General features: G+C 63.4%; 51 protein-coding genes and 1 pseudogene (1 of these 52 only partly in view). 25 read left to right on the forward strand and 27 right to left on the reverse strand.

Annotated features, from left to right (window positions below; genetic code table 11):
* Positions 1-197, reverse strand: the 5' portion of a protein-coding gene (locus NKI32_RS10565; RefSeq protein ID WP_353002579.1) for a flavin monoamine oxidase family protein. Its footprint begins 1,285 nt before the window's first position; 197 of the gene's 1,482 nt are visible here — the first part of the coding sequence; its start codon is at positions 195-197; the stop codon falls past the left edge of the window.
* Between the two features lie 331 nt (positions 198-528).
* The gene (locus tag NKI32_RS10570; protein ID WP_023806313.1) at positions 529-2,334 is read right to left on the reverse strand and encodes an IlvD/Edd family dehydratase; all 1,806 of its coding nucleotides are present in this window, start codon (positions 2,332-2,334) and stop codon (positions 529-531) included.
* A gap of 143 nt (positions 2,335-2,477) precedes the next feature.
* Here NKI32_RS10570 and NKI32_RS10575 point away from each other — a divergent pair, with 143 nt between their 5' ends.
* The gene (locus NKI32_RS10575) at positions 2,478-2,954 is read left to right on the forward strand and encodes an SRPBCC family protein (RefSeq protein ID WP_023682064.1); all 477 of its coding nucleotides are present in this window, start codon (positions 2,478-2,480) and stop codon (positions 2,952-2,954) included.
* Positions 2,955-3,096: 142 nt separating this feature from the next.
* Here the strand turns inward: NKI32_RS10575 and NKI32_RS10580 are convergent, their stop codons facing one another.
* The 3 genes from NKI32_RS10580 to NKI32_RS10590 all read right to left on the reverse strand — a co-directional run bounded on the left by NKI32_RS10580 (position 3,097) and on the right by NKI32_RS10590 (position 6,011).
* Entirely contained in the window at positions 3,097-4,284 is a 1,188-nt protein-coding gene (locus tag NKI32_RS10580) for an Mrp/NBP35 family ATP-binding protein (protein WP_352630353.1), read from the reverse strand.
* Between the two features lie 77 nt (positions 4,285-4,361).
* Positions 4,362-5,366 (reverse strand): inorganic phosphate transporter, encoded by a 1,005-nt coding sequence (locus NKI32_RS10585; RefSeq protein WP_023688789.1) that lies wholly within the window; start codon positions 5,364-5,366, stop codon positions 4,362-4,364.
* Between the two features lie 3 nt (positions 5,367-5,369).
* Entirely contained in the window at positions 5,370-6,011 is a 642-nt protein-coding gene (locus NKI32_RS10590; RefSeq protein WP_023673429.1) for a DUF47 domain-containing protein, read from the reverse strand.
* Between the two features lie 158 nt (positions 6,012-6,169).
* Between NKI32_RS10590 and NKI32_RS10595 the strand changes: the two genes are divergently transcribed.
* The 10 genes from NKI32_RS10595 (at position 6,170) to NKI32_RS10640 (ending at position 16,789) form a co-directional block, all read left to right on the forward strand.
* Positions 6,170-7,069, forward strand: a complete 900-nt coding sequence (locus NKI32_RS10595) for a LysR family transcriptional regulator (RefSeq protein ID WP_023688790.1) — start codon at positions 6,170-6,172, stop codon at positions 7,067-7,069.
* Positions 7,070-7,263: 194 nt separating this feature from the next.
* Positions 7,264-7,743, forward strand: coding sequence for a formate dehydrogenase subunit gamma (locus NKI32_RS10600; RefSeq protein ID WP_023738147.1), 480 nt, complete (start codon positions 7,264-7,266; stop codon positions 7,741-7,743).
* Positions 7,740-9,296: a formate dehydrogenase beta subunit gene (locus NKI32_RS10605; RefSeq protein ID WP_353002580.1), complete on the forward strand. Its 1,557-nt coding sequence runs from the start codon at positions 7,740-7,742 to the stop codon at positions 9,294-9,296. The genes NKI32_RS10600 and NKI32_RS10605 overlap by 4 nt, the downstream gene beginning before the upstream one ends.
* 10 nt (positions 9,297-9,306) lie before the next feature.
* Positions 9,307-12,219, forward strand: a complete 2,913-nt coding sequence (gene fdhF / locus NKI32_RS10610; RefSeq protein ID WP_023673425.1) for a formate dehydrogenase subunit alpha — start codon at positions 9,307-9,309, stop codon at positions 12,217-12,219.
* 349 nt (positions 12,220-12,568) lie between these two features.
* Positions 12,569-13,399: a formate dehydrogenase accessory sulfurtransferase FdhD gene (gene fdhD, locus NKI32_RS10615; RefSeq protein ID WP_353002581.1), complete on the forward strand. Its 831-nt coding sequence runs from the start codon at positions 12,569-12,571 to the stop codon at positions 13,397-13,399.
* Positions 13,389-13,703 carry a formate dehydrogenase subunit delta gene (locus NKI32_RS10620; protein ID WP_353002582.1) on the forward strand — a complete coding sequence of 105 codons (315 nt, stop codon included), beginning with the start codon at positions 13,389-13,391 and terminating at the stop codon, positions 13,701-13,703. The genes fdhD and NKI32_RS10620 overlap by 11 nt, the downstream gene beginning before the upstream one ends.
* A 134-nt stretch (positions 13,704-13,837) precedes the next feature.
* Complete coding sequence (locus tag NKI32_RS10625; protein ID WP_353002583.1) at positions 13,838-15,391, forward strand: alpha/beta fold hydrolase; 1,554 nt, start codon at positions 13,838-13,840, stop codon at positions 15,389-15,391.
* Between the two features lie 110 nt (positions 15,392-15,501).
* The gene (locus NKI32_RS10630; protein WP_353002584.1) at positions 15,502-15,981 is read left to right on the forward strand and encodes a carboxymuconolactone decarboxylase family protein; all 480 of its coding nucleotides are present in this window, start codon (positions 15,502-15,504) and stop codon (positions 15,979-15,981) included.
* 6 nt (positions 15,982-15,987) lie between these two features.
* The gene (locus NKI32_RS10635; RefSeq protein ID WP_353002585.1) at positions 15,988-16,419 is read left to right on the forward strand and encodes a nuclear transport factor 2 family protein; all 432 of its coding nucleotides are present in this window, start codon (positions 15,988-15,990) and stop codon (positions 16,417-16,419) included.
* Between the two features lie 55 nt (positions 16,420-16,474).
* Positions 16,475-16,789: a hypothetical protein gene (locus NKI32_RS10640; protein ID WP_286489065.1), complete on the forward strand. Its 315-nt coding sequence runs from the start codon at positions 16,475-16,477 to the stop codon at positions 16,787-16,789.
* A gap of 28 nt (positions 16,790-16,817) precedes the next feature.
* On the opposite strand, the gene NKI32_RS10645 is transcribed toward NKI32_RS10640, so the two are convergent.
* The 9 genes from NKI32_RS10645 to NKI32_RS10685 form a co-directional block, all read right to left on the reverse strand.
* Entirely contained in the window at positions 16,818-17,516 is a 699-nt protein-coding gene (locus tag NKI32_RS10645; protein ID WP_353002586.1) for a hypothetical protein, read from the reverse strand.
* A gap of 153 nt (positions 17,517-17,669) precedes the next feature.
* The gene (locus NKI32_RS10650) at positions 17,670-19,097 is read right to left on the reverse strand and encodes a gamma-aminobutyraldehyde dehydrogenase (protein WP_353002587.1); all 1,428 of its coding nucleotides are present in this window, start codon (positions 19,095-19,097) and stop codon (positions 17,670-17,672) included.
* Positions 19,098-19,202: 105 nt separating this feature from the next.
* Entirely contained in the window at positions 19,203-20,018 is an 816-nt protein-coding gene (locus NKI32_RS10655; protein ID WP_023819541.1) for an ABC transporter permease, read from the reverse strand.
* Positions 20,008-20,973: an ABC transporter permease gene (locus NKI32_RS10660; protein ID WP_353002588.1), complete on the reverse strand. Its 966-nt coding sequence runs from the start codon at positions 20,971-20,973 to the stop codon at positions 20,008-20,010. Before NKI32_RS10660 ends, NKI32_RS10655 begins: the two co-directional genes overlap by 11 nt.
* Before the next feature lie 223 nt (positions 20,974-21,196).
* Complete coding sequence (locus NKI32_RS10665; protein ID WP_353002589.1) at positions 21,197-22,195, reverse strand: ABC transporter ATP-binding protein; 999 nt, start codon at positions 22,193-22,195, stop codon at positions 21,197-21,199.
* A gap of 209 nt (positions 22,196-22,404) precedes the next feature.
* Entirely contained in the window at positions 22,405-23,559 is a 1,155-nt protein-coding gene (locus tag NKI32_RS10670) for an ABC transporter substrate-binding protein (RefSeq protein ID WP_023692632.1), read from the reverse strand.
* Between the two features lie 211 nt (positions 23,560-23,770).
* Positions 23,771-24,682, reverse strand: a complete 912-nt coding sequence (locus NKI32_RS10675; RefSeq protein WP_023673412.1) for a LysR family transcriptional regulator — start codon at positions 24,680-24,682, stop codon at positions 23,771-23,773.
* A gap of 79 nt (positions 24,683-24,761) precedes the next feature.
* Positions 24,762-25,373 (reverse strand): DedA family protein, encoded by a 612-nt coding sequence (locus NKI32_RS10680; protein WP_023685101.1) that lies wholly within the window; start codon positions 25,371-25,373, stop codon positions 24,762-24,764.
* Between the two features lie 404 nt (positions 25,374-25,777).
* Positions 25,778-26,542: a DeoR/GlpR family DNA-binding transcription regulator gene (locus tag NKI32_RS10685; protein WP_353002590.1), complete on the reverse strand. Its 765-nt coding sequence runs from the start codon at positions 26,540-26,542 to the stop codon at positions 25,778-25,780.
* A 420-nt stretch (positions 26,543-26,962) separates the two neighbouring features.
* Between NKI32_RS10685 and NKI32_RS10690 the strand changes: the two genes are divergently transcribed.
* On the forward strand, positions 26,963-27,847 hold the full coding sequence (locus NKI32_RS10690; RefSeq protein WP_353002591.1) for a phosphotransferase: 885 nt from the start codon (positions 26,963-26,965) through the stop codon (positions 27,845-27,847).
* A complete protein-coding gene (locus NKI32_RS10695) occupies positions 27,844-30,297 on the forward strand; it encodes a GcvT family protein (protein ID WP_353002592.1) in 2,454 nt (817 codons plus the stop codon). Before NKI32_RS10690 ends, NKI32_RS10695 begins: the two co-directional genes overlap by 4 nt.
* Before the next feature lie 12 nt (positions 30,298-30,309).
* On the opposite strand, the gene NKI32_RS10700 is transcribed toward NKI32_RS10695, so the two are convergent.
* Positions 30,310-30,942 carry a class I SAM-dependent DNA methyltransferase gene (locus tag NKI32_RS10700; protein ID WP_023703533.1) on the reverse strand — a complete coding sequence of 211 codons (633 nt, stop codon included), beginning with the start codon at positions 30,940-30,942 and terminating at the stop codon, positions 30,310-30,312.
* Positions 30,943-31,048: 106 nt separating this feature from the next.
* Between NKI32_RS10700 and NKI32_RS10705 the strand changes: the two genes are divergently transcribed.
* Positions 31,049-31,951, forward strand: a complete 903-nt coding sequence (locus tag NKI32_RS10705; RefSeq protein WP_352651215.1) for a phosphotransferase — start codon at positions 31,049-31,051, stop codon at positions 31,949-31,951.
* A gap of 1 nt (position 31,952) precedes the next feature.
* Here the strand turns inward: NKI32_RS10705 and NKI32_RS10710 are convergent, their stop codons facing one another.
* Entirely contained in the window at positions 31,953-32,876 is a 924-nt protein-coding gene (locus NKI32_RS10710; protein ID WP_023692641.1) for a DMT family transporter, read from the reverse strand.
* Between the two features lie 72 nt (positions 32,877-32,948).
* Positions 32,949-34,229 carry an amidohydrolase family protein gene (locus tag NKI32_RS10715; protein WP_352758386.1) on the reverse strand — a complete coding sequence of 427 codons (1,281 nt, stop codon included), beginning with the start codon at positions 34,227-34,229 and terminating at the stop codon, positions 32,949-32,951.
* Between the two features lie 175 nt (positions 34,230-34,404).
* On the opposite strand from NKI32_RS10715, the gene NKI32_RS10720 reads away from it, so the two are divergent.
* Entirely contained in the window at positions 34,405-36,162 is a 1,758-nt protein-coding gene (locus NKI32_RS10720) for an ABC transporter ATP-binding protein (RefSeq protein ID WP_353002593.1), read from the forward strand.
* Positions 36,163-36,216: 54 nt separating this feature from the next.
* Entirely contained in the window at positions 36,217-36,687 is a 471-nt protein-coding gene (locus tag NKI32_RS10725; protein ID WP_156033682.1) for a hypothetical protein, read from the forward strand.
* Between the two features lie 10 nt (positions 36,688-36,697).
* On the opposite strand, the gene ilvD is transcribed toward NKI32_RS10725, so the two are convergent.
* Complete coding sequence (gene ilvD, locus NKI32_RS10730) at positions 36,698-38,542, reverse strand: dihydroxy-acid dehydratase (protein WP_023702645.1); 1,845 nt, start codon at positions 38,540-38,542, stop codon at positions 36,698-36,700.
* Between the two features lie 270 nt (positions 38,543-38,812).
* Between ilvD and NKI32_RS10735 the strand changes: the two genes are divergently transcribed.
* Positions 38,813-39,283 carry a VOC family protein gene (locus NKI32_RS10735; protein ID WP_023685112.1) on the forward strand — a complete coding sequence of 157 codons (471 nt, stop codon included), beginning with the start codon at positions 38,813-38,815 and terminating at the stop codon, positions 39,281-39,283.
* Positions 39,284-39,460: 177 nt separating this feature from the next.
* Here the strand turns inward: NKI32_RS10735 and NKI32_RS10740 are convergent, their stop codons facing one another.
* The gene (locus tag NKI32_RS10740) at positions 39,461-41,053 is read right to left on the reverse strand and encodes a peptide chain release factor 3 (protein ID WP_023685113.1); all 1,593 of its coding nucleotides are present in this window, start codon (positions 41,051-41,053) and stop codon (positions 39,461-39,463) included.
* 138 nt (positions 41,054-41,191) lie between these two features.
* Between NKI32_RS10740 and NKI32_RS10745 the strand changes: the two genes are divergently transcribed.
* Positions 41,192-42,265 (forward strand): NAD(P)/FAD-dependent oxidoreductase, encoded by a 1,074-nt coding sequence (locus NKI32_RS10745; protein ID WP_023746652.1) that lies wholly within the window; start codon positions 41,192-41,194, stop codon positions 42,263-42,265.
* On the opposite strand, the gene NKI32_RS10750 is transcribed toward NKI32_RS10745, so the two are convergent.
* The 3 genes and pseudogenes from NKI32_RS10750 to NKI32_RS10760 all read right to left on the reverse strand — a co-directional run bounded on the left by NKI32_RS10750 (position 42,259) and on the right by NKI32_RS10760 (position 45,004).
* Positions 42,259-43,632, reverse strand: a complete 1,374-nt coding sequence (locus tag NKI32_RS10750) for an amidase (RefSeq protein WP_023746651.1) — start codon at positions 43,630-43,632, stop codon at positions 42,259-42,261. The two genes, NKI32_RS10745 and NKI32_RS10750, sit on opposite strands and share 7 nt — an antisense overlap.
* A 315-nt stretch (positions 43,633-43,947) precedes the next feature.
* Positions 43,948-44,734, reverse strand: a pseudogene (locus NKI32_RS10755) (class II glutamine amidotransferase).
* A gap of 15 nt (positions 44,735-44,749) precedes the next feature.
* Complete coding sequence (locus NKI32_RS10760; protein ID WP_023685117.1) at positions 44,750-45,004, reverse strand: DUF6356 family protein; 255 nt, start codon at positions 45,002-45,004, stop codon at positions 44,750-44,752.
* A 114-nt stretch (positions 45,005-45,118) separates the two neighbouring features.
* Here NKI32_RS10760 and NKI32_RS10765 point away from each other — a divergent pair, with 114 nt between their 5' ends.
* From NKI32_RS10765 to NKI32_RS10790, 6 genes are all read left to right on the forward strand, one after another.
* Entirely contained in the window at positions 45,119-45,589 is a 471-nt protein-coding gene (locus NKI32_RS10765) for an Lrp/AsnC family transcriptional regulator (protein ID WP_023746649.1), read from the forward strand.
* A gap of 85 nt (positions 45,590-45,674) precedes the next feature.
* On the forward strand, positions 45,675-46,160 hold the full coding sequence (dut, locus tag NKI32_RS10770) for a dUTP diphosphatase (RefSeq protein WP_023698959.1): 486 nt from the start codon (positions 45,675-45,677) through the stop codon (positions 46,158-46,160).
* Entirely contained in the window at positions 46,161-46,820 is a 660-nt protein-coding gene (locus tag NKI32_RS10775) for an HAD family hydrolase (protein ID WP_023831176.1), read from the forward strand.
* Positions 46,821-46,996: 176 nt separating this feature from the next.
* Positions 46,997-47,815, forward strand: coding sequence for a hypothetical protein (locus tag NKI32_RS10780; protein ID WP_353002594.1), 819 nt, complete (start codon positions 46,997-46,999; stop codon positions 47,813-47,815).
* Between the two features lie 76 nt (positions 47,816-47,891).
* On the forward strand, positions 47,892-48,695 hold the full coding sequence (locus NKI32_RS10785) for an isocitrate lyase/PEP mutase family protein (protein ID WP_353002595.1): 804 nt from the start codon (positions 47,892-47,894) through the stop codon (positions 48,693-48,695).
* 12 nt (positions 48,696-48,707) lie between these two features.
* Positions 48,708-49,706 carry a proline racemase family protein gene (locus NKI32_RS10790; protein ID WP_353002596.1) on the forward strand — a complete coding sequence of 333 codons (999 nt, stop codon included), beginning with the start codon at positions 48,708-48,710 and terminating at the stop codon, positions 49,704-49,706.
* 5 nt (positions 49,707-49,711) lie between these two features.
* On the opposite strand, the gene NKI32_RS10795 is transcribed toward NKI32_RS10790, so the two are convergent.
* Both NKI32_RS10795 and NKI32_RS10800 read right to left on the reverse strand, forming a co-directional pair.
* Entirely contained in the window at positions 49,712-50,413 is a 702-nt protein-coding gene (locus tag NKI32_RS10795) for a sulfate transporter family protein (protein WP_352913259.1), read from the reverse strand.
* Between the two features lie 198 nt (positions 50,414-50,611).
* Positions 50,612-51,514, reverse strand: a complete 903-nt coding sequence (locus NKI32_RS10800; protein WP_353002597.1) for a DMT family transporter — start codon at positions 51,512-51,514, stop codon at positions 50,612-50,614.
* A gap of 216 nt (positions 51,515-51,730) precedes the next feature.
* Here NKI32_RS10800 and NKI32_RS10805 point away from each other — a divergent pair, with 216 nt between their 5' ends.
* Positions 51,731-52,723, forward strand: a complete 993-nt coding sequence (locus NKI32_RS10805) for an adenosine kinase (protein WP_023738127.1) — start codon at positions 51,731-51,733, stop codon at positions 52,721-52,723.
* Positions 52,724-52,794: 71 nt separating this feature from the next.
* Here the strand turns inward: NKI32_RS10805 and NKI32_RS10810 are convergent, their stop codons facing one another.
* The 3 genes from NKI32_RS10810 to NKI32_RS10820 form a co-directional block, all read right to left on the reverse strand.
* Positions 52,795-53,874: a GGDEF domain-containing protein gene (locus NKI32_RS10810; protein ID WP_023685126.1), complete on the reverse strand. Its 1,080-nt coding sequence runs from the start codon at positions 53,872-53,874 to the stop codon at positions 52,795-52,797.
* Positions 53,875-53,998: 124 nt separating this feature from the next.
* Positions 53,999-56,278 carry an NADP-dependent malic enzyme gene (locus NKI32_RS10815; protein WP_023685127.1) on the reverse strand — a complete coding sequence of 760 codons (2,280 nt, stop codon included), beginning with the start codon at positions 56,276-56,278 and terminating at the stop codon, positions 53,999-54,001.
* A 143-nt stretch (positions 56,279-56,421) separates the two neighbouring features.
* Complete coding sequence (locus NKI32_RS10820; protein WP_032891613.1) at positions 56,422-57,603, reverse strand: glycosyltransferase family protein; 1,182 nt, start codon at positions 57,601-57,603, stop codon at positions 56,422-56,424.
* Between the last annotated feature and the right edge of the window lie 68 nt (positions 57,604-57,671).

Raw genomic sequence — 57,671 nt, forward strand, 5'->3', positions numbered from 1 at the left:
AGATCGATGCCGAAGTTCGGCTCTCCGGGAAATGAGACCGTGGAGGCCCGACCGCCGACGCGACCGGCGGATTCGAAAACAGCGATCCTTGCGGGCTTTTCACTTTGGGACAAGCGCCACGCCAGGAAGAGACCGGCCATGCCCGCGCCGACAATAGCAATGTCGACCGGGGCAATGTCGATCGGGCTAGGCGGCAAGGATACGCCCGTGGCGGAAAACCATCATCATGGACGACTCTCTGGACCCCTCTTGATTTCGTGTCAAAAAACCCGAAACTGACGAGGACTGCAATGTCATACTGACAGGTGGGATCAGTTGGCGTGCGAGCAGTGATCTAAACGGGCAACGGGTCCTATGAAGAAACAGTATCACACACCAGTCATCCGCAAGGCAGGACGACTCTCCGGCATCACAGCCATCGCCGCTTCGTCCGGCCCGCCTCCACCCTGAGGCCGCCATCCAAACAAGCTTACGCCAAGGCTTTCATGCCGGCCCGATCAGGCCGGCATTTTCATATCAAGCGGGTGCTCAGTGGTTGTCCCTCGGCACGCCGCTGGTATGGGCGACGTCCTGGTATTTCACCGCCGGCTTCAGCACCATGCCCTCCGAGAACTGGTCGACCATGGAGCGCTGGATCTCCTGCCATGGCGTCTGATGCTTGGGATAATGATAGCCGCCATCGACCTGCAGTTCGGCACGGCGGCGCGTGATTTCCTCGTCGGTGACGAGGATGTTGGCAGTGCCTTTCCGTAAATCGATGCGCACACGGTCGCCGGTCTTGAGCAGCGCCAGGCCGCCGCCAATGGCGGCTTCCGGCGAAGCGTTGAGGATAGAGGGCGAGCCCGATGTGCCCGACTGGCGGCCATCGCCGATGCAGGCCAGCGCGTGAATGCCCTTCTTGATGAGATAAGCGGGCGGCTGCATGTTGACCACCTCGGCGCCGCCGGGATAGCCGATCGGGCCGGCCCCGCGCATGAACAGGATGGTGTGCTCGTCGATGCCTTGCGCCGGATCGTCGATGCGGGCGTGGTAGTCCTCCGGACCGTCAAAGACCATGGCGTTGCCTTCGAAGGCTTCCGGGTCGTTCGGGTTGGAGAGATAGCGCTCGCGGAATTCCGGCGAGATGCCGCTCATCTTCATGATTGCGGAATCGAACAGATTGCCGCTGAGATTGATGAAGCCGGCATTGGCCTTCAGCGGCTCGGCGACGGTGCGGATGACGTCGGTGTTCTCGTTGGCGACACCCTTGCAATTGTCACCGATAGTCTTGCCATTGACGGTCATCGCTTCGGGATAAGGCAGCAGCTTGGCCTTCATCAACTCGGCCACCACAGCCGGCACGCCGCCGGCATGGTGATAGTCTTCGCCGAGATATTCGCCCGATGGCTGCAGATTGACGATGAGCGGCACATGGAGGCCGACCGTCTGCCAGTCGTCATTGGTGAGCGGCACGCCGAGATGGCGGGCAATCGCGTTGAGGTGGATCGGCGCGTTGGTCGAGCCGCCAATCGCCGAATTGACGACAATGGCGTTCTCGAACGCCTTGCGCGTCATGATGTCGGATGGCTTCAGATCCTCATGCACCATCTCGACGATGCGCTTGCCCGTCTCATAGGAGATCTGGCCGCGCTCGCGGTAGGGTGCCGGAATGGCAGCCGAGCCCGGCAATTGCATGCCGAGCGCCTCGGCCAGCGAGTTCATCGTGGTGGCGGTGCCCATGGTGTTGCAATAGCCGGTCGACGGCGCCGATGAGGCGACGATGTCCATGAACTCGTCATAGTCGATCTCGCCGGCCGAGAGGCGCTGGCGCGATTCCCAGACGATGGTGCCCGATCCCGTGCGCTTGCCCTTGTGCCAGCCATTGAGCATCGGTCCGACCGAAAGTGCTATGGCCGGAATATTGACGGTGGCCGCCGCCATCAGCAGCGCCGGCGTGGTTTTGTCGCAGCCGATGGTCAGCACGACGCCGTCGAGCGGATAGCCGTAAAGCACTTCGACCAGGCCGAGATAGGCAAGGTTGCGGTCGAGTGCCGCGGTCGGGCGCTTGCCGGTCTCCTGGATCGGATGGCACGGGAATTCGAAGGGGATGCCGCCCATCGAGACGATGCCTTCGCGCACGCGCTTGGCCAGTTCGATATGGTGGCGGTTGCACGGCGACAGATCCGAGCCGGTCTGGGCGATGCCGATCAGCGGCTTGCCCGACATCAACTCGGCCCGCGTCAGGCCGTAGTTCAGGTAGCGCTCGAGGTAGAGCGCGGTCATGCCTGGATTGTCGGGATTGTCGAACCACTCCTGCGAGCGAAATTTCTTCTTTCCGGTGGGGGCGCCTGCCATCATGGTCTCCGTATTTGTAAGACAAATCGATATGGCAACGCGCGGAAGCAGGCAAGAGGGCGCACCGTCGCAACCGGACTTTGGTGCGATAGACACAGACCAGACCGTGCGTTAGGCCTTCGAAGTCTGTCCGGGAGGTGTCGATGGCTTTGGTGATCGAAGGCGAGGAACGCATTGCCGCCCCCCTGCAGAAAGTGTGGGACGCGCTGAACGATCCGAAGGTTTTGCAGGCGACCATTCCCGGCTGCCAGCACCTGGAGATGAAATCGCCGACCGAAATGGCGGCGACGGTGGTGTTGAAGATCGGACCGATCAAGGCGACATTCAACGGCGAGGTGACGTTGAAGAACCTGAAGCCGCCGCACTCCTACACCATCCAGGGCGAGGGCAAGGGCGGTATTGCCGGCTTCGCGAAGGGTGGCGCCGACGTGACGCTGACGGCGGACGGGCCGGATGCGACGGTCCTCAAATACGCGGCCAAGGCCGAAGTCGGCGGCAAGATCGCCCAACTCGGCAGCCGGCTGATCGAATCGACTTCGAAGAAGCTGGCCTTGCAGTTCTTTTCAAGCTTTGGCGAGAAGGTGGGCTCCCCTCCCCCTTTAGGGGAGGGTGCCTCGTGAAGCGAGGCGGGTGGGGTCGCCTCAACTGCCTCAACGTGAGTTGAGCTGCCTCGACTTGTAAAGAAATAGCGTCGAGCGTGTCACCGCGGACCCCACCCGGCCCTTCGGGCCACCCTCCCCTCAAGGGGAAGGGATATCCGAGCTACTCGAACACGATGTTCGGCACCGCCGCTTCGGCCGCGCCGCGTTCTTCGTTGACCCGGTCCCAGACCTTCGAAGCAATGCCGCGATAGATCTTCGCCTCGGCGCTGTCTGGCTTCGACGCCACCACCGGAGCACCTTCATCAGAACTTTCGCGAATGCCCATTTCCAGCGGCACTTCGCCGAGGAAGGTCACGCCGAGTCGCTCGGCCTCGCGCCGCGCCCCGCCATGGCCAAAGATGTCGTAGCGCTTGCCGGTATCGGGGGCTATGAAATAGCTCATGTTCTCCACGATGCCGAGCAGCGGCACGTCGACCTTCTTGAACATATTCAATCCTTTGCGGGCGTCGATCAGCGCCAGGTCCTGCGGCGTCGAGACGATGACGGCGCCGGCCAGCGGCACCTGCTGGGCCATGGTCAGCTGGGCGTCGCCGGTGCCGGGCGGCATGTCGACGACGAGCACGTCGAGGCGGCCCCATTCGACCTCGCGCAGCATCTGCGTCAGCGCCGACATCACCATCGGACCGCGCCAGATCATCGGCGTCTCCTCGTCGACGAGGAAGCCCATCGACATCACCTTAAGGCCATAATTCTCCATCGGTTTCAGGATCTTGCCGTCGACGGTCTGCGGCCGGCCATGGATGTTGAGCAGCCTGGGCATGGACGGGCCATAAATATCGGCATCGAGCACGCCGACACGCAAACCGTTGGCGGCGAGGCCAAGCGCGATGTTGACAGCGGTGGTCGACTTGCCGACGCCGCCCTTGCCGGACGCCACCGCGATGATCGCCTCGATGCCGGGCACGCCGCGCTTGCCCGAGCTTTGCGAGGCCGGGGCGTGCGGGGCTGGGGAGTGTGGAGCTGGGCGGGGCGCGGCGGGCGCGGTCGGTGCCGGCCTGGGCGCGGGGCGCGACGCAACCGGAGCCTCCATGCCGCCGCCCTTCTTCTCCGCCGTCAGCGCGACGACGGCGCCGGCGACACCAGGGATCGCCTTGACGACACGCTCGGCTGCAGCGCGCAGCGGCTCCATCTCCTGTGCGCGGGCGGCGGGAACGGTGATCGAGAAAAACACTTTCGAATCGGCGATGAAAATCTCCGAAACCATGCCGAGGTCGACGATGTTGCCGGTGAAGTCCGGCCCGTTGACCGTCTTTAGACGCTCGGTGACGATTTCCTTGGTGACGGACATGCATTATTCCCTAAGGCGTTTGGCTGCGGCTCAGATAGTGCAGATTGGCAGCGACTCCAAGCACCACGGTGTCCGCCTCACCTTGCCAGGCCAACCGCAAGGTAGGTGAGCGCCGAAATTGCAGCCGTGGCCGGCAAGGTGACGATCCAGGCGATGACGATGTTGCCGGCAATGCCCCAGCGCACGGCCGAGACGCGGCGGGCGGCGCCGACACCGATGATGGCCCCGGTGATCGTATGGGTGGTCGACACGGGGACGCCAAGCCAGGTGGCGGCAAACAGGGTGATGGCGCCGCCGGTCTCGGCGCAGAAGCCCTGCATCGGGTTCAACCGGGTGATCTTCGAGCCCATTGTGTGGACGATGCGCCAGCCGCCGAACAAAGTGCCGAGCGCCAGTGCTGTCTGACAGGTGAGGACGACCCACAGCGGCACGTAGAACGTCCCGCCGAGCATACCTTGCGAATAGAGCAGCACGGCGATGATGCCCATGGTTTTCTGGGCGTCGTTGCCGCCGTGCCCTAGCGAATAAAGCGAGGCCGAAAAGAACTGCATGACGCGGAAGGTGCTGTCGACGGCGAACGGTGTCTGGCGCACGAACAGCCAGGAAACGGCCAGGATCAGGACCAGCGCCAGAACAAACCCTGTCGCCGGCGACACGACGATTGCGGCGACCGTCTTGCCAAGCCCGGTCCAGACGATGGCGCCGGGCCCAGCCTTTGCAACGCCGGCGCCGACGAGCCCGCCGATCAGGGCATGCGAACTGCTGGACGGGATGCCGGCAATCCAGGTGACGATGTTCCAGACGATGGCGCCGACGAGCGCCGAGAAGATCACCGCCGGCGTGACGATGCTGACGTCGACGATACCTTTTCCCACGGTTTCAGCCACGTGAAGGCCGAAGAACATGAAGGCGATGAAATTGAAGAAAGCCGCCCACAGGACCGCATATTGCGGTCTCAGCACGCGGGTGGAGACGATGGTGGCGATGGAGTTCGCCGCATCGTGCAGGCCGTTGAGAAAATCGAAAAACAGCGCGACGGCGACAAGGCCGATCAGCACGGGAAAGGCGATGGTGGCTTCCATTGCCTAAACGTTCTCGATGACGATGCCGCTGATCTCGTTGGCGACGTCCTCAAAGCGGTCGACCACCTTCTCCAGCTGGCCGTAGATCTCCGAGCCGATCAGGTAGGCCATCGGATCGCTGCGGCCATGCCGCTTGAACAGGTCCTTCAATCCCTGCTCATGCAGATCGTCGGCGCGGCTTTCGACGCGCATCACCTCTTCGGCGATGGCGTTGAGGCGTACCGTGTGCGTGCCGACCTTGCTGAGCAGCGGGATCGCTTCGGCAACCAGCCTGGAGGCGGCAACGATGACGCCACCCATCTCCTGCATCAGCGGGTCGAATTCCTTCTTTTCGAACAGCTTCACCGTCTTGACGGTCTTGTGCATCATGTCGATGGCGTCATCCATCGACTGGATCAGGTCCTTGATGTCGCCGCGATCGAAGGGCGTGATGAAGGAACGCCGCACCGCCAGCAGCACTTCGGCCGTGATATGATCGGCCTCGTCCTCGAGATCGATGATCTTCTGGCACCAACGATCGATGTCCTTGCCCTGCAGGAGCTGCTCCAGCGCCTCGGCGCCGCCGACCACGGTGCGGGAATGCCGTTCAAAGAGGTCGAAGAAGCGATCTTCGCGCGGCAAAAGCTTGCGGAACCAGCCCAGCATGTCCGATCTCCTCGTATTCCATCCAACCACATAGCGCCGTGTTCGGCCGGGGGAAACAGCCAGCCGGCCCAAAGATGTGGATGCATGGCCAATTGCGGGTAGAGCTTGCGGCGAAAGGCAATTTCTCCGACCTTGCGCGCAACGAATGGACGGATGGTATGATCGACAAGCTCGAATTCTTCATCGCGCTGGCCAAGGAGGAGCATTTCGGCCGGGCGGCGGAAGCGTGCGGCGTCACGCAGCCGACCTTGTCGGCCGGGATCAAGCAGCTGGAGGGCCAGCTCGGCGTCATGCTGGTCAATCGCGGTTCGCGCTTTCAGGGGCTGACGCCGGAAGGCAAGCAGGTGCTGGTGTGGGCGCGTCGCATCGTCGGCGACTCCAGGACCATGCGCGAAGAGATGCGGGCGGCGCGACATGGCCTGTCCGGGCGTATCCGTATTGCCGCCATCCCAACCGCCCTCGCCATGGTGGCGCGGCTGACGACGCCATTTCGCGAGAAGCACCCGGGCGTCACCTTCTCTATCCTGTCGCGCACCTCGATCGAGGTGTTGTCGCTGCTCGGCAATTTCGACGTCGATGCCGGCATCACCTATCTCGACAACGAGCCTCTCGGACGGGTGACGAGCGTGCCGCTCTATGACGAGCGCTACCAGCTGATCACGGCGGTCGGAAATCCCTATTCGGATCGCGACAAAGTGACATGGGCCGAAATCAGCCAGCTGCCGCTCTGCTTGTTGACGCCGGACATGCAGAACCGCCGCATCATCGACCAGCATCTGGCCGAGGCCGGCGTGCAGGTGCGGCCGACACTGGAATCCAACTCGATGATCGTGCTGTTCTCCCACATACGGACAGGCAAATGGTCGTCGATCATGCCGCTCAACCTGGCGGAAACATTCGGTTTTTCCGAACCGATCCGGGCCATTCCGATCGTCGAACCGGATGCCAGCCACACTGTCGGGCTGGTCGCCGCGCCGCGCGAACCGCACACGCCGCTGGTGCAGGCGCTGCTGGACGAGGCGATGGCGCTGGCAGACGATTTCCGCGCCAATCGCTGAGCTAGTCATAACTGGTCAATCAGCGCGATAGAAATTTTCTATCGTGCAACGAAACCGCTTTATTGATTTCAGAGGTTTTCTCTGATTTCTTAAGCACTTAGCGATTAAGCGGCGTAGGCATGTCGTTGTTCCAAAACTGCTTCATGCTTTTGGACGATTATATGCATCGATCGCTACGATAGGGAGGGCGCTGCGTGACGATGCAGCCTGCAAGTACCGAGATACAGTCGCGCACGGCGGCGATCATCCAGGAGTTGAAGGGCCTCGAAGGCCCCCTGCTGCCGATCCTGCACGAGATCCAGGAAGAATTTGGCCACGTGCCGCAGGACGCCGTGCCCGTCATCGCCGATGGGCTGAACCTGTCGAGGGCCGAAGTGCATGGCGTCGTGACCTTCTATCATGATTTCCGTGCCCGGCCGGCTGGCCGGCATGTGCTCAAGCTTTGCCAGGCGGAAGCCTGCCAGTCGATGGGTTCGGATGCGATCGCCGCAAAGGTCAAGCAGTTGCTCGGCATCGATTTCCATGAGACCACCCGCGACGGATCGGTTACGCTTGAGCCTGTCTATTGCCTCGGGCTGTGCGCCTGTTCACCGTCGGCGATGCTGGATGGTGAGGTGATCGGGCGGCTCGATGACGAGAAGATCGAAGAGATCGTCGCGGAGGTACGCTCATGATCCCGCGCATCTACATTCCAGGTGACTCCGGCGCGCTGGCGCTCGGCGCCGAAAAAGTCGCCAAGGCTGTTCGTGCGGAACTGGCCGAACGGGGTGTCGAGGCCAAGATCGTCCGCAACGGCTCGCGCGGCGCCTATTTCCTCGAACCGATGGTCGAGGTCGCGACCGAAAAGGGCCGCGTCGCTTACGGGCCGGTCAAGCCATCGGACGTCAAGAGCCTGTTCGACAGCGGCTTTCTCACCGGCGGGCATCACAAGCGCTGGCTGGGCGCGCCCGACAAAATCCCGTTCCTGGCCAAGCAGACGCGCCTGACCTTTGCGCGTTGCGGCATCAACGACCCGCTATCGCTCGATGCCTACAAGTCACTGGGCGGGCTCAAGGGCCTGCAGAACGCGGTGGCCATGGCGCCGCTCGACATCGTCAAACAGGTCACGGAATCGGGCTTGCGCGGCCGAGGCGGCGCCGGCTTCCCGACCGGCATCAAGTGGAAGACGGTGCTCGATACGACATCTGACCGCAAATACATCGTCTGCAATGCCGACGAGGGCGACAGCGCCACCTTTGCCGACCGCGTGATTATGGAGGGCGACCCCTTCGTGCTCATCGAAGGCATGACGATTGCCGGCATCGCCACCGGCGCGACCAAGGGGTTCGTCTATATCCGCTCGGAATATCCGCATGCGGTGGCTGTCATGAACAAGGCTGTCGAGGTCGCCCGCAAGGCAGGCGTGCTCGGCGTCAGCGTGCTGGGTTCGCCCAACGCCTTCGACATGGAAATCCGCGTCGGCGCCGGCGCCTATGTCTGCGGCGAGGAAACTTCGCTGCTGAACAGCCTTGAAGGCAAGCGCGGCGTGGTGCGAGCCAAGCCACCGCTGCCGGCAATCCAGGGTCTGTTCGGCAAGCCGACGGTGATCAACAACGTCATCAGCCTGGCCTCCGTGCCCATCATCATGGACAAGGGTGCTGCCTTCTACAAGGATTTCGGCATGGGCCGCTCGCGCGGCACGATCCCGATACAGATCGCCGGCAACGTCAAGTTCGGCGGCCTGTTCGAGGCGGCGTTCGGCATGACGCTGGGCGAGATCGTCGACGATATCGGCGGCGGTACGGCCACTGGTCGCCCGGTGAAGGCGGTGCAGGTCGGCGGCCCGCTCGGCGCCTATTTCCCGCGCGGCCTGTTCGACACGCCGTTCGACTACGAAGAGTTCGCGAAGCGCGACGGACTGATCGGCCATGCCGGCATCACCGTGTTCGACGACACGGCCGACATGCTGAAGCAGGCGCGCTTTGCCATGGAGTTCTGCGCCATCGAAAGCTGCGGCAAGTGCACGCCCTGCCGCATCGGCTCGATACGCGGGGTGGAGACCATCGACCGGCTTGCCGCCGGCATCGAGCCGGAGAAGAACCTGGCACTGGTCACCGATCTCTGCAACACGATGAAGTTCGGATCGCTCTGCGCGCTGGGCGGCTTCACGCCCTATCCGGTGATGAGCTCGATCACCCATTTCCCCGAAGATTTCAAGCCCGCGCCGGCGCGCGTGGCTGCTGAATAGGAGCTGGCAGATGAATATCAAGGCCGACTTCCCGACACTCATCGAAGAACTCGATTACGGAACCCCGGAATCGAAGGCGCAAAAGCAGGTTACGCTGATCGTCGACGGCCGCAGCATCAGCGTGCCGGAGGGTACGTCGATCATGCGCGCGGCGATGGAAGGCGGGGTCGAGATCCCAAAACTCTGCGCTACCGACATGCTGGACTCGTTCGGCTCCTGCCGCGTCTGCCTGGTCGAGATCGACGGGCGCGGCGGCACGCCGGCATCCTGCACGACGCCCGTCGGCGAAGGCATGGTGGTGCGCACGCAATCCGAGCGGCTCGACGCCATCCGCCGCGGTGTCATGGAGCTTTACGTCTCCGACCACCCGACCGGCTGGAACGAGAAGGCCGGCACCGGCGCCAGCGAGTTCGACGTTGTGGCGAAATCGGTCGGCCTGACCGAGAACCGCTTCGGCATTGAGGGCCGCAACCACGTCAAGCAGGAAAACGGCGTCGCGCCCGGCCATGGCTCGCTGGCGGTCGACTACATCGCCCGCGACGAGTCCAACCCCTATTTCACCTATGATCCGGCGCAATGTATCGTCTGCTCGCGCTGCGTGCGGGCCTGCGAGGAGGTGCAGGGCACCTTCGCGCTGACGATCGAGGGCCGCGGTTTCGAATCGCGCATGGTCGCCGGCATGCACGAGGATTTCATCGCCTCCGAATGCGTGTCCTGCGGCGCCTGCGTGCAGGCCTGTCCGACCGATGCGCTGCGTGAAAAGACCGTGCTTGAGAAAGGCATGCCCGAGCGTTCCGCTGTCACCACCTGCGCCTATTGCGGCGTCGGCTGCTCGTTCAAGGCCGAAGTGAAGGACGACGAAGTCATTCGCATGATGCCCTACAAGGACGGCAAGGCGAACCACGGCCACTCCTGCGTGAAGGGCCGTTTCGCCTATGGCTATGCCACCCACAAGGACCGCATCCTGTCGCCTATGATCCGGGAAAAGGTCAGCGATCCCTGGCGCGAGGTGAGTTGGGAAGAGGCCATCGCCCATACGGCCAAGGAATTCCGCCGTATCCAGTATCAATACGGCCGCACCTCGATCGGCGGTATCACGTCCTCGCGCTGCACGAATGAAGAGACCTATCTCGTCCAGAAGCTGGTGCGCCAAGGCTTCCGCAACAACAATGTCGACACTTGCGCGCGCGTCTGCCACTCGCCGACCGGCTACGGCCTCGGCCAGACCTATGGCACCTCGGCCGGCACGCAGGATTTCGATTCCGTCGATTTCACCGATGTCGCCGTCATCATCGGCGCCAATCCGGCTTCCGCGCACCCGGTGTTCGCCTCGCGGCTGAAAAAGCGGCTGCGCCAGGGCGCCAAGCTGATCGTGCTCGATCCGCGCCGCACCGAAATGGTCAAGTCGGCGCATATCGAGGCCGACTATCACCTGCCGCTGAAGCCCGGCACCAACGTGGCGGTGCTGACGGCGCTGGCGCATGTCATCGTTACCGAAGGGCTTTTCGACGAAGCCTTCATCCGCGATCGCTGCGACTGGGCGGAGTTCCAGGATTGGGCTTCTTTCGTCGCCTTGCCGGAAAACAGCCCCGAAATCGTGGGCAAGCTGTCCGGCGTCGATCCCGAACTGATCCGAGGTGCTGCACGGCTCTATGCCAAGGGCGGCAATGGCGCGATTTATTACGGCCTCGGCGTGACCGAACACAGCCAGGGTTCGACCACGGTTATGGCTATCGCCAACCTTGCCATGGCGACCGGCAATATCGGCCGCCCGGGCGTCGGGGTGAATCCGCTGCGCGGCCAGAACAACGTGCAGGGTTCCTGCGACATGGGCTCGTTCCCGCATGAACTGCCGGGCTACCGCCACATCTCCGGCGAGGCGGTGCGCGACATCTATGAGACGTTGTGGGGGGTGAAGCTCGACGACGAACCGGGCCTGCGCATCCCCAACATGCTGGATGCCGCCGTCGACGGATCCTTCAAGGGCATCTACATCCAGGGCGAGGACATCCTGCAATCCGACCCTGATACCAAGCATGTCGCGGCCGGCCTGGCGGCGATGGAATGCGTCGTCGTGCACGACCTGTTCCTCAACGAGACAGCTAACTACGCGCATGTCTTCCTGCCGGGCTCGACCTTCCTGGAAAAGGACGGCACCTTCACCAATGCCGAGCGCCGCATCAACATGGTGCGCAAGGTGCTGGAGCCGAAGGCGCGCTATGCCGACTGGGAAGCGACACAGGAGCTTGCCCGCGCGATCGGGCTGGATTGGAACTACCAGCATCCCTCCGAAATCATGGACGAGATCGCCAAAACGACGCCAAGCTTCGCCGGCGTCTCTTTCGATCTGCTCGACCGTGTCGGATCGGTGCAATGGCCCTGCAACGAGAAGGCGCCGCTCGGCACGCCGATCATGCATATCGACGGCTTCGTGCGCGGCAAGGGCAAGTTCATCCGCACAGAATATGTGGCGACCGACGAGCGGACCGGGCCGCGTTTCCCGTTGCTGCTGACCACCGGTCGCATCCTCAGCCAGTACAATGTCGGTGCACAGACAAGGCGCACCGAAAACGTCATGTGGCACTCGGAGGACCGGCTGGAGATCCATCCGCACGATGCCGAGAACCGCGGCCTGCGCGATGGCGACTGGGTGCGGCTGACCAGCCGTTCGGGTGAGACGACGCTGCGTGCGCTGATCACCGACCGGGTGTCGCCAGGTGTGGTCTACACAACGTTCCACCATCCCGACACGCAGGCCAACGTCATCACCACCGACTTCTCGGACTGGGCGACCAACTGCCCGGAGTACAAGGTGACCGCGGTGCAGGTCGGCGCCTCCAACGGGCCTTCGGACTGGCAGCGCGATTATAACGAGCAGGCCGAGCAGAGCCGCCGCATCGCAAAGCTGGAAGCGGCGGAGTAGTCTTGCCACGGCGTTCGACAATAAGAGCTTCAATCTTGACGGTTGGTCGACCCCTACTCCGTCAGGAAGGACGCGAGCTTATGCCGCCTGGCGCCTTTCTTCTCCCTCCGGAGGGGGGAGAGGTGGCGCCGCGAAGCGGCGACGGAGTGGGGGAAGCCGGCCCCGCAACACGCAGCCGTCGAAAGTCGCGCACAACCCAAAGAGCAGGCAAACCGGCCTATCTGGCGAGCAGTCGACCCCCACTCCGTCAAGCTTCGCTTGACACCTCTCCCCCGGTCGACGGGGGAGAGGAAAGGCGCGAGCCTCCACAGCTACTGCTAAGGACGAACAGGGCAGAGGGGCGCGCCTCGTGACCCGCAAACGCCAAGCCACCACCCAAATCTCTCGCCTTGCCCACCGCGCCAGCGGCACGACATCGGCCAACCGCATGGTGCCGGAGGAGACGCCGGTGGCGTTCTCCTTTGCCGGCACCACCCATGCGGTGATGATGGCGAGCCCGGCCGATTTCGAGGATTTCGCGCTCGGCTTCTCGCTGACCGAAGGCATCATCGCGTTGCCTGACGAGATAGAGGCGATCGAGGTCGAGGACCATGGCGCCGGGATCGATATCCAGATCCGGTTGAAGGACCAGGCCAATACGCGCTTCGAAGCGCGGCGGCGGCGCTTGGCCGGACCGGTTGGCTGCGGGCTGTGCGGCATCGAATCCATCGAGGAAGCGATGCGCTCGGTCGACAAGGTTGGTGCGTCCAAGCTTACGCTTGAAGCCGACGACATCGTTCGCTCGGTGAGGCTGTTGTCGAAGGTGCAGCCGCTGCATTCGGAAACCGGCGCGGTGCATGCCGCGGGCTTCTACATTCCCGGCAAGGGCATCGTCATGGCGCGCGAGGATGTCGGACGCCACAATGCGCTGGACAAGCTGGCCGGCGCGCTGGCCAAGGCCGGCATTGACGGTGCATCGGGCGCGGTGGTGGTGACATCACGCGTCTCGGTGGAGATGGTGCAGAAAACGGCGGCGATCGGCTCCGCCTTCATCATCGCCGTGTCGGCGCCGACAGCCCTTGCCATCCGCACCGCCGATGAGGCCGGCATGACGCTGGTGGCGCTGGTGCGCGGCGACGATTTCGATGTTTTCACCCACCCGGAACGGGTGGTCTTGGGAGTTGCCCAGCATGTCGCATGACGAAGAACACAACACGAGCACCGGGGAAAAGCTGGTGCGCATGGCCAACCAGATCGCCGCCTTCTTCCATTCAAGGCCCCGCGAGGAAGGTGTGGCGGGCGTGGCCGAGCACATCAACAAGTTCTGGGAGCCCAGGATGCGCCGTCAGTTCTTCGAGATGCTGGACAGCGGCGGCGAAGGTTTTGACGAACTCGTCGTCGTGGCCTCGGCCAGGATCAAGCGGCCGAAGACCGAGGAGCAGGCCGATGTGAGCATCGGCTACGTCCAACCCACGGGTGCAGAGAGCGCCGCTCCACAGAAATAGCCTCCCCCAGAAATGGCGGGCGAACACGGTTCGCCGCGGGCTATATTCCTGTCTTCTAAAGTTTGGCTGCCGCATCCGCCGGGCGTCTGCTATGGTCGGCGATCAGAAATCGTCTGGCCGGGCGGGATAGCAACGTGAGGCCGATCGAGACGCGATATGCCCTCAGCGGCGACGTGCGGATCGCCTATCAGGTGGTCGGCCAGGGATCGTTCGACCTGGTTTTCGTGCCCGGCTTCATTTCCAATCTCGACCTGCATTGGGAAGACGAGGGCTACGCCAGGCTCTTGAAACGGCTCTCGGCGTTCTCGCGGCTGATCCTGTTCGACAAGCGCGGCACCGGCCTGTCCGACCGCGTCGACCCACGCCACCTGCCCAGCCTCGAAACCCGCATGGACGATGTGCGCGCGGTGATGGATGCCACCGGCAGCGGCCGCGCGGCCTTGCTCGGCGCTTCGGAAGGCGCGCCGATGGCTATGTTGTTTGCCGCCACCTATCCGGAACGGACACGAGCGCTGGCGCTCTATGGCGGTTATGCGCATTTCCACAAATGGGTGATGTCGCCGGAGCGCCTCGAGGCCTTCATCGCGACGGCCGGCACGGAATGGGGCACGGGCGCCACACTGCCCAACTTCGCTCCCGGCCGGGTAGATGATGCGCATTTCACCCAGTGGTGGGCCCGCTTCGAGCGGCTGTCGGCCAGTCCGACGGCAGCGGCAGCCCTTGCCCGGATGAATGCCGGAATCGATGTGCGCGGCGTGCTTTCGGCGATCGGCGCACCGACACTGCTCATTCATCGCCGCAACGACGCGCGGGTCGACCCGGACGCCAGCCGCTTCCTGGCGAAAGAGATCGCCAATGCGCGACTGGTCGAGGTCCCCGGGCGCGACCACCCGATCTGGACCGGCGATGTCGACCGGGTGGCCGACCTGATCGAGGAATTCCTGACCGGCGAGCGTGCCGTGGCCGAAGCGGAGCGCGTGCTTGCCGCTCTTCTGGCGACACGCATCTACGACACGGCGCGGGTTGGCGACCGCATGTGGAGCGAACGTAGCGAGCGCTTCCAGGAGAGCTGGCGGCAGCTGGTCGGCCGTCATGGCGGACGCGTCGCTGGCATCCGTGGCGAATTGATGATCTCGCGCTTCGACGGGCCGGCGCGGGCCATACGCTGCGCGGCGGCACTGCGCGATGCGGCGCAACATATGGGCATTGCAAGCGCCCAGGGCGCCCATGTCGGCGAGGTCGAAATGCGCGGGCCGCCGGTGGGGCTGATGGCACGGGTGACGATGCAGATCGCCGCCCATGCCGGGCGCGGCGATATTCTGGCGTCGCGGCTGGCCGCCGATCTGGCGGCGGGGTCCGGCCTGCATTTCATCGATGCCGGGCGTGTCACGGTGGATGAGCTGGACGAGCCGCTGGCGCTGGTCCAGGCGACGTCGGAACAGCACCTGGAGCCGGCCTGCCGCTCCAAGGCGAAACCCGCCGAGCCGGCTCAACTGACGGCGCGCGAAAGCGAGGTGGTTATCCTGATCGCCGACGGCAAGAGCAATGCCGCGATCGCCGCCGAGCTGAGGCTCAGCGAGCATACGGTCAAGCGTCATGTCGCCAACATATTGCTGAAGCTCGATTTGCCCTCACGGGCGGCGGCAGCGGCATTTTCCGCCAGGCAGGCTGGCCCGGACGGGCCATAGGGACCATGGCGCTTTCGGGCGAAGCGGCCAGGTGGGGTCGAGGCGTACCAATTCTCTCCATGCAGGCCAGGCGGATGTCGCCGGGAAAGGCACTGCGGATGGAGGATGCAATGCTGAAGTCAAACAGGTCGATCAAATCGTTGGTGATAGCGGCAGGCGTTGGCGCGCTGTTCACGATCGCTCCCGCCAGGGCCGAGGATGCCTCGGCGGCGGCGGCCTACAAGGACATCGAGGCGACGCTCGGCTCGGTGCCGGACATGTTCAAGACGCTGCCCGATGTCGCCGTTGCCGGCGCCTGGGCCGAGATCAAGGGCGTGCAGCTCAACCCCAAGACCGCGCTCGACGGCAAGACCAAGGAACTGCTGGGGCTGGCCGTCGCCTCGCAGATCCCCTGCCAGTACTGCATCTATTTCCATACCGAGGCCGCCAGGCTCAATGGCGCGACCGACGAGGAGATCAAGGAGGCGATCGCGATGGCGGCCATCGTTCGCCACTGGTCGACGATGCTCAACGGCAGCCAGGTCGATTTCGCGACCTTCAAACAGCAGACCGACGGCGTGTTCGCAGCCGTCAAAGCCAAGTCGCAGTGAAAGAAAATGCCGGGCGGTGCGCGCCGGGCAGTGCTTGATCATCAACCGCCCGATCGACGGGCCATGGAGGAAGAAATGCTGACAAAGACGCAAAGCGTGGACGGCGCGGCGATCAAGAAAGCGATCGAAGGACGGGACGGCAGGATGCTGGCGAGCTTCTATGCCGACGACGCGCTGGTGCGGGTGATCGACCGCAACAATCCGCCGAGCAAGCCGCGCGAGATCCGCGGCCGGGCGGCGATCAGCACCTTCTGGGACGACATCTGCAGCCGGGCGATGACCCACAAGGTCGACACCACCATCGCCGACGGCGACAATCTCGCCTTCACCCAGGCCTGCGTCTATCCGGACGGAACGAAAGTGTTCTGCGCGGCGATGCTGGAGCTGAAGAATGGGCGGATTGCACGACAGACGGTCGTGCAGGCTTGGGACGAGTAGTTGCACCGCGAAAAGATCAACCGCGGTTTGGGCCGCAAAACTGGAGGAGACAAAAATGTTCAGCGCCAGATGGCAGATCGACGCCAAGTTCGGGCACAAGCAGACCGTGCTCGACCTGTTGAAGAAATGGGAACGCGAGATCGGCTCTCAGGTCGGCATTGCCGATCTCGAGTTCCAGATCATGACCGGTTCGATCGGAGCTCGGGAAGCGACGGTCGAATCGCATCATCAGGTCGAAAGCCTTGCCCAGCTGGAGGGTTTCTTCGCCAGGATCGGCAAGATCGACGCCCACGCCAAATGGGGCAAGGAGATGGAGCCCTACGTCGTGTCGGGCACCAGCCTTTGGAACATCTATCGCATCGTGGAGTAGCGGTGGCGGGTGCATCGGTTTTCGGCCATCAGTTGCGGCGGCCGAAACTCGTCCGCTGCCCCGAGAACCGCCCTTCCCTGGCCAATCCGGCAGCCGCGACACGTGCTGGCTGATTGGGCAATGTGGCCTGCTTGGCCAGGGCCGCCGCTATCAAGGCGTCGGCCTGGCGCGCGCGCTGGTCCGCGCCGGCATCTCCGGCAGGGTTGCCCGCCACGGCGGAGGCCGACGGCCGCCGGCGGGGTTTGAAAGCAAGATAGAGAAGCAACGCGCCGAGCAGTCCAGCCCCAATGACGATCGTCAAACGCGTGCCGGTCATGCCGGTGCGTTCGATCTGGGTGGGGTTGGCTGGGTTCTGGACGACGGTGAGCTTGTCGCCGACCTGCGGTTCGCGGGCACCGTTCTTGTTCAGCTCCATCGTGGCCTCGACGGCGTCGGCGCCGGTGCCGACGCGCAAGGTGCCGGTGAATTTCTGGGTCACCTTCCACTCTTTGTCAGCATGAACCGTCTTGAACGCATCCACCAGTTCGCACGGGATCGTGGCGGTGCTGACGGTCTTGTAGACAATCTTGTGGGCGGTCGATTCCATGTCGCATTCGACATTGACCGCGAGGATTTCAGCAGGCGCCTCGGGCCAGCCGCTCTTCTTGATCATGTCCTTGCCGCCGAACACAGCGATCAGCAGACAGAAGCCGCCAATGAGTACCAGCTTGATCTTGGTCGTGTTCATGCGCAAACCCCTCGCCGCGCGGTTTCCCGGCAAGAGGCTGCTCGTTCAGGTTGAATATTCAGTAAATCGTGAACTCCCGCCGTACCGCAAAGGTAACTCACGCTTAATATACAGAAAACTCGGTGGCGAATATTTTAGAGATAGTGGCGGCCTCTACCCATGCGCCACCATCACATGACGAACGGCGGTATAATCCTCCAGCGCATAGAGAGACATGTCCTTGCCGTAGCCGGACTGCTTCAGCCCGCCATGCGGCATCTCGTTGGTCAGCATGAAATGGGTGTTGATCCAGGTGCAGCCATATTGCAGACGGGCGGCCGTCGCCATGGCGCGCGAGACGTTCTTGGTCCACACCGAGGATGCCAGGCCGTAGTCGCTGTCATTGGCCCAGTTCACGGCTTCATCGACTTCGGAGAAGCGGGTGATGGAGACGACCGGACCGAACACTTCGCGGCGCACGATCTCGTCTTCCTGCAGCGCGCCGGCAACCACCGTCGGCTGGTAATAGAAGCCGGAGCCTTCGCCTGGCTTGCCGCCGGTGGTGATCTCGATGTGCTTCAGTTCCGAAGCGCGCTCGACGAAGCTCGAGACGCGATCGCGCTGGCGGCGCGAGATCAGCGGCCCGATCTCGTTTTCGGTGTCGTCGGGCTGGTTGTATTTGATGGTCGAGACGGCAGATGAGAGATCGGCGACGAGCTTGTCGTAGATCTTCTTGCCGGCATAGATGCGGCAGGCGGCTGTACAATCCTGCCCGGCATTGTAGTAGCCGAAAGCGCGCAGGCCGTTGACCACGGCGCCGAGGTCGGCGTCGTCGAAAACGATGACCGGCGCCTTGCCGCCGAGTTCCAGATGCGTGCGCTTGACCGACTTGGCGGCGGCCTGCAGCACCTTCTTGCCTGTGGCGACGTCGCCGGTGATCGAAATCATGTTGACCTTGGCGTGATTAATCAGCGTGTTGCCGACGCTGTCGCCGCGGCCGAGCACGACATTGACGACGCCCTCGGGCAGCACCTCGGCCAGGATCCTGGCCAGCTTCAACGCCGTCAGCGGCGTCTGCTCCGACGGCTTGAAGACGACGGTGTTGCCGCCGGCAATGGCCGGCGCCAGCTTCCAGGCCATCATCATCAGTGGATAGTTCCACGGCGCGATGGAAGCGACAATGCCGATCGGATCGCGCCGCACCATCGAGGTGTGGCCGGGAATGTATTCGCCGGCGACCACGCCCGGCATCGAACGCACAGCGCCGGCAAAGAAACGATAGCAGTCGACGATCGCCGGGATCTCGTCATTGAGCACGGCGTTGATCGGCTTGCCGCAATTCAGCGCCTCGAGCGCCGCGAACTCCCGCGCGTTGGCCTCGATGCGGTCGGCGATCTTGAGAAGATAGCCGGAGCGCTGCGCCGGCGGTGTGCGTGACCACAAGACGAATGCTCGCCCGGCGGCAGTAACAGCCGCCTCGATCTGCGCCTGGTTTGCTTCAGGCAGGTTGAGAATGGTCGCCCCGGTCTTTGGATTCAGAATCGGCTCCTCGGTCTCGGTGCCGTTCTCGAATTTCGAGCCGATCAGCATCTGGGTGTCCATGCAGGTTCTCCTCGGTCAGGAGCGAGTAGCGAATAGCGAGTAGCGAATAGGGCTGGTCGTGCAATCTCCCCTATTCGCTATTCGCTACTCCCTATTCGCTGTTCTTCATTTGCCCGAACCGGCGATCTGGTCGCCGTCGCGGGTCAGGTAATAGGCGGCAAGGATGGGCAGCAGCGTCACCAGCACCACGACCATGGCGACGACATTGGTGACCGGACGCTGGCGTGGGCGGATCAGCTCTTCCAGCATCCAGATCGGCACGGTCTGCTGCTGGCCGGCGGTGAAGGTGGTGACGATGACCTCGTCGAAGGAGAGCGCGAAGGCGAGCATCCCCCCGGCAAGCAGAGCGGTGGCGATGTTGGGCAGCACGACGTGCCGGAAGGTCTGGAAGCCGTCGGCGCCGAGATCCATCGAGGCCTCGATCATTGAGCCGGAAGTGCGGCGGAAACGGGCGACCGCATTGTTGTAGACGACGACAACGCAGAAGGTGGCGTGGCCGAGCACGATCGTCCAGAACGAGAACGGGATGTCGGCTAGCGAGAAGGCCGAGCGCAACGCGATGCCGGTGATGATGCCGGGCAGCGCGATCGGCAGGATGACGAGCAGCGAGATCGTCTCGCGGCCGAAGAATTTCGTCCGTGACACGGCGGCGGCGCACAGCGTGCCCAGCATCAAGGCAATCGCGGTCGAGATGGCGGCGACACGGACCGAAAGCGACAGCGCCTGCCAGACATCCGGCCGGTTCCAGGTGACGGCGAACCATTGTGTGGTCAGCCCCGGCGGCGGCCAGACGAAGCTCTTCTCTTCCGTGGTGAAGGCGTAGACGAAGATCAACAAGATCGGCAGATGCAGGAACAGCAGGCCGCAGGCGGCAGCGATCTTGAGGCCGAGCGGAGCGGATTGCGAACCGTCAGAGCGCATCGAAGGCCCCCATGCGCTTGGCGCCCCAGAGATAGAAACCCATGATGACGATGGGCACGACGGTGAAGGCGGCGGCGAGCGGGATGTTGCCGGCTGTGCCCTGCTGCGAATAGACGGCCTGGCCGATAAACAGCCGCGACGTGCCGATGATCTGCGGGATGATGTAGTCGCCCAGCGTCAGCGAGAAGGTGAAGATCGAGCCGGCGACGATGCCGGGCAGCGCCAGCGGGAACAGCACGTTGCGGAAGGTCTGGCCCGGCGACGCGCCGAGATCGGAGGACGCCTCGACCAGATTGCCGGGCACGCGCTCCAATGCCGCCTGCACCGGCAGGATCATGAAGGGCAGCCAGACATAGACGAAGGCGATGAAGGTTCCGGTGGCGGAGACCGACAGGGAATTGCCGCCGACGACCGGCAGCGACAGCAAGCCATCGAGCATCCAAAGCAGATGCAATTTGGCCAGCAGCCAGGTCAGAATGCCTTCCTTGGCGAGGATCAACTTCCAAGCGTAGATCTTGACGAGGTAGCTCGACCACAGCGGCAGCATGATTCCGAGATAAAACAGCGCCTTCCACCGGCCGCGGGCATAGCGCGCCGCGTAATAGGCGATCGGGAAGGCGATGACGGCGGAGGCCAGCGTGACCAGAACCGCCATCGTCACCGTGCGCAGGATGATGTCGAGATTGGCGGGCTGGAACAGGTCGCCATAGGTCTTCAGCGTGAACTCATGGTTGATGAGGCCGGAAAATTCGTCGATCGAGAAGAAACTCTGTGCCAAGAGCGCGGACAGCGAACCGATATAGACGACGCCGAGCCACAGCACCGGCGGCGCCAACATGAGGAACAGCAGGAGTTGCGGCTTGCGCCAGAACAGGTCGGACAGCGCACCGCGCACGCCGCCGCTGCCGGGCAGGATGGCGGGGGCGGAGGTTGAGTTGAGCGCGGCGATGGTCATGGGGCGACCGCGGTGATTGGATCAATGGCGGAAAGGCCTCGTTCCGTCACACCCCCCTCTGTCCTGCCGGACATCTCCCCCTCAAGGGGGGAGATCAGCAGCTTGTCAGCCCTGCCAGTTCTGAACTGCTGAACAATGGAGAAAGCGGAAGGAACAGCCAATCTCCCCCCTTGAGGGGGAGATGTCCGGCAGGACAGAGGGGGGTGCTTCGCGCCAACCTCAATCATGCCGGCTCGTCCATCAGATGCAGGTGCTCGCGATTAAACGTCAGCACCACCGCTTCGCCTTCCGCCGGCAGTTTCGTGCCGGCCGGCACGATGGCATGCAGCCTCAGGCCATCAGCGTTCAACGCCAGTTTTGTGGTAGCGCCGAGATAGTTGGTTCCGACCAGGCGCGCGGCAACCTCTTCGCCTTTCGCAATGCTGCCGATGCGGATGGATTCGGGACGCAGGCTGCCCCAGCGGTGCTCACCGGAATAGCGGTGGACGAAATCCGGCGGCAACACATTGGAGGAGCCGACGAAATCGGCGACGAAGCGTGTCCTGGGCCGCTGGTAGATGTCTTCCGGCGTGCCGATCTGCATGATCTTGCCGTCATTGAAGACGGCAACGCGGTCGGCCATCGACAGCGCTTCGCCCTGATCATGGGTGACGAAGACGAAGGTGATGCCGAGCGCCTTCTGCAGCGACTTCAGCTCTTCCTGCATGTTTTCACGCAGCTTGAGGTCGAGTGCGCCGAGCGGCTCGTCGAGCAAAAGCACCTTGGGCTGGTTGACCAGCGCACGGGCCAGTGCAACGCGCTGGCGTTGGCCGCCGGAGAGCTGGCCGGGATGGCGGGCGCCATAGCCCGGCAGGCGCACCAGCGACAGCGCTTCTTCCGCCGCCTTCTGTCGTTGCTGCTTGGCGATGCCCTTGACCATCAGCCCGTAGGCGACATTGTCGAGCACGTTCAAATGCGGAAACAGCGCGTAGTCCTGGAACACGGTGTTGACGTTGCGGCGGTAGGGCGGCACGCCCTCGGCGCGTTCGCCGAAGATCGAGATCGAGCCCGATGTCGGCTGCTCGAAGCCGGCGATAAGGCGCAGGCAGGTCGTCTTGCCGGAGCCGGAGGGGCCGAGCATGGCGAAGAACTCGCCCGGCACGATATCGAGATCGACCGCATCGACGGCGCGCACGCTGCCGAAATGGCGAGAGACTTTCTGGAAGGAAACGGCCGATGTCATGGGCTGTCCGTCTGTTGCCGGTTTGTGGTTCGTCGAAATAGCTCTTGCCGCCACCAATCAGGCCAGCGGGCACGGCACTTCACCTCCCCCTCGATGGGGGAGGTCGCTGCGAAGCCGCGGGTGGGGGTGACTAGCACCGGACGTCAGCGCTGCCCCCCACCCCGACGCTGCGCTTCGACCCTCCCCACAAGGGGGAGGGTTAAGGGAGCTCAACGCCCGCCGATGACGCCGATATAGTCGGACACCCAGCGGTAGTAGGGCACGCACTGGTCGTTCTGGGTGGCGCACTTCGAGACCGGCGTCTTCCAGAACTTGATCTTGTCGAAGTTCTCGTAGCCGTTGGTCTTGCAGCCTTCCTCGCCGAGCAGCTCGTTGCCCTTGCAGGCAGCGGGCACCACGGGGAGCGAGCCGAACCAGGCCGAGACATCGCCTTGCACCTTGGGCGACAGCGAATGCTCAAGCCACATATAGGCGCAGTTGGGATGCGCGGCGTCGGCCTCCATCATGGTGGTGTCGGCCCAGCCGGTGACGCCTTCTTCCGGCACGGTCGAGGCGACCGGCTTCTTGGCGGCAACCAGCGTGTTGACCTGGTAAGGCCACGAACCGGAAGCGACGACGCCTTCGTTCTGGAAATCGTCGACCTGGATGGCGGCGTCATGCCAGTAGCGGCCGACCAGCGTCCGCTGAACACGCAGCAGCTCGAGCGCTGCCTTGTACTGGTCTTCGTTCAGTTCGTACGGGTCCTTGATGCCGAGTTCCGGCTTGTGGAACATCAAATAGTTGGCGGCGTCGGCGATGTGGATCGGACCGTCATAGGCCTGGACGCGGCCCTTGTTGGACTTGCCGTCCGGCAGGTTCATTTCCTCGAAGACGACGTTCCAGCTCTTGGGCGCTTCCTTGAAGACATCGGTGTTGTACATCAAGATGTTCGGGCCCCACTGATAGGGAACGCCGTAATGCACCTTGTCGACGGTGAACCAGGGCGCATCCTTCAGACGGTCGTCTACCGCCTTCCAGCTCGGGATGAGATCGGTGTTGATCGGCTGCACGCGCTTGCCGGCAACGAGGCGCAGCGATGCGTCACCCGAAGCGGTGACTAGATCGAACCCACCCTCATTCATCAGCGAGACCATCTCGTCGGAGGTGTTCGCGGTCTTGACGTTGACCTTGCAGCCGCTCTCCTTCTCGAAGGAGGTCACCCAGTCATAGCCCTTGTCGGTTTCGCCGCGCTCGATGTACCCCGGCCAGGCAACGATGCTGACCTCGCCTTCGCCCTTGCCAAGTTCCTTGACCTGGGCGACAGCCTGACCGGAAAAGGTCAGCGCGACCGTCAAGGCGGTGCACGTCTTCAGGAATGAATTCATCGTCAATCTCCCATTTTGGCGCCTGACTGCGAAGCGAGTCGCCGCCGCGGTCAGCCGCAGGCTGAAAAGCGTCAGTTCATCCGATGGCACGTTGCCGCTCTGATGGCGGCTTTCGTCCCTGGCATGAAAAGTGCTCGGAAAATTCCGGTTTCGCAAATTCATTTATCAGAAACGCGATATCGGTTTTTCCGATAGATAACCACGCAACCTATCAACGCTGCTGGCGTACCATACGCTGCGACTGGGCAAGGCCGATGAAGTCGCGCGACGCCTGCGGCAGACCGGAGCCGCGGCGCCAGACCATGCCGACCTGGACGACCGGCAGGGAACCCGAAATGTCGCGCGATTCGATGCGGTCGCCTTCCAGCGACCACGGCCGGTAGACTAGGTCGGGCAGCAACGCCACGCCCGCACCTGTGGCGACGAGGCTGCGAACGGCTTCGACCGAGCGGGTGCGAAAGGCGACATGCGGCCTGGCGCCGATCGCCGCCAGAAGCTTGCCGGTGTTCTCCTCGATCTCGTCGACGGTAAGCATGATCAGCGGCTCGCCGGCAATGTCGCCTATGCCGATAATGTCGGCGCTGGCCAGCTTGTGGCCGAGCGGGACCCACAGCCGGTAGGCCGAGACCTCGAGGATTTCCGACTGCAGCGCGGTGCGGTCGCGCAAATTGGAGGTGACCATGACGGCAATGTCGAGCTTGCCGCCGATCAGCAGATGCTCGAGATAGTCGCCATTGTCCTCGATAGCCGAGACATCAACGCCGGGATAGGCGCGGCGATAGCGCGCCAGAAGATCGGAAAGCACATAGCCGGCGACCAGCGAGGTGACGCCGAGCTGCAGGCGCCCGCCGGCCACCACCTGGTCGTCGGAGAAAGCGCGGCGCGCATCGGAGACGTCGGCCAGGATCTTGGTCGCATGGCGCAGGAACTGGTGGCCTTTGTGAGTAATGTTGAGGCCACGTGGGTGGCGCTCGAACAATTCGACGCCGAGATCGCTCTCCAGCTCCTTGATCGCCTCGGTGACCGAGGATTGCGAGATGGAGAGGTTTTGTGCCGCGCCCGACACCGTGCCTTGCTCGGCGACGGCAATGAAGAACTGCAGCTGACGGATGGTGAAAGCCATGGCCGGACTAAACACCGGCGCGACGGGGAAGGAAAGCCGAAGGCGGGCCTTTTACCCGTAGGGCTTGAGGCGCCTCCTGTCAGCCGAAGCCGAGGCGCCGCCGGCAGGCAGGACCGTAGCGAAGCGCGAGCATAAAAGCCGTCTCCAGCGCCAAAACGATGACGATGATGCGAAAGCCGATGGCATAGGAATCCCGGCCGCTGCCGCGCATAAGGTAGCCGGTGACGAGGAAGCCGGTGTTCCATAGCGTGGCGCCGAGCAGCGTCGCCGCCGCGAAGGGCAAGAGTGGCAGACGGAGCGCGCCGGCCGCGATCGGCAGATAGTTGCGAACCGTCGGGATGAACTGCGCCAGCAAGGAGACCCGGACATGATGGCGGCGATAGGCCTGACCAAGCTTGCTGTAGGTCGCATAGCGCAAGCAGACATATTTGCCGAAACGCTCGACCAGCCTGTCGGCACGATCCAATCCAATCCTACGGCCCACACTATACCAGACAAGGCAGCCTGTGATGGCGGACAGCGTCGTCACCAGGAGCAGAATCGCCAGCGCCAGGAGATCGGAGGCTGCCGTCATGCCGAGGAACAGCAGCAGCACATGCGAGGGCGGCAGCGGCAGGATCTTTTCTGTGAAGGCGAGGCAGGCGACGCCGAGCAGGCCGAAGCCCAGGATCGCCGACAGTGGATCAGTCATGCGAAGCGCCAGTCATAGGTTTTGAGGTTCTTGATCCTGGACACCTTATACACCGTCATACACCGTCGCCGGCGGAAAGTTGCGGAATGTCCGGCCAAGCCGGGTCCGCTTCCAGGTCGGAGCGCGCAAGCGTCCAGGCCATGAGGAAAGACAAGGCATCGTTTGCAGCATGGTGACCTCATTGCTGATGCGGGCAATTCGCCCGGCCCGCATTTCGACGAGGCGCTGTTTGCGGCTGCCAAGTTGCATGGACATTGCGAAGAGCCGGATGATTGAAAAACAATTTTTCACCAGAACGACATCTTATGCGGCCGGCGACGCGGACGCATGATGCACAACATCGCCTTCGCGGTATCGGGTGGCGGCATGGCCGGGATCGCGGCGCGCCAGTCGCTGGTGTTTGGCTAGGCCGCAGCGATGCTGAGGCGCGCTCCAGCCTCGGCAAGTGCCGAGGCAATGTCGCGCGGCGGCGCCTGGTCGGTGGCGAGTTCGGAAAAACCGTCGAAGCCGCAGACCTGGACCAGACCCTGGCGACCGAACTTGGTGTGGTCGGTGATGACCAGCGAGCGCTGGCCGCGCGACAGCACCATGCGGGCGAACTCCGCCTCTTCCAGATCGTAGTCGGCAAGGCCTGCGGCGGCATCGACGGCGCCGATCGAAATCACCGCATGGCTGACCGAGAAGCGGCTGACGAAATCGATCGCCGAGGCGCCGAAGGCGGCCCCGGAATCGCTGCGCAATTCGCCCCCGGCCATATAGACCTTGTTGCCGTTGACGGTGGCCAGCGTGCGGGCGATATCGGACGAGTTGGTGACGACCGTCAGCCGCCGGTGGCCGAGCAGTTCGCGGGCCAGGAACGAGGTCGTGGTGCCGGTGTCCAGCATGACCGATTCACCGTCGCGAATGGTGGCAGCGACCATGCGGGCGATCAGCCGCTTGGCCTCGGCATTGTCGCGCATGCGCCGCTCGAAGGGCGCTTCGCCGGCCATCGACGGCAGGCCGATGGCGCCATGCATCTTGAGCACCGAGCCATTGCCGGTCAGTGGCTTGACATCCCGGCGCACCGTTTCAAGCGAAACCCCCAGCCGGTCGGCGAGGCTGGCAATGGTGACGGTGCCCTCTTCCTTGAGGAGGCGGAGGATTTCGCCATGCCGTTTCGAATGGATCATCTGGCTTCCTGAATTTGCGGCCTGCCCGGTTTTAAGGCAATGCCGCCGTTTTTAAAGGAATTGCTCGTGGTTTCGGGCAAAACACCCAAAAAAAGTCACAACATTTCATTGACAGTTAGGTAGCACTGGCGTGACATTGACGGCGTGACAGCTTCGGAACTGCCACGGGAGGGTGATGGCAGAGCCGCAATTCACGGACCGGACCGTCTGGCCAGACCGTCTGGGTTTGAACTGGCACAAAAGTTTCTCAAATCCGCGGGGGCGGAGACCGGGTATCAAAACCTGGCCAGAGGGGCTCGTCGGTGCGGCGCGGGATAGGAGTTCCTGCGTCCCGCACCGACGAGATTTTTTGCGTTTCCCAACGCTCGTTGCGCGGCGCATGGCGCCCAGGAAAGCTCCGCAAAAGTCAGGGATGGCCCCGTGACTGCTGAAGACCGCATCCGGGCCTTGCCTTGCTGGAATGGCAGCATCGACATTGCGCCGCTGCCGGGCGGCCTCAGCAACGCCAACTATCTGGTCAAGGACGCGGCCGGGCGGCATGTCGTGCGCTTCGGCCAGGACTATCCATTTCACCACGTCTTTCGCGACCGCGAGGTGATGACGGCCCGCGCGGCGCACGCCGCAGGCTTCGCGCCGGCGGTCCACCATTCCGAACCCGGCATCATGGTCACGGAATTTCTCGGCGCGAAAACCTATGTTGCCGAGGACGTGCGCGCCAATATCGGCCGCGTCGCGGCCCTTATGCGCGGGTTCCATCGCGAGATGCCCAATCACATCTCCGGCGCCGGCTTCATGTTCTGGGTCTTCCATGTCATCCGCGACTATGCGCGAACGCTGAGCGAAGGCGGCAGCCGCAAGCGCGACGAACTGCCCAGGCTGCTGGCTCTGGCCGACGAGTTGGAGCGGGCGCAGAAGCTGCTGCCGATCGTGTTCGGCCATAATGATCTTTTGCCGGCAAATATTCTCGACGATGGCTACAGGTTGTGGCTCATCGATTTCGAATATGCCGGTTTCAACACCGCGATGTTCGATCTTGCCGGCGTTGCCTCCAACGCCGAGATGAGCGACGCGGAGTCCTTCACTTTCCTCACGGCGTATTTCATGCGCGAGCCGGATGAGGCGATCCGCCGCTCGCACGCGGCCATGCAATGCGCCTCGCTGCTGCGCGAGGCGATGTGGAGCATGGTTTCCGAACTTTACCTCGACGCGCCCGGCATCGACTACGTCGCCTACACCGCGGAGAACCTGACGCGGCTCGACGGGGCGCTGGACAATTACCGCACGAAGTACGGGACACAGTCATGACATTGCCTACACATGCCGGCATCGTCGTCATCGGCGGCGGCATTATCGGCTGTTCGACGGCCTATCACCTGGCACGCGACCACAAGGCCGATGTCGTGCTGCTGGAACAGGGGAAGCTGACCTCGGGTTCGACCTGGCACGCGGCCGGGCTGGTCGGCCAGCTGCGCTCGTCCGCCTCGATCACCCGCGTGCTCAAATATTCGGTCGAGCTCTACAAGGGGCTGGAAGCCGAAACCGGGCTCGCTACCGGCTGGAAGATGACCGGGTGCCTCAGGCTTGCGACCAATGCCGACCGCTGGACCGAATATAAACGGCTGGCGACGACGGCCAGGAGCTTCGGCATGGACATGCAGTTGCTGTCGCCGGGGGAGGTCAAAAAGATGTGGCCGCTGCTGGAGACCGGCGACCTCGTCGGCGCCTCCTGGCTGCCGACCGATGGGCAGGCCAGCCCCTCCGACATCACGCAGTCGCTGGCCAAGGGCGCGCGCATGCATGGCGCCAAGCTGTTCGAGGACGTCCGCGTTACCGGCTTTGACATGACGGACGGGCACATCACCGCGGTGAAGACCAACAAGGGCGACATTGCTTGCGACAAGGTGGTGAACTGCGCCGGGCAATGGTCACGCCAGGTCGGCGCGATGGCCGGCATTTGCGTGCCGCTGCAACCGGTCAAGCACCAGTACATCATCACCGAGAAGATCGACGGGCTGGCGACCGACGCGCCGACAATCCGCGATCCCGACCGCCGCACCTATTTCAAGGAAGAGGTCGGCGGGCTGGTGATGGGCGGCTATGAGCCGAACCCGCAGGCCTGGGCGACCGGCCTGCCCGGCGGCGATGTCCCCGATGACTGGGAGTTCCGCCTGTTCGACGACGACTACGATCATTTCGAACAGCATATGAGCCAGGCGATCGCGCGCGTGCCGGCGCTGGAGACGGTCGGCGTCAAGCAGATGATCAACGGGCCGGAGAGTTTTACGCCGGACGGCAATTTCATCCTCGGTGTCGCGTCCGAATGCGCCAACATGTTCGTCGGCGCCGGCTTCAACGCCTTCGGCATCGCTTCCGGCGGCGGCGCCGGCTGGGTGCTGGCGCAATGGGTTGTCGATGGTGAAGCGCCGCTCGACCTTTGGGTGGTCGACATCAGGCGCTTTTCCAATTTGCACCGCGACCGGCAATGGGTCAGCGATCGCACGCTGGAAGCCTATGGCAAGCATTACACGATCGGCTTTCCGCATGAGGAGTATTTGTCGGGCCGGCCGCGCATCGTCTCGCCGCTCTACGAGCGGCTGAAAGCGCACCGCGCGGTGTTCGGCTCCAAGCTCGGCTGGGAACGGCCGAACTGGTTCGCGCCGCAGGGCGCCACATCCGAAGACATTTATTCCATGGGCCGGCAGAACTGGTTTGGCCCGGTCGGCGAGGAGCATCGCCATGTGCGCGAGAAAGTCGGCATCTTCGACCAGTCGTCCTTCGCCAAATACGAAATGACGGGTTCGGATGCGGCTAAGGCGCTGGACTGGATCTGCGCCAACGATGTCGCCAAGCCGGTGGGACGGCTGACCTACACGCAGCTTCTCAACACGCGCGGCGGCATCGAGGCCGATTTGACGGTGGCCAGGCTCGCCGAAGACAAATTCTACATCGTGACCGGCACCGGCTTCCGCACGCATGATCTCTCCTGGATCGCCGACCATGTCGGCAAGGGCCTCGACGTGACGCTGAAAGATGTCACCGAGGATTTCGGCACGCTCTCACTGATGGGACCGCGGGCCCGCGACGTTCTGGCTGCCGTGACCGATGCCGATGTCTCGAACGCCGCCTTCCCGTTCGGCCATATCCGCGAGATCACGACTGCCGGCCATACGGTTCGGGCGCTGCGCGTCACCTATGTCGGCGAGCTTGGTTGGGAATTGCATGTGCCGATCGCCGCCACCGGCGAGATTTTCGACACGCTGATGGCGGCAGGCAAGCCGCACGGCATCCGGCCGATCGGCTACCGGGCGCTGGAATCACTTCGGCTGGAGAAAGGCTACCGCGCCTGGGGCTCCGACATCACCCCCAACGACACGCCTCAGGAGGCCGGCCTCGGCTGGGCGGTGAAGCTGAGGAAGAACACCGATTTCGTCGGCCGGCGGGCGCTCGAAAAGATCAGCGGCGCCGACCTGAAGAAACGCTTTGCCGGCTTCACGGTCGACGATCCCGATATCGTGCTGGTCGGGCGCGAGACGATTTTGCGCAATGGCGAACCGGTCGGCTATCTCACCAGCGGCGGTTATGGCTACACGCTGGCTAAGAACATCGGCTATGGCTATGTCCGCAACGCCGATGGCGTCAGCGACGATTTTCTCAGCTCAGGGGACTATGAGCTGGTGGTCGCGATGGAACGGACGCCGGCCAACATTCATCTCGAACCGATGTACGATTCTTCGATGAGCAGGATCAAGGCGTAGACGAAACCTGGATTAGCTCACACGGAGTACAAGGCCGCGGCTGGGCACGGTGTCAGCCTCGCCCGGCATCGAAACATAAGGCGCAGTCTCCTCGGCACGAACGACCCTGACCTCAGCCTCGAGCGCAGCGATGCGATCGGCAAAGCCGGCGTTCCACAGCGTGTTCTTGATGGTCAGCACGATGACGCCACCGGGACGGCAGACGCGGATCAGTTCGTCCAGCCCCTCGGCGCCGACATGGCCGGAGGTGAAAACGCCGGCCGAGACGATGCCGGCATAGGCATTGTCGGCAAAGGGCAGTGGCCCGCCGAGCGCCAGGCAATGCAGCGCCGAATAGACGCCCTTTGCCGCCGCTTTAGACAGCATGCCTTGCGAAATATCGAGCGCTTCGACCTGGGGATAGCCGGTGATGGCCAGCCACTCGCCGATCAGCCCGGTGCCGGCGCCGGCGTCGAGAAGCGGTGCGGCGCCGCGCGGCAGATGGCGGGCCAGCAGGGCCAGGCAGATCGTCGGATGGCGGTAGCCGGCGGCCGACATGTCGGCATCGTAGGTTTCCGACCAACTGTCATAGATCGCGGCGACGTCCTCGGGCCGTTGCGCCGAATAGGCGGCGCCAAGCCCGCCATGATCCTTGTTGCCCGCCATGGCTGTTTCTCCGCCAGCTCGCTGCTCACCCTCGATCGGATGATAGCCAAACGGCGAAAACTGTGGAACCGTTGTCGCAAGAAATACACGGCCAAGGGCAACAGGCATGGGGACGGACGAGGCACGCGCAACACTTGCGGCAATTCCGGCATTGGCGGGCTATGACGGACCGCTTGAGCGGCTGGGCGGGATGACCAATCTCGTCTTTCGGGCCGGCGATATCTGCCTGCGTATCCCCGGCAAAGGCACCGAGGAGTATATCAACCGCGCCAATGAAGCGGTGGCGGCGCGTGAGGCGGCCAAAGCGGGCGTCAGCCCCGAAGTGCTGCATGTCGACCCCGCGACAGGCGTGCTGGCGAGCCGCTTCGTTGCCGGCGCCGTGACGATGTCGCCGGAAAAGTTCAAGCTGCGCGCCGGCAGCCCGGCCCGCGCCGGCGAAGCCTTCCGCAAGCTGCACACGTCCGGTGCGGTATTTCCGTTCCGCTTCGAGCTGTTTGCGATGATCGACGACTATCTCAAGGTCTTATCGACCAAGGAAGTCGCCTTGCCGCCGGGCTACCACGACGTGGTGCGCGAATCCGACACCGTGCGTGCGTCCCTTGCCGCGCATAGACTGCCGATTGCCGCCTGCCATTGCGATCCACTGTGCGAGAATCTTCTCGATACGGGCGAGCGGATGTGGATCGTCGACTGGGAATATTCGGGGATGAACGACCCGCTCTGGGACCTCGGCGACCTCTCGGTCGAAGGCCGGTTCGACACCGCGCAGGAGGAAGAGATGATGCGCGCCTATTTCGGCGGCGAGGCAAAACCGGCCGAGCGCGGCCGCGTCGTCACCTACAAGGCGATGTGCGACCTGTTGTGGACGCTCTGGGGCCTTATCCAGCTTGCCAACAACAACCCGGTCGAGGACTTCCGCGCCTATGCCGACGGCCGCTTCGCCCGTTGCAAGGCGCTGATGGAAACGCCTGAGTTTTTACGGCATCTGGCGGCGGTGCGCCAAGGTTAGGTCAATTCACGCCTTTCGGCACGTTCTCCGGCGGCACGACTGTTTCGACCACCTTCTGGCGGTGGAAGATGAACAGGCCGGCGAGCACGACGATGGCCGAGCCGATCAGGATGCGCGGTCCCGGCAGGTCGCCGAAGAAGGCCAGGCCGAAGATCACCGCCCATAGAAGCAGGCTGTAGTGCAGCGGCGCCAGCGTCGAGGCAGGGGCCAGTTTCAGCGCCCTGGTAATCATCAGATGCGCGCTGCAGGAGACGATGCCGAGCAGGAGCATGGCGCCGAAATCGAGTGCCGAGGGCGTCTGCCAGGCGCCTATGGTCATCACGCCGCCGACGAGCAGCGTGCCGATAGTCTGCCAGGTGACCAGCGTTGTGTCGCTGGTGCCGCGCAGGCGGCGGCTGAGGATGATGGCGAAGGCGAAGGCAATGCTGCCGACCAGTGCGAACAGCGAGGACTGCGAGAACGCCGCCGAAGACGGCTTCAAGATGATCAGCACGCCGCAGAAGCCGACCATGATGGCGGCCCAGCGGCGCCAGCCGACCTTTTCGCCGAGCAGGAAATGCGACAGCGCCGCCACATAGATCGGCCCGGCCATGTAGAAGCTCATCACGTCGGCAAGCGGAAGATAGACGACGGCGGCATAGAACAGCGCCGTGTCCGCCGTGGTCGCCAGCACGCGCAGAATCTGGAGGACCGGCCGCTCCATCCGGAACAGTCTGCGGGCGCCCTGGTTGGCGATCATCGGGCCGAGCACGATGAAGGCGCCGATGGATCGGATCAGCACCACCTGGCCGACAGAGAAGCTGGCGACCAGCCATTTGCCCATCGCGTCGTTCAGCGCGAACATGAAGTCGCCGGCCAGCATCAAGAGGATGCCGGCCAGAAGCGCGTTCCTGATAGTGAAGGTGCGGACGAGCGACTGGGCCATGCGGCTCCCTAGCTGCAAGCGGTCGCTTTGACGAGGCAAATCGGTAAGACCAGCGGCGGAAATCGGCTGTTTCTACGCAGTTTTGTGCCGCCGGTTCACCTGTCCGGGACGGCCGGCGATCGACAGCCGTGTCTCTTGCTTCGTGCGCTCGGCCACCACCTTGCCCCTGGCGACAACGCACAGCCGTTCGGCACGTAACCTCAAGGCTTCGATCGGGTTGCCGGCATCGAGGATGACGAAGCTGGCGCGCTTGCCCGAGGCAAGGCCGAGATGATCGAGGCCCATGATGGCGGCGTTGACATTGGTGACCATGTCGAAGCAGCGTGCCATGTCGGCAGGGCTCGACATCTGAGCGACGTGAAGCCCCATGAAGGCGACGTCGAGCATGTCGGCGGTGCCCAGCGAATACCAGGGGTCGAGAACGCAATCCTGGCCCCAACCGACGCGGATGCCGAGCGCCAGCATCTCCTTCACCCGGGTCATCCCGCGGCGTTTGGGAAACGTGTCGTGGCGGCCCTGCAGCATGATGTTGATCAACGGATTGGGGATCGCCGACACACCGGCCTCGGCAATCAGCGGCAAGAGCTTGGAGACGTAATAATTGTCCATCGAGTGCATGGAAGTCAGGTGCGAGCCGGCCACCTTGCCCTGAAGGCCAAGGCGGTGGGTCTCATAGGCAAGCTGCTCGATGTGGCGCGACAGCGGATCGTCGGTCTCGTCGCAATGCAGGTCGACCATCAGCCCGCGCTTAGCCGCGATTTCGCACAATTCGGTCACCGAGCGCGTGCCGTCGGCCATGGTGCGTTCGAAATGCGGGATGCCGCCGACGATGTCGACGCCCATGTCGAGCGCGCGGATGGTGTTGTGGCGCGCCGTCGGCGAGCGATAAAACCCGTCCTGCGGGAAGGCGACCAATTGCAGGTCGATATAGGGCGCGACAATCTTCTTGACGTCGAGCAGCGCCTCGACCGCGAGCAACCTGTCATCGCAGACATCGACATGGGTACGGATGGCGAGCAGGCCCATCGAGACCGCCCAGTCGCAATAGGCGAGCGCCCGCTCGCGAACCGCGTCATGCGTCAGGAGCGGCTTCAGCTCGCCCCACAGCGAAATGCCTTCCAGCAGCGTACCCGAAGCGTTGATGCGTGGAATGCCGTAGGACAGCGTCGCATCCATATGGAAATGCGGATCGACGAAGGGCGGCGAGATCAGATTGCCACGGGCGTCGATCGACGTGCCGGCGCTGACATGCAGTTCGGGCTCGATGGCGACGATCGTCTCGCCGATGATGCCGAGGTCGGCGACGGTGCCGTCGGGCAGCGTTCCGCCACGTACAACAAGGTCGAAATCCATCTGTCGTCATCTCCCTGCAGATCAGTCGCCGCAATCGTGGCGCAAAAGACACCGTGCCGCAGCCGATTGTCTCCGCGACAGCGAAAGGTTCCATCCGGCCACAACTCGCTCTATAAGCCGCCTTTCGCCCCGGTGGCGAATCCGAAATTCGTCAGTCAGGCATGGGATCGGCCATTTGTTTCGCTTCTTCCGTTCGACGGAAAACCAGCGCCTTATCGCAAGGCTTTTGCGGGAATCCTTTCACGCGCATAGATTTGGCTACGCTGCGGCCATTCTGTCGATGCTGGTTGTGGCGGCAACGACAGCAGCCAGCGCCTATATGCTGCGCGAAATCACCAATGAATTCGTGGTTTATAAGAGGATTGAGCAGGTCAATCTGATCGCGGCGGCGACCGGAGCGATTTTCATTCTCAAGGGCTTCGCAAACTTCATCCAGGCCTACTTCATGAGCAGGGTCGGCAATGCCATCATCGCCGACCGGCAGCGCAAGATCTATGACAGCATTCTCGCGCAAGGCATCGAATTCTATCATTCGACCTCTTCGTCCGAACTGATTTCGCGCATGACGAACAATGCCCAGGCCGCGCGCAGCGTGCTCGACCAAATCGTCACGTCCTATGTTCGCGACCTGGTGACGCTGGCTGCGCTGGTGGGGGTGATGGTCTGGCAGCAGCCGGCGCTGTCCCTGATCTGTCTGGTGATCGGGCCGATCGCCATTTACGGCGTCAATCGTATCCTGAAGCGCGTCCGAAAAATTGCCTCGCAAGAATTCCGTTCGCTCGGCCAGATCGTGCAGGTGATGCAGGAAACTGCGATCGGCGTGCGCGTCGTCAAATCCTTCGGCCTCGAAGGCGCCATGCGGAAGCGCATGTACAAGGCCGTGTCGGACGTGGAGAGCCGCGCCAACAACATCGCCACGCTGGAGGCCGCCACCAGCCCGGTTATGGAAACGCTTGCGGGGCTGGCCATCGCTGGCGCCGTTTTTGTCAGCGGCTTCCTGGTTCTGGGCGGCGGCGGTCAGATGCCGGGCAACATCATGGCCTTCATCGCGGCGCTGCTGTTGGCCTATGAGCCGGCCAAGCGCCTGGCCCGCGTACGCATCTCGCTTGAAACCGGCATTGTCGGCGTGCGCATGATGTTCCAGCTCGCCGACCGGCCGCTGACGCTGGCCGAAAAGCCGGATGCAAAGCCGCTGCGGGCCGGGCCGGGCGAGATCCATTTCGACAATGTCAGCTTCGCCTACCCCGAAAGCTCGCCGGTGTTCGAGGGACTGGACCTGACGCTTGCCGCCGGCAAAATGACGGCGCTGGTCGGACCCTCGGGCAGCGGCAAGTCGACCATCCTCAACCTGATCATGCGCATGTACGACCCGCAGGTCGGCAGGGTGATGTTCGACGGGCAGGACATTTCTTGTGCCACGCTCACCTCGGTCAGGGAAAAGATCGCCTATGTCAGCCAGGACACGTTCCTGTTTGCCGGCACGATCATGCACAACATCAGGCTCGGGCGCGAGGGCGCCACGGACGAGGAAGTAATGGCCGCCGCAAGGGCCGCCAATGCACATGACTTCATCAGCGCCCAGGCGAAAGGGTACGACACGGATGTCGGCGAGAATGGCGCGCTGCTGTCAGGCGGCCAGCGCCAGCGCATCTCGATCGCGCGCGCCATGCTGCGCAATGCCGAAATCCTGCTGCTAGACGAGGCGACCAGCGCGCTCGACGCCGAATCCGAGGCGCTTTTCCGCGACGCGCTGCAGCAGCTGACGGTCGGGCGCACCACCATCGTCATTGCCCACCGCCTGTCGACCGTGCACCAGGCCGACACGATCGTGGTGCTGGAGGCCGGCAAGGTGGTGGAAAGCGGCGCGCATCGCACGCTGCTCAACCAAGGCGGGCTGTATCAGAAGCTTTATGAATATCAGTTGATGCCATAACGGAGTGCGAGTATGCGCGCTGCTCGGTTCATGTCCTTTCTACGATCCGTCTTGTTGGGCACCTTTGCCGCGCAATCTCCTGCCATGGCTCTCGACTACGACAAGGCGCATCACCTCGACGCGGAGAACCTCGCCGAACAAGGAATCGCAAAGACCTACCAAGAAGTTTTGCCCGAGCTTCGGCAATATGTGAAAGACCCAATCGCAATCGAGGAAAGCGTAGACATGTACGCTTCACGATATGCCGTGCGCTCGGCTGGCCAGGAGTTCGTGATATACGCCCCGGATAGTGTGGGCAGCGAAGACAAAAGCTGGGGCACGGCCACTTATGTCTTCTTCAAAATCATCAATGACCAACTCACCCATTCGGGCGTGCGATACTACGCGCTCAACGGTGGAAACGACCTGTTCGGCATCTTCTTGACACCATCACAGGCGGAAGACGCAAAGCGATCGCTGCCAACCCGCACAGATTGGCCCTATCTTCCCGATCCGAAATCGCCTTGGTACGGCCAGTACCACTAGCCGGGCTGGATCACTCCGGCACGTGCCGCACCGCGCCCTTGTCGGCGCTGGTGGCGAAGGCGGCGTAAGCGCGCAGCGCGGTCGTCACCTTGCGCTTGCGCTTTTCCTCGGGCTTCCAGGCCATGGCGCCCTTTGCCTCCATGGCCGCGCGGCGCGCGTCGAGTTCAGCGTCGCTGACAGCAAGCCGGATCGTGCGGTTGGGGATGTCGATCTCGATCGTATCGCCTTCCTGCACCAGTCCGATCGTGCCGCCTTCCGCTGCTTCGGGCGAGGCATGGCCGATCGACAGGCCTGATGTGCCGCCGGAGAAGCGGCCGTCGGTGACCAGCGCGCAGGCTTTGCCGAGGCCTTTCGACTTCAGATAGCTCGTGGGGTAGAGCATTTCCTGCATGCCGGGGCCGCCACGCGGCCCTTCATAGCGGATGACGACGACATCGCCGGCCTTGATCTCGTTGGACAGGATCGCTTTGACGGAAGCGTCCTGGCTTTCGAACACGCGGGCCGGGCCGGTGAACTTCAGGATCGACTCGTCGACGCCGGCCGTCTTCACGATGCAGCCGTCGAGCGCCAGATTGCCTTTCAGCACGGCAAGGCCGCCGTCTCTCGAGAACGGCGTCTCGGCTGAGCGGATGACGCCCTTCTCGCGGTCGAGGTCGAGCTCGTCCCAGCGGCGGTCCTGGCTGAAGGCGACCTGTGTCGGCACGCCACCCGGAGCGGCGAGAAAGAAGTCGCGGACGCTCTGGCTTGAGGTGCGGGAAATGTCCCAATGGTCGAGCGCTTCGCCGAGGCTTGCCGTATGCACCGTCGGCAGGTTGCGGTTGAGCAGCCCGGCATTGTCGAGCTGGCCGAGGATCGCCATGATGCCGCCGGCACGATGGACATCTTCCATATGCACGTCGGACTTGGCCGGTGCGACCTTGCACAGCACCGGAACGCGGCGTGACAGCCGGTCGATGTCTTCCATGGTGAAATCGACCTCGCCCTCATGGGCGGCGGCCAGGATATGCAGCACGGTGTTGGTCGAGCCGCCCATGGCGATATCGAGCGTCATGGCGTTCTCGAAGGCGCCTTTGGAGGCGATGCTGCGCGGCAGTGCCGACTCATCATCCTGCTCGTAGTAGCGCTGGGCGAGATCGACGATGAGATGGCCGGCCTCGACGAACAGCCGCTTGCGGTCGGCGTGGGTTGCCAGGGTCGAGCCGTTGCCGGGTAGCGACAGGCCGAGCGCCTCGGTCAGGCAATTCATCGAATTGGCGGTGAACATGCCGGAGCACGAGCCGCAGGTCGGGCAGGCCGAGCGTTCGATGACCTTGACGTCCTCGTCGGAGATCTTGTCGTCGGCGGCGGCAACCATGGCGTCGACCAGGTCGAGTGCCTGCGTCTTGCCGGCGAGCACCACCTTGCCGGCTTCCATCGGCCCCCCGGAGACGAAGACGCTTGGGATATTGAGGCGCAAGGAGGCCATCAGCATGCCGGGCGTGATCTTGTCGCAATTGGAGATGCAGACCATGGCATCGGCGCAATGCGCGTTGACCATATATTCGACCGAGTCCGCGATCAGCTCGCGCGACGGCAGCGAATAGAGCATGCCGTCATGGCCCATGGCGATGCCGTCATCGACGGCGATGGTGTTGAATTCCTTGGCGACGCCGCCGGCCTTCTCGATCTCGCGCGCCACCAGCTGGCCAAGGTCTTTCAGATGGACATGACCCGGCACGAACTGGGTGAAGGAATTGACCACCGCGATGATCGGCTTGCCGAAATCCGAATCCTTCATGCCGGTGGCGCGCCACAGGCCGCGGGCGCCGGCCATGTTGCGGCCGTGGGTGGTAGTGCGGGAGCGATAGGCAGGCATGAATGTTCCTTGGCTGGTTGGCTGCGCTCAACGCGGAGCGTGGCGGCGCTTAATTTGGACCGCGGGGTTTATAGACCGGCAAGTATGGTCTGGCCACATTTTTGCAATGCGCCAGAGTCTCGCTGAAATCAGGGTTTCGAAAAAGATTGCCGGCCAGTGTCGGATCGCTAGCCCGGCATCCGTCCTTGGGACGACGGCAAGGGAATGGCACCATTTCTATAAGTCAGCCGCTTCACCTGTAACCGCAACCAAACACCCGAGGAGCATGACATGCAAAAGATCACCACCTGCCTGTGGTTCGATGGCCAGGCCGAAGAGGCGATGAATTTCTACGTTTCCATCTTCAAGAACTCGAAGGTACTGAGCGTGCTGCGTTGGCCCGAAGGCCATACCGATGCCGGCAAGGCGCTGGTAACCACGTTCGAACTCGACGGCGTGCAGTTCCAGGCGCTGAACGGCGGACCGCAATTCAAGTTCAACGAGGCGATGTCACAGTCGATCGACTGCAAGACGCAGGAAGAGGTCGACTATTTCTGGGACAAGCTCATCGAAGGCGGCGGCGAACCGTCGCAATGCAGCTGGCTGAAGGACAAGTTCGGCGTCTCCTGGCAAGTCGTGCCGGAGCAACTGCCGCGCCTGCTTCTGGATCCGGACCGGGCCAAGGCCGGGCGGGTGATGTCGGCGATGATGCAGATGAGCAAGATCGATATTGCCAAGATCGAGGAAGCTGCGAAGGGGTGAGAAGCGGCCGCGTAGCGGACGAAAAGCCAATTGCTTTGCTTTTCGAGCTTCGAACGCCCTGAGCCACGCGAACGGCCGGCGCGCCTTGGAGCCAATTGACCCTTCAAGGTCGGCGCTGCCCCTCATCCGCCCTCGGGCACCTTCTCCGCGTAAGCGGGCAGAAGGAAAAGGGGCGCCTTACGCCGCCTTGTCGCGGACCTGGTAGTCCTTGATGGTGGCGAAGCGGATCGCCCTCCAGCGTTCGGCTTCGTAGTTCAGCGAGAAGGCGTTCTGGGCCAGAAACACCGGGTCGTTGTCGAGATCGCGGGCGATGTCGCCGCGATGCGCCTCAATGAAGCGAAGCGTTTCGGCCTTGTCGTCGGCAGAGATCCAGCGGCAGACCGAGAAGCGCGACATTTCGAATTCGACCGGCAGCGTGTATTCGAAATTCAGCCTTTCCTTCAAGACGTCGAGCTGCAGCGCGCCGACAACGCCGACGATGGCCGGCGAGCCGTCTTCCGGCGAAAACAGCTGCACGACGCCTTCCTCGGCCATCTGGTGCAGCGCTTCCTTGAGTTTTTTCGCCTTCATCGCGTCGCCGAGGCGCACACGGCGCAGGATTTCCGGCGCGAAGTTGGGTACGCCGCGGAACAGTATCTCCTCGCCTTCGGTCAGCGTATCGCCGATACGCAGCGTGCCGTGGTTGGGAATGCCGACGACATCGCCGGCAAACGCTTCGTCGGCGGTGACGCGGGTGCGGGCAAAGAAGAACTGCGGCGCCGACAGGCTCATCGGCTTGCCGGTGCGCACCAGCTTGGCCTTCATGCCGCGCTCGAGCTTGCCCGAACAGACGCGCACGAAGGCGATGCGGTCGCGATGGTTGGGGTCCATATTGGCCTGGATCTTGAACACGAAGGACGTCATCTTCTCCTCCGTCGCCTCGACCTTGCGGGTGTCTGCGTCCTGCGCACGCGGCGGCGGGCCGAAGGCGCCGAGCGCCTCGATCAGGTCGCGCACGCCGTAATTGCGCAGCGCCGAGCCGAAATAGACCGGTGTCAGATGGCCTTCGCGGAAGGCGTCGATGTCGAGCGGGCGGCAAGCTTCGCGCGCGAGCTCCAGCTCCTCGATGAAGGCCTCGCGCTCGTTTTCCGGCAGCAGGCCGGCGACGCGGTTGGAGTCGGGGCCGTTGACCGGCGTGCGGTCTTTCTCGGCATCGCCCCTGCGCACAGCGTTGAGCGCCAGGTGGTAGGTGCCGGCAAAAGTCTTGCCGCGGCCGATCGGCCAGGTGATGGGGGCAGTGTCCAGCGCCAACTTCTGCTCGATCTCGTCGAGAATTTCGAACGGGTCGCGGCTTTCGCGGTCCATCTTGTTGATGAAGGTGATGATCGGGATGTCGCGCAGCCGGCAGACTTCGAACAGTTTCAGCGTGCGCGGCTCGATACCCTTGGCGGCGTCGATGACCATGACGGCGCTATCGACCGCCGACAGGGTGCGGTAGGTGTCGTCGGCAAAATCCTCGTGGCCGGGCGTATCGAGCAGGTTGAAGACATTGTCCTCATATTCGAAGGTCATCACCGAGGTGACGACCGAAATGCCGCGCTCGCGCTCGATCTTCATCCAGTCGGACCGGGTCTGGATGCGATCCTTCTTGGCCTTGACCTCGCCGGCAAGCTGGATGGCGCCGCCGAACAGCAGCAGCTTTTCGGTGAGCGTCGTCTTTCCGGCGTCGGGGTGGGCGATGATCGCGAAAGTGCGGCGGCGCGATACCGCCTGTTCGATGTCTTCAGCCAATTTCTGGAATCCTGTCTGTGGCGCGGGCTTCTAGCAGCGCATTGCTGGCCTGTCGACAGTTTCGGGCCGGCAGGCCGACCACACTTGAGCTTGAATCGTTACGGTGGCATCAGAGGAGCCCATTCTGAGAGGTCCGGTATGAGCAGCGCTAAAGAAGTCATCGTCATTGGCGCCGGCATTATCGGGGCGTCCATCGCCTGGCACCTGACCAAGGCCGGGGCGCGGGTGACTGTGATTTCCGATAGTGGTGCCGGCGGCGTCGCCACGCCAAACTCCTTTGCCTGGATCAACGCCAGCTGGGGCAATCCCGAAATCTATTTCCGGCTGCGCATCCGTGCGATGGCCGAATGGAAGCGGCTGGCAAACGAGCTGCCCGGCCTGCCGCTCGCCTGGTGCGGCGGGCTGTGCTGGGATCTGCAGGCCGACAGGCTCGAAGCCTACGCGGCTGAGCACGCTTGCTGGGGTTACGGCATCGAACGCGTCGACGCCGGGCGGGCAGCGCAAATCGAGCCCAATCTCGTCGAGCCGCCGGAATTCGCTGTCTATGTCGCGGAGGAAGGCGTGGCCGAACCGGTCGCAGCGGCCAAGGCGCTGCTGGCCCACGCAGAACGGCAAGGTGCGCGCGTTCTCTCCAGTTCTGTAACCGCACTTGTCCAGACCGATGGCAGGATTGCCGGTGTCGATACATCGCATGGGCTGATGCCAGCCGAAGAGGTGGTGATCGCAGCCGGTGTCGGGGCGCCCGATATTGCCGCTACCGCCGGCATCAAGCTGCCAATCGAGACGCCGCCCGGTCTGATCGTCCACTCGCAGCCCTACAAGAAGCTCCTCAACGGGCTGGTGCATGCCGAAAAGCTGCATATGCGCCAGACGGCGGAGGGCCGCATCATCGCCGGCTCGGATTTCGCGGGGAGCGATCCCGGTGAGAATCCCGACGCCACGGCGCGCGAGCTGTTTGCAGCAATGAAGGCGGCTTTGCGCGGCGCCGACGAACTGGAATTCGATTTCCACACGGTTGGCTACCGGCCGACGCCGATCGACGGCTTTCCGATCATCGGCCGCGCCGAGGGCACGGAAGGTCTCTATGTCGCCGTCATGCATTCCGGCATAACGCTGGCGCCCGCGGTCGGGCTGTTCGCCACGCGCGAAATTCTCGACGGCGAGCGTGATCCGCTGCTGACGCCTTATGGGTTGGGTCGGTTTGCTCAGTAGCCCGGCGGACGCTTGAAGCCGCCGGTCAGCGCTTCGATCGCCTTGGCGATGCCGAGCAGCCGCGATTCCGACCAGCGCTTGCCGACCAGTTGCAGGCCGATAGGCAGGCCGTCGCGGTCTTGCCCGCAGGGCAGCGAGAGTGCCGGATGGCCGGAATAATTGAAGACCGCGCCATAGGCCGGTAGCATCCAATAGCTTTGCTCCTTGCCGTCGACTTCGATCGGCGTGCCGGGCTCACAATGCGCGAAGGCCGTGGTCATGGCGACCGGGCACAGCAAGGCATCGCAGGTTTCGAAGAACCTGTCCCAGGCCAGGATCGAGCGGTCGCGGCGAGCGAGCGCCTCGAACCAATTGGTGATCGGCGTTGGCTGCTCCGGCGGTTCGGGCTGCGCTGCCTCCAGCATCATGCCGATCAGATCGCCGCCCTGCTCCAGATCGTCATGCAGATCGATCTCAGGCAAGTTCGCTTCTTCCACAATCACCCCTGCTGATTGCAACCGCTTGGCCAGGCTTTCGACCGCGGCAGCGATTTTACCAGCCACCGGAAAGCCGGGGAAGGACGGCGCGACGGCGATGCGCAATGTCTTGAGGTCGAGCCTGGGCATGGCCTCTACGGGCACCGGCGCGAGGTCGGTGTCTGCTCCGTCCGGGCCGGCGATGATTTTGTAGATCAGCGCAAGATCCTCCACGCTGCGCGCCAGCGGGCCGAGGCAGGACATCAGCCGCACGCTGCGCGCCGCGCCGTTCGGATCGGGGAAGGCGCCGGCCAGCGACACGCGGTGCTCGGTCGGTTTCAACCCGTAGACGCCGCAAAAAGCCGACGGCAGGCGGATCGAATCCTGCATGTCGGTTCCGACATCGAACGGCGTCATCCCGGTCGCCACTGCTGCCGCGGCGCCACCGCTGGAGCCGCCTGAAGTGCGCGATAGGTTCCAAGGATTGCTGGTGCGACCGAACAGCGGATTGTCTGACTGCCAGTCGCCCAGCATGGTCGCGACATTGGTCTTTCCAATCAGGATGCCGCCTGCGGCTTTCAATCGGGCGACGACCGGACTGTCTGCCTTTGCCACATAGTCGGCGAATGGTGCGAAACCAACCGTGGTCTTCATATCAGCGGTTTGGTGCATGTCCTTCAACGTGAAAGGCACGCCATGCAGCGGTCCGAGCGCATCGCCGCGCGCCTGCACCGCGTCGGCTTGTTTCGCGCGCTCGCGGGCGCCTTCCCCATCGAGATTGACGACCGCGTTGATTGCCCCGTTGTGTCGGTCGATTTGGACCAGATGGGCGTCCAGAGCTTCGACGGCGGAGATCTTTCGCGCCGCGATTGCGGCGGCGAGATCGATGGTCGAGGAAAAGGCGAGGTCCATGATTGCTCCGGCTGCTGCCAAACGTATCGCGGTTTAAAACCAAGTTCAGCATTCGGAGATCATCGGCGCTTGATCAAAATTGCGCTTGCCGGTCGGGTTGAGGTTGGCGCTCTACGGCGCCCCCCTCTGTCCTGCCGGACATCTCCCCCACTTTGGGCCCACTTTGGGGGGAGATTGGCAGCTTTGGCTTTCGGCGCACCTTTTCCTGCGTTGAAAATTGGCGAAGGCCGCCGTGACCTCCAATCTCCCCCCTCGTGGGGGAGATGTCCGGCAGGACAGAGGGGGGGCGCGAAGGAATGCGGCCTAGACTAGGGCCTAGACGACCAGTGCCAGCCTTGCCACAACCGGCACGAACGGCCGAATGCTCATCCCATCACCCGTAATGGTCACAAAACTCGCGGGCGGGATGGCCTGCCATTCCCCGCCCTCGCGATCGAAAGGCTCCGACACGATGCAACGGCCGGCATTGCGCACCGACGTGTACAGCGTCGGCGCGTGATCGTCGCTGGCATAGCGCACGGCATACAGCGCCTTTCCATCCGAAAAGGCCGCAGTCAGTTTCAAGGCTGGCTCCGGACCGGCGCGGCGCGATGCCTCGATGACGCGGGCGGTGGCGCGCGATACTGCCCCTTGCGGGTCGCCAGCAAGACCCTCGTCGATCATCAGCAGGAAAAACAATTCGGAATCGGTGGTGCCCTCGCGCTGGTCGAAGACGGCGTCGCAGAGCGAGTTCTCCAGCGCGCGGCGGATCTTTTCGAAGCCGCCGATCTGGCCGTTGTGCATGAACGACCAGCTGCCGGAGATGAAGGGATGGCAGTTCATGCGGCTGGTGGCGCCGCCGGTCGACGCTCTGACATGGGCGAGGAACAGGCCGGATTTGATCTGCCGGCACAGGCTTGGGATCCGACCAGGCCGGCAGGATGTCGCGGTAGAGGCCGGGCTCGGGCCGGTCGCCATACCAGGCAAGGCCGAAACCGTCGCCATTGGTCGGCGACTTGGCTTCCTGGGCGCAATGGCTCTGGGCGATGAGCGAGTGGCAAGGCGCGGTGACGACGTCCTCGAGGAAGACCGCGTCACCCAGATAGGCCGCCCATCGGCACATCGCTTCTAACCAATCCTAGGCGCGATCCAAGAGAGCCTGGGGCTCCTTGACCGCGTGCGAGCCTCTGTTGTGCGTCCGTTCATAGAGTTCGCGAACGATTCGGCTTGCCGTAGTTTCGAAGAGAAACGGCAAGAAAGCGTGAACGAGTGCCGCACCAGCGGCCATCAGGAGGCGCGAGCAGAACCAGGCGGCAAAGGCCATATGGCTGAAATAGGTCTCGCCCACCTTGGCCGGGTGAGAGGTGAACAGCTTCGAAAACAGCGTCGTCATGGTGATCCCTCCTGCCGGGATAAGCCCCGATGTGGGTATCCTGCCACGGGGTAAAGGTTCATCGGTCTCAATTTGTCCTTGTCTAACGCCGTCGTTCGGGACATTCATCCCAACATGGCGCTTGAATTCGATGAAATCGACCGAAGATTGCTGGCCGAGCTGCAACGCGACGGCACACTGTCGGTCGATCAGCTCTCCGAAAAAGTGTCGCTGTCGCGCAACGCCTGCTGGCGCCGGGTCAAGCGGCTGGAAGAGGACGGCGTCATCACCGGACGGGTGGCGCTGGTCGATGCCGACAAGCTCGGGCTCGGACTTTCGGTGTTCATCCTGATCCGCACCTCCAATCATGACCCGAACTGGCTGCAGAAGTTCCGTGCGGCGGTGACCGGTTTTCCCGAGATCACCGGGGTCTATCGCATGTCCGGCGATCTCGACTACGTGCTGCGCGCCCGCGTTGCTGACATGAAGGCCTATGACCGGCTCTATCAGCGGCTGATCGCCAAGGTGGCGCTGTCGGACGTTTCGGCCTCCTTCGTCATGGAGGAGATCAAGGAGACGACCGTCGTTCCGGTGGAATTGCGCTAGGTCACACTGACGCCTGAAAGAAAGCCGTTGATAGGCCTGCGGACGAGTTGACCGAATCGCCGTTCGCGCCGATAGGATCGATTTTATGCGCGCAGCCTTCCAAAATTCCTCCGTCATTGGTCCCACTGTCGGCTTCGTCAGGTTGCCGCATGGAGATGGACTTCCTCTTCCCGCCTATGAAAGCACCGGCGCCGCCGGCATGGATCTGCGCGCCGCGGTGCCGGAAGACCGGCCGCTGCTGATCCTGCCTGGCAAGCGCGCCTTGGTGCCGACCGGTCTGATCCTGGAAATTCCCGAAGGAATGGAAGGCCAGGTGCGGCCGCGCTCCGGCCTTGCCTTCAAGCATGGGCTGACCGTCCTCAATTCACCAGGCACGGTCGACAGCGACTATCGCGGCGAGGTTAAGGTGCTGCTGGTCAACCTCGGCGACGAGGATTTCGCGGTGACGCGCGGCATGCGCATTGCCCAGATCGTCTTTGCCGCGGTGACGCAGGTGACGGTTGAGGAGCGCTCGCTGGCCGGCGCCACGACGCGCGGCGCGGGCGGGTTCGGATCGACCGGCACCGCCTGAATGAGCATACCGAAACTGGTCATCTTCGACTGCGACGGAATCCTGGTCGACACCGAGAACCTTGCCAACCGGCGGCTTGCCGAGTGGTTTGTTGCCGCCGGTTATCCCACCACATTCGAATATTGCCGCAAATATTTTTCCGGCCGCAGCATGGCTTCGGTGCAGAAGGAAATCGAAGAGACGACCACGGTGCGGCTCGGCGCCGATTTCGTCGATCGCTGGAATGCCGGCCTGCCCGATCTGTTTGCGCATGGCGTCGAGGCGATCCCCTATGTGCGCGACTTCATCGAGGCGGTTCGCGCGGCCGGCATTCCCTATTGCGTCGCCACTTCTGCGCGTATCTCGAAGATGCACATCACGCTCGGCCAGACCGGGCTGCTGCCGCTGTTCGAGCATGCCATGTTCTCTTCGACCATGGTCAGCCGCGGCAAGCCGTTCCCGGACCTGTTCCTGCATGCGGCAAAGACCATGGGTTTTGCGCCGGCCGACTGCATCGTCATCGAGGACAGCGTTGCCGGCACGCAGGCCGGCATTGCCGCCGGCATGCGTGTCTATTCCTATCATGGCGATCCCTATTCCGACCGCGATGGCCTGGCCAGCGCCGGCGGCGTCCTGTTCGACGACATGCGCGAACTTGCCGGGCTGGTGCCGATCCACTGAAGCTGTGTTAGGTTCCGCGCGGCCAGCCTGAGGCGCCCATGCCAACGAACCTGCTTCGCTCCATCCTAAAGCGTTTCACCGTTTCATGGAAACGGCGAACCGCTCTATCTTTTTGTTTTGTTGCAATTTCCGGCCGGAAAACCGCACACACTTTTCCTGAAATTGCTCTAGCGCTTGTGCTGCTGCCGTGGCTTTGGACCGCAGCCGGCGCGCAAGCCGTCAGCTTCCCGGAATTCGGCAGCGCCATCCCCGGCCACATGGATGTGACCTATCTGGACCTCGCAAAGATGGTCATTCCCGGCCTCGCAGGTGACAGCAACGGTTTCTACCGGGGTGGATTGCCGATCGAGATGCGCCACATCGAGGGACCGGATGGCGGCGGTTCGCCGCCTGAGACATCGGGCCTCTCCAACGCCGGCGTGCTCGCCATCAAGGCCGGGGGCAAGGACCGGCTGGCGATGCTCTACGACCTCGGCGACTCTCCCGACAGCGCCGAAGGCTATGCCGTGCTGGCGCTCTACGACATCACAGACAAGCCGAAGCTGCTCGACGCCGTCAATGTCGCGCTCGACCGCGGCACCTATTTCCGTGAACCGGGCAAGCTTTCCGTTGGGCCGAACGACGACATCGTGATCACCATGAGCGCGCATTTCAATTCAAGCCAAAACTACGCGATCACGCCGCTGATCATGGTGCGCGACGACAAATTCCAATTGATCGACATGATCTTCACCTTCGATGAGAACCTGTGCGCCTACAGCCGCAAGCAGGACGTTGCTTTCCAGACGATCGCTGACGGGCAGCCTTATGCCACAGTCAAAGTGACGGTGACCGACGCCACGGTGCTCAACGGCGAGAGCTGCGACGGCCAGCCGCCCAAGCCTGAAGCCCACGCAATTTCCGTTGCCTATCATTGGGACAAGAAGACGTTGCACTACGTCAAGGATTCCGACGCGCTGGACAGATTGGCAGGAGAGAACGCCAAACGCTTCTGAGCCAACCGCATTCGTTTGCCCGGTGCATTTCTGCACGATAGAATCTGCCGATATTCCGCATCTGAAGGGAGCACTCATGGACAAGGGCAAGATCTTTCGCGACCTGCACGCCTCGACCTTCGTCATGCCCAACCCCTGGGATGTCGGCACGACCAAGCTCCTGGCCTCCTTCGGCTTCAAGGCGCTGGCGACGACCAGCGCCGGTTTTGCCTTCTCGCGCGGCCTACCCGATGGCGCAGTGACCTTCGAGGCGATGATCCACCATTGCCGCGAGCTGACGGCGGCAACCAGCCTGCCGGTGTCGGCCGATCTCGAGAAAGGCAAGGGCGACAGCGCGACGAGTGCCGCCGAGACGGTTTTTGCGGCCGAAGCGGCAGGTCTCGCCGGCTGCTCGATCGAGGACCATACCGGCGATCCCGACAAGCCCATCTATGAGTTTTCACACGCCGTCGAGCGCGTTGCAGCTGCTGCTGAAGCCGCACGGGCGCTCAAGCATGATTTCGTCTTCACCGCACGGGCCGAGAATTTCCTTTGGGGCAAACCGGATCTCGACTACACGATCAAGCGGCTGCAGGCCTTCGAAAAGGCCGGCGCCGACGTGCTCTATGCGCCGGGCCTCAAAGATGTCGAGACCATCCAGAAAGTCTGCTCGGCAGTGAGCAGGCCGGTCAACGTCATGGCACTGCCGGCCTTCACCATCGCCGACCTTGCCATGGCCGGGGTCAAGCGCATCTCGCTTGGACCCTGGCTGACCAATTTCGCCTTCGGCATGCTGGAAACCGCGGCGCGCGAGATCCAGCAGGACGGCACGTTCGGCTTCACCCGGGCCGCCATGCCGTTCGGCAAATTGCAGGTGCTGTTTTCCAAATCCTCAGGCTAGGGGTCCCGGCGCATGACGCTCACCGTCGTCGACATGCACACCGGCGGCGAGCCGCTCAGGATCGTCACCGGCGGCTATCCAGACATTCCCAAAGGCACGATCCTGGAAAAGCGCGCCTATGTGCGCGACCACCTCGACCATTTGCGCAAGCTGCTGATCTTCGAGCCGCGCGGCCACCACGACATGTATGGCGCGCTGCTGGTGGAGCCCGACCTGCCCGGCGCCGACCTCGCCGTGCTGTTCATGCACAATGAGGGCTATTCGACCATGTGCGGCCACGCCATCATCGCGCTTGGCCGCTACGCCGTCGACGAAGGCCTGGTGACCAAACAGGAGCCAATCACCATGGTCAACATCGAGGCGCCGTGCGGCTTGGTCGTCGCTTCGGTGGAGGTCAAGGACGGCAAAGCGGGATCGGTGTCGTTCGAAAGCGTGCCGGCCTTTCTGTTTGCCCATGACCAACAAATCGAATTGGGGGGATACGGCAAGATTGCGTTCGACATCGCCTATGGCGGCGCCTTCTACGCGCTGGCCGACTGCCATCAATTCGGCCTGGAGTTCGGCCGCAGCCGGGTGCGCGATTTCGTCGACGCGGCAACCGCGCTGACCGAACGGCTGAAGGCGGCGTTCCCTCTATCGCATCCCGACCATGCCGATCTCGCTTTCCTCTACGGCACCATCCTCACCGATGGACACGATGCGTTCTCCGGCGAGGCAACAAAAAACATCTGCGTCTTTGCCGATGCCGAGGTCGACCGCTCGCCGACCGGCTCCGGCGTCACCGCGCGGCTGGCCGCAATGCATGCCAAGGGTGAGATCAACCCTGGTCAGGAGCGGTCCTTCGAAAGCATCGCCGGCTCGCGCTTTTCCGGAGCGGTGGCGCGCACGACCATGGCCGGCCCGCATGATGCGATCATCGCCCGCGTCGGCGGCCGCGCCTACTATTCGGGCCGGGCGGAATTCACCGTCGAGCCGGATGACGAATTGGGACGCGGTTTTCTTCTGCGTTGATAGGCCTATCGCCCGGCGCTCTCCCGCGCGCCGACCGCCTTGTGCAGATGCACCATCATGGCGGCGGCGAAGAGCGGCGTCAGCAGGTTGAGCAGCGGCACGGCGAGAAAGGCGGCAATGAGCAGCCCGGCCAGAAACACGGTGCCGGCATGTTTCCGGCGCAACGCCCTCGCCTCATCTTCCGGGCGGAAGCGCATGGCGGCGAATTCGAAGAATTCACGTCCGAGCAGATAGCCGTTGACGATGAAGAAGGCGGCGATGTTGACGCCTGGAACCAACAGAAGGAGCAAGGCGACGATGTTGCCCAGGATGACGACGCCGAAGAATTTCACCGACAACACGAGCGAGCGCAGCGCCGGCATGGCGCGTCCGACGGGATCGGCCGGATAGTCGGTGCGCTCGACCACTTCGGCGATGTCGTCGAGAAACAGGCCCGCCACGATTGCCGTCACCGGCGCGATCAGCAGCGCCATCCCGAAGGCAAGCGCGATGGCAGCGATGATGCCGCTCAGCCATCCGGCCCAGGACGGCAGGCCGGGCAGCAAGGAGTGAACCCATGGCAGGGCCAGCCAATCGACAAGCCCGGTCAAGACGAACCACAAGGCGACCAGCGCTAGGACGGTCAAGCCCAGCGTCTTCAGGAAAACCGCGCGGAATTCGGGAGAAAACAGCCGGCTGAAGGCGGCGCGGGCAGCGTTGGAGATCACGGCGGTTTCCACCCCCAGGAACAAACGGATATCTCCGACATAGGCGGAGACCCTGTCAGCCGCAAGCCTGCTGGAGCGGGCGCAATTCCGGACGGGACTTAGAGCATGACCCCAAAAAGTGGGTACCGGTTTTGGAAAAGATCATGCCCCAACAAAGGGCTAGATCATGATGAGATTTCAACCAAATCTCATCATGATCTAGCGCGCCAGCGCCCGGGAGCGGGCGGGGATGGTCATCGCCGCAACGCCGGCGACGACGCAGCCCATCCCCCAGAACGCCGTCGGCCCCAGGCTTTCGCCGAGGAACAGGACACCGATGCCGACGCCGATCGGCACGCGCAGATAGGCCTGCGACGTCGTGCCGACCGAACCCAGCGTGTGGATGAGGCGGAAAAAGATGCAGAAGGCCAGCGCCGTGGAGAACACCGACAATGCGAACAAGGCCAGTATCGACGCCATTGAAGGCGACAGCGTCCACGGGCGGTCGAAGGCCAGGCTCAAGGGGACGAGGATGACCGCGCCGCACAGCATCGAGCCGGCGGCCGGCAGCATCGGGTCGAGTCCCCTAAAGCCGCGGCCAAAGATGGCGGCGCCGGCATAGCAGACCGTGGCGGCAATGACGGCAAGTTGCGCCCACAATTGATGGCCGAGCCCGCCAAGCGCCTGGGTGCCGACGATCAGGCAAATGCCGGCAATGCCGGCACCGACACCGAACAGCTTGCGTGCGGTCACGGATTCGTGGCGGGTGATGAGCGCGGTCAGCAGGAAGGTGAAGATCGGCGACGTCGCGTTGAGAATGGTGGCGAGGCCGGCGTCGATGGAGCGCTCGGCGGCGGCGATCAGCGTGAATGGCACGACGCTGTTGAGACAGGCCTGGACCATGAACCGCCACCAGGTCGCGCCGTCCTTGGGCATGGAAAGGCCGCGCCAGCGGATCAGCGCGAGCAGGATGGCGCCGGCGATCAGGGTGCGGGCGGCGATGAAGGTTATCGGCGGGATCGTCTCGACACCGATCTTGATGAAGGTATAGGACGCGCCCCACAGGGCGGCCAGCACGCCAAGCAGCGCCAGTTCGGTGGTCATGTCGGTCTTTGCTTGCATGCAGGGTGCTTCCAGGGCTTGATTTGAGGCCAAGCTTGTAGGCGACCCGGCGGTCAGATGCTTCGGCCACGGTCGAACTGTGATGGAGCCTCGTCCCAGGCGCGCGCGCCGGCTTGGGCCGGCAAAGGATGGAAATCGGTTGCCATTTTTCGGGGTGATGCTGTAGACCCGCCCGGGCGCGGCAGAAAGCCGGCAGGTTCCCAGGCGGAGACATTGATGCCGGATTTTGACGTGCTTTGCATCGGCAATGCCATTGTCGACATCATCGCCCAGTGCGACGACGCTTTTCTCGAGACCAACGGCATCATCAAGGGTGCGATGAACCTCATCGACACCAAGCGCGCCGAGCTGCTCTACAGCCGCATGGGGCCGGCGATCGAGGCCTCCGGCGGCAGCGCCGGCAATACGGCGGCGGGCGTCGCCAGCTTCGGCGGGCGCGCTGCCTTCTTCGGCAAGGTGTCGAACGATCCGCTCGGCGAAATCTACGCCCATGACATCCATGCCCAGGGCGTTGCCTTCGACACCAGGCCGCTCGAAGGACAGCCGCCGACGGCCCGCTCGATGATCTTCGTCACCCCCGACGGCGAGCGTTCGATGAACACCTATCTCGGCGCCTGTGTCGAACTCGGGCCGGAAGACGTCGAGGCCGACAAGGCGTCCGGCGCCAAGGTCACCTATTTCGAGGGCTATCTGTGGGATCCGCCGCGCGCCAAGGAGGCGATCCGGCAGACGGCGAAGCTCGCACACGAGGCCGGGCGCGAAGTGTCGATGACGTTGTCGGATTCGTTCTGCGTCGACCGCTACCGGGACGAGTTCCTTGAGCTGATGCGCTCGGGCACTGTCGACATCGTCTTTGCCAACAGCCACGAGATCAAGTCGCTCTACCAGACCAAATCCTTCGACGAGGCGCTGGCGGCGATCCGCAAGGACTGCAGAATTGCCGCCGTCACCCGCTCCGAAAAAGGCTCGGTGATCGTGCGCGGCGACGAGACTGTCACCATCCAGGCGACGACGATCCGCGAGCTGGTCGACACCACCGGCGCCGGCGACCTCTACGCCGCCGGTTTCCTCTACGGCTACACCTCGGGGCGCAGCCTGCAGGATTGCGGCGATCTTGGCTCGCTGGCCGCCGGGCTGGTCATCCAGCAGCTCGGGCCACGGCCGCGGCAGAACCTGCGCAGCGCGGCCCAATTGGCGGGGTTGCTGTAGGGCCGTCTTTCGGCGCGCAGCGCCGAGCCAGATGAGGGGTGCCCGCCGGTTCAGGCTGTCCGGCGCTCCGCTCAGGCGGTGCGGCGAAGGTCGTCGGACGTAGGCCCGGGTTCCAAAGCCCCGGCGGTGACCAGCCGGTTGCGGCCGCTCTTTTTGCCGATGTACATCAGTCGGTCGGCGAGCGTTATCAGCGCCTCCGAATCGGACGCTTCCGCCGGGTAGATGGCGACGCCAACGGTGCAACCAACATGGATGGCACCATTCGGCGTCGGCACCTTGATCCGCAGCTTTTCCAGGATACGTTCGGCGACGCCCACGGCCTTCTGTCGGGCCCGGCTAGCCTCTCCTGAAAACAGGAATGCGAACTCGTCTCCACCGAGCCGCGCCACGAAATCAGCGCTGCGCAGGACGGTGCGAAGCTGACCCGCCACCTCATGCAGCAGCGCGTCGCCGGCCTCGTGGCCGAGCGTGTCGTTGACCTTCTTGAACCTATCGAGGTCGATGAACAGCAGGCCGGCCGCCTGGCCGGTGCTGTCGCAGCGGTCGATCACCGACCTCAGCTCGTTGTGAAAGGCGCGCCGGTTGGGCAGGCCGGTCAATGCATCGTGGTTGGCCGAGTGGTCGCTGTGCTGCTTGGCCAGCTCGATCTCGCGCTTTTGTACGGAGAGTTCCTCATTGGCGGCCTTGAGTTCGAGCAGCAGCTCGGCGTTGAGATCCTCGACGACCTTGCGGTCGCTGATGTCGACGACGAAACCTTCCAGGAATTCCAGTTCGCCGGCCTCGTCCCAGACGCCGCCGCCGATCTCGCGGACCCAGAGCGGCTCGCCGACCTGCGGCACGATGCGGTAGTCGACGTTCCAGTTGCAGCGCGCCTCGAGCGCGGTATCGACGGCGGCATAGACGGCAGCGAGATCATCCGGGTGGATGGCCGAGACATAGTCGCGCACGGCATTTTGAATGAAGTCGCTCGGCCGATAACCGCTGACGGTGAAAATGCCGTCGCTGATGTAGAGCATGGTGTAGGACGCATCGTTGCGGCAACGGTAGAGATAACCGTCCATGCGGCCGGTGATGCTGAGCAGCGCATCCAGCCGCTCGTCGTGATAGACCCCCTGGCCGACCACAGATGCAGAAACCCCGTCATGCTTCATGGCCGCACCCCCGTTTTGGCGGTCTGAGCGCGCCGCCAATGCCATAAGGCCATAGGGGGCGAGAACGTTCCCTATAGCAGCCGAATATTATCAATCTCTTATGGGTTGGCTATTTTGCCGCCAATCAGGCTCCCGCGCTATAGGCCGCGATCGCAGCCATGTTGACGATGTCCGAATCCTTGGCGTTGAGCGAGACGATCTGGACCGGTTTGTTCAAGCCGACCAGCAGCGGGCCGATGACGGTGGAGCCGCCGAGTTCCTGCAGCATCTTGGTCGAGATCGAGGCCGAGTGGAACGCCGGCATGATCAGCACATTGGCCGGGCCGGTCAGGCGAATGAACGGGTACTGCGCCATGGCGCGGGCGTTGAGCGCCACGTCGGCGGCCATTTCGCCGTCATATTCGAAATCGACCCGGCGTTTGTCCAGGATACGCACCGCTTCCTGGACCCGCTCGGAACGTTCGCCCTGCGGGTGGCCGAAGGTCGAATAGGCAAGCATGGCGAGCCGCGGCTCGTAGCCCATGCGGCGGGCGAAGCCCGCGGCCTCCTCGGCGATGTCGGCGATCTGTTCGGCATTGGGCATGTCGTGCACGGCGGTGTCGGCGACGAGCACGGTCTTGCCCCTGGCGAGCACGATCGAGACGCCGATGACGCGGTGGCCGGGCTTGGCGTCGATGACGCGGCGGATATCGTCGAGCGCCGTGGAATAGTTGCGGGTGACGCCGGTGACGATGCCGTCGGCATCGCCCAGCGCCACCATGCAGGCAGCGAAATGGTTGCGGTCGTTGTTGATCAGCCGCTGGCAGTCGCGGAACAGGAAGCCTTTGCGCTGCATGCGCTCGTAGAGATAATCGGTGTAGATGCCGTTGCGGCGCGAAAGCCTGGCATTGATGATCTCGATGCCTTGCTTGTTCAGGTCGATGCCGGCGTGCCTGGCGTTTTCCTTGATGACGTCGTCGCGGCCAAGCAGGATCGCGGTGCCGAGCTTCTGGTTCACATAGGATACGGCGGCGCGCATCACCTGTTCTTCCTCGCCCTCGGCAAAGACGATGCGCTTGGGCTGGCGGCGGACGCGATCGTAGATGCGCTGCAAGGTCGAGGCGATCGGGTCGCGGCGGGCCGACAGCTCCTGCGCGTAGCGGTCGAGGTCGAGGATAGGCTTGCGGGCGACGCCTGACTCCATCGCCGCCTTGGCCACAGCGAGCGGGATGGCCGAGATCAGGCGCGGATCGAACGGCACCGGGATGATGTAGTTGGGGCCGAATTTCGGCCGGTTGCCCTGATAGGCGGCGGCGACATCGTCGGGCACGTCCTTGCGCGCCAGGTCGGCCAGCGCTCTCGCTGCGGCGATCTTCATGTCGTCATTGATGGTGGTGGCCCTGACATCCAGCGCACCGCGGAAGATGTAGGGGAAGCCCAGCACATTGTTGACCTGGTTGGGGTAGTCGGAACGCCCGGTGGCCATGATGGCATCGGTGCGGATTTCGGCCACTTCCTCCGGCGTGATCTCCGGGTCGGGATTGGCCATGGCGAAGATGATCGGGTTCTTGGCCATCGACTGCACCATCTTGGTGGTCAATGCGCCCTTGGCCGACAGGCCGAGGAAGACGTCGGCGCCGTCCAGCGCCTCGGCCAGGCTGCGCGTGTCGGTCTTGACCGCATGCGCCGACTTCCACTGGTTCATGCCTTCGGTGCGGCCCTGGTAGACGACGCCCTTGGTGTCGCACAGGATGATGTTCTCGGGCGCAAACCCCATCGCCTTCATCAGTTCGATGCAGGCGATACCGGCGGCGCCGGCGCCGTTGCAGACCATTTTCGTGGTCTTCATGTCGCGGCCGGTGATCTCCAGCGCGTTGATCAGCCCGGCGGCCGAGATGATGGCGGTGCCGTGCTGGTCGTCATGGAAGACCGGGATGTCCATCAATTCACGCAGGCGCTGCTCGATGATGAAGCATTCCGGCGCCTTGATGTCTTCCAGGTTGATGCCGCCGAAGGACGGGCCGAGAAAGCGCACGCAGTTGATGAATTCGTCGGCATCCTCGGTGTCGACCTCGAGGTCGATGGAATCGACATCGGCGAAGCGCTTGAACAGCACCGCCTTGCCTTCCATCACCGGCTTGGAGGCCAACGCGCCGAGATTGCCGAGGCCGAGAATGGCGGTGCCGTTGGAGATGACGGCGACCATGTTGCCGCGCGTCGTGTAGTCGAAAGCGCGGCTGGGGTCTTCGGCAATGGCCAGCACAGGAACCGCGACACCCGGCGAATAGGCGAGGCTCAGATCGCGCTGCGTCGCCATCGGCTTGGTGGCGACGATCTCCAGCTTGCCGGGGCGGCCCATGGCGTGGAATTCCAGCGCCTCCTCGGCGCTGACGGAGGGGCCGCTGTTTTCGGTTTTCTTGGCCATGATGCTTTTGATTTCCTCGCCGGTGCCGCACCCTTGAGACGGGTGTGTGTTTTTGAAACTTCTGAATCAAGGCTACACGCCACCGCTGTAAACCGCCAAGCAATCTTCACGCCCGCAGCGAAATCTCCCGAAGTCGAACGGCGTCACGTCGGCTCTGGCTCGCTGACGAAGGCAGCGATTTCGCGCACCGTTCCCCGTCGCATCATGCCGTCTGTGCCGGGGAAAGGCCACGTCTCGATGGGTGGCGCACGGCTTCCCTTGCGCCGCAGCAATGCAGTCAGGAACGCCATGAGTTCGATGCGCTGGGCGTGAACCTTCTCCAGCGTGCGGCGGCGGATGTGCTGACGCGGTATGGCACGATCTCGCAGCGTCTCGACGGCGCGGCGAATGGCAGCCGGTTCCGGATCGGCGACGATGCAATAATCCGGATCGAAATAGACGTCGCGACCGCCAAGGCTCGGCGTACTGACGATCGGCAGGCCGGCCATCAGATATTCCATCGAGGAGTACATCGCTCCTTCCACGGCCGACAGGCACAGCCCGACGGCGGCCTGGTTGTAGACGCGGTTGACCTGTTGCGCCGTCAGCTTGCCCGGCCAGCCGTCGACGAGCGGATTGGCGATCTGGTGGAGCGGCGAACGCGCCTGCAGTCGCCGAACAAAGGCGCGGGCGGCAACCGGCGGCAATTCGCCGATCGAATAGGTGATGTGGGCCAGCCGCTCTATGTCGAAGGCCAGGTGATGGCGTTTGATCGGCGAGATGCGGCCATTGTAGACCGCGTCGAATTCGACCGGCACGTCCGGCAGCGGCCGGAATATATCCTCCGACACCATCAGATTGTGGTTGGAGAAGATGGCATTGCCGCCCGCAGCCGCGACGAGACGGCGCTCTTCCTCGGTGTTGCACAGGAAGATGATTTCGTGCAGCGGAAACCGGCCGGCATACCAGGCGAGATCGCGGCCCATCCGGGCGATGACAGCCGGCCGCTCCATGGTCCAGGTCTGCATCGTCAGGAAGGTGACGCGCCGTCCCGCCAGGCGCCGGCCAAGGGCCGCCAGCGGATAGAGCGGACGGGCTCCGCCAATCGGGACATAGAGCACCAGCGGGTCGCGGCTGAGCACATGCAGCGACATCTCGATGCCGCTATCGAGATCGGACAGCGGTCCCCGTGTCGGCAGGAGGAAGGGGACGCGCTTGCGCACTGTCCCCCTAAGCTTGCTTTTGGTGCGGTGGACGCGCCGCGCCGCCAACAGCAGCAGGCGCTCAAGCGCCGATCCAGCCGGACCGACCAGCTCTTCGAACGCCTCCTGTTTGTCCTGATCCATGCCGCTTATCCCCGCCATGGCGATCATAAGGTCTGGTTGGCGCCCGAAGCAACCAACGGCTTCACCCG

Origin of the sequence: Mesorhizobium sp. M0761 (assembly GCF_040320205.1) — a bacterium.
In the GTDB taxonomy this organism is placed as follows: domain Bacteria; phylum Pseudomonadota; class Alphaproteobacteria; order Rhizobiales; family Rhizobiaceae; genus Mesorhizobium.

What these genes read in the sequence shown, in the direction of transcription:
- NKI32_RS10645 (WP_353002586.1), bottom strand. Translation starts at nt 17,516, where the DNA reads ATGAACACGACCAAGATCAAGCTGGTACTCATTGGCGGCTTCTGTCTG.
- NKI32_RS10815 (WP_023685127.1), bottom strand. Translation starts at nt 56,278, where the DNA reads ATGGCCAAGAAAACCGAAAACAGCGGCCCCTCCGTCAGCGCCGAGGAG.
- NKI32_RS10570 (WP_023806313.1), bottom strand. Translation starts at nt 2,334, where the DNA reads ATGGCAGGCGCCCCCACCGGAAAGAAGAAATTTCGCTCGCAGGAGTGG.
- NKI32_RS10640 (WP_286489065.1), top strand. Translation starts at nt 16,475, where the DNA reads ATGTTCAGCGCCAGATGGCAGATCGACGCCAAGTTCGGGCACAAGCAG.
- NKI32_RS10745 (WP_023746652.1), top strand. Translation starts at nt 41,192, where the DNA reads ATGAGCAGCGCTAAAGAAGTCATCGTCATTGGCGCCGGCATTATCGGG.
- NKI32_RS10575 (WP_023682064.1), top strand. Translation starts at nt 2,478, where the DNA reads ATGGCTTTGGTGATCGAAGGCGAGGAACGCATTGCCGCCCCCCTGCAG.
- NKI32_RS10655 (WP_023819541.1), bottom strand. Translation starts at nt 20,018, where the DNA reads ATGCGCTCTGACGGTTCGCAATCCGCTCCGCTCGGCCTCAAGATCGCT.
- NKI32_RS10760 (WP_023685117.1), bottom strand. Translation starts at nt 45,004, where the DNA reads ATGACGACGCTGTTTTCGAAGCTGTTCACCTCTCACCCGGCCAAGGTG.
- NKI32_RS10680 (WP_023685101.1), bottom strand. Translation starts at nt 25,373, where the DNA reads ATGACTGATCCACTGTCGGCGATCCTGGGCTTCGGCCTGCTCGGCGTC.
- NKI32_RS10650 (WP_353002587.1), bottom strand. Translation starts at nt 19,097, where the DNA reads ATGGACACCCAGATGCTGATCGGCTCGAAATTCGAGAACGGCACCGAG.
- NKI32_RS10750 (WP_023746651.1), bottom strand. Translation starts at nt 43,632, where the DNA reads ATGGACCTCGCCTTTTCCTCGACCATCGATCTCGCCGCCGCAATCGCG.
- NKI32_RS10630 (WP_353002584.1), top strand. Translation starts at nt 15,502, where the DNA reads ATGCTGAAGTCAAACAGGTCGATCAAATCGTTGGTGATAGCGGCAGGC.
- NKI32_RS10670 (WP_023692632.1), bottom strand. Translation starts at nt 23,559, where the DNA reads ATGAATTCATTCCTGAAGACGTGCACCGCCTTGACGGTCGCGCTGACC.
- NKI32_RS10585 (WP_023688789.1), bottom strand. Translation starts at nt 5,366, where the DNA reads ATGGAAGCCACCATCGCCTTTCCCGTGCTGATCGGCCTTGTCGCCGTC.
- NKI32_RS10700 (WP_023703533.1), bottom strand. Translation starts at nt 30,942, where the DNA reads ATGGCGGGCAACAAGGATCATGGCGGGCTTGGCGCCGCCTATTCGGCG.
- dut (WP_023698959.1), top strand. Translation starts at nt 45,675, where the DNA reads ATGCGCGCAGCCTTCCAAAATTCCTCCGTCATTGGTCCCACTGTCGGC.
- NKI32_RS10710 (WP_023692641.1), bottom strand. Translation starts at nt 32,876, where the DNA reads ATGGCCCAGTCGCTCGTCCGCACCTTCACTATCAGGAACGCGCTTCTG.
- NKI32_RS10665 (WP_353002589.1), bottom strand. Translation starts at nt 22,195, where the DNA reads ATGACATCGGCCGTTTCCTTCCAGAAAGTCTCTCGCCATTTCGGCAGC.
- fdhF (WP_023673425.1), top strand. Translation starts at nt 9,307, where the DNA reads ATGAATATCAAGGCCGACTTCCCGACACTCATCGAAGAACTCGATTAC.
- NKI32_RS10695 (WP_353002592.1), top strand. Translation starts at nt 27,844, where the DNA reads ATGACATTGCCTACACATGCCGGCATCGTCGTCATCGGCGGCGGCATT.
- NKI32_RS10580 (WP_352630353.1), bottom strand. Translation starts at nt 4,284, where the DNA reads ATGTCCGTCACCAAGGAAATCGTCACCGAGCGTCTAAAGACGGTCAAC.
- NKI32_RS10775 (WP_023831176.1), top strand. Translation starts at nt 46,161, where the DNA reads ATGAGCATACCGAAACTGGTCATCTTCGACTGCGACGGAATCCTGGTC.
- NKI32_RS10735 (WP_023685112.1), top strand. Translation starts at nt 38,813, where the DNA reads ATGCAAAAGATCACCACCTGCCTGTGGTTCGATGGCCAGGCCGAAGAG.
- NKI32_RS10705 (WP_352651215.1), top strand. Translation starts at nt 31,049, where the DNA reads ATGGGGACGGACGAGGCACGCGCAACACTTGCGGCAATTCCGGCATTG.
- NKI32_RS10605 (WP_353002580.1), top strand. Translation starts at nt 7,740, where the DNA reads ATGATCCCGCGCATCTACATTCCAGGTGACTCCGGCGCGCTGGCGCTC.
- NKI32_RS10805 (WP_023738127.1), top strand. Translation starts at nt 51,731, where the DNA reads ATGCCGGATTTTGACGTGCTTTGCATCGGCAATGCCATTGTCGACATC.
- NKI32_RS10785 (WP_353002595.1), top strand. Translation starts at nt 47,892, where the DNA reads ATGGACAAGGGCAAGATCTTTCGCGACCTGCACGCCTCGACCTTCGTC.
- NKI32_RS10790 (WP_353002596.1), top strand. Translation starts at nt 48,708, where the DNA reads ATGACGCTCACCGTCGTCGACATGCACACCGGCGGCGAGCCGCTCAGG.
- NKI32_RS10595 (WP_023688790.1), top strand. Translation starts at nt 6,170, where the DNA reads ATGATCGACAAGCTCGAATTCTTCATCGCGCTGGCCAAGGAGGAGCAT.
- NKI32_RS10765 (WP_023746649.1), top strand. Translation starts at nt 45,119, where the DNA reads ATGGCGCTTGAATTCGATGAAATCGACCGAAGATTGCTGGCCGAGCTG.
- ilvD (WP_023702645.1), bottom strand. Translation starts at nt 38,542, where the DNA reads ATGCCTGCCTATCGCTCCCGCACTACCACCCACGGCCGCAACATGGCC.
- NKI32_RS10660 (WP_353002588.1), bottom strand. Translation starts at nt 20,973, where the DNA reads ATGACCATCGCCGCGCTCAACTCAACCTCCGCCCCCGCCATCCTGCCC.
- NKI32_RS10685 (WP_353002590.1), bottom strand. Translation starts at nt 26,542, where the DNA reads ATGATCCATTCGAAACGGCATGGCGAAATCCTCCGCCTCCTCAAGGAA.
- NKI32_RS10715 (WP_352758386.1), bottom strand. Translation starts at nt 34,229, where the DNA reads ATGGATTTCGACCTTGTTGTACGTGGCGGAACGCTGCCCGACGGCACC.
- NKI32_RS10635 (WP_353002585.1), top strand. Translation starts at nt 15,988, where the DNA reads ATGCCGGGCGGTGCGCGCCGGGCAGTGCTTGATCATCAACCGCCCGAT.
- NKI32_RS10820 (WP_032891613.1), bottom strand. Translation starts at nt 57,603, where the DNA reads ATGGATCAGGACAAACAGGAGGCGTTCGAAGAGCTGGTCGGTCCGGCT.
- NKI32_RS10810 (WP_023685126.1), bottom strand. Translation starts at nt 53,874, where the DNA reads ATGAAGCATGACGGGGTTTCTGCATCTGTGGTCGGCCAGGGGGTCTAT.
- NKI32_RS10620 (WP_353002582.1), top strand. Translation starts at nt 13,389, where the DNA reads ATGTCGCATGACGAAGAACACAACACGAGCACCGGGGAAAAGCTGGTG.
- NKI32_RS10675 (WP_023673412.1), bottom strand. Translation starts at nt 24,682, where the DNA reads ATGGCTTTCACCATCCGTCAGCTGCAGTTCTTCATTGCCGTCGCCGAG.
- NKI32_RS10590 (WP_023673429.1), bottom strand. Translation starts at nt 6,011, where the DNA reads ATGCTGGGCTGGTTCCGCAAGCTTTTGCCGCGCGAAGATCGCTTCTTC.
- NKI32_RS10800 (WP_353002597.1), bottom strand. Translation starts at nt 51,514, where the DNA reads ATGCAAGCAAAGACCGACATGACCACCGAACTGGCGCTGCTTGGCGTG.